67 protein-coding genes and 1 tRNA gene (1 of these 68 only partly in view) are annotated in these 52452 nt (G+C 68.2%); 17 read left to right on the top strand and 51 right to left on the bottom strand.

All coding sequences use genetic code 11. The annotated features are described in order from the left end of the window. Positions 1-281 carry the 5' portion of an MDR family MFS transporter gene (locus NVS83_RS22965; RefSeq protein ID WP_258741580.1) on the bottom strand. The gene continues 1204 nt to the left of window position 1, outside the view, so only the first 281 of its 1485 coding nucleotides appear in the window; it begins with the start codon at positions 279-281; its stop codon lies beyond the left edge, outside the window. 175 nt (positions 282-456) lie between these two features. On the opposite strand from NVS83_RS22965, the gene rnr reads away from it, so the two are divergent. The 5 genes from rnr to rpmG all read left to right on the top strand — a co-directional run bounded on the left by rnr (position 457) and on the right by rpmG (position 5639). Next, complete coding sequence (rnr, locus tag NVS83_RS22960) at positions 457-2793, top strand: ribonuclease R (protein ID WP_258741576.1); 2337 nt, start codon at positions 457-459, stop codon at positions 2791-2793. Between the two features lie 20 nt (positions 2794-2813). After that, complete coding sequence (locus tag NVS83_RS22955) at positions 2814-3272, top strand: DUF983 domain-containing protein (RefSeq protein WP_258741574.1); 459 nt, start codon at positions 2814-2816, stop codon at positions 3270-3272. A gap of 23 nt (positions 3273-3295) precedes the next feature. Continuing rightward, entirely contained in the window at positions 3296-4036 is a 741-nt protein-coding gene (locus tag NVS83_RS22950; protein WP_258733812.1) for an NUDIX hydrolase, read from the top strand. A gap of 134 nt (positions 4037-4170) precedes the next feature. Next, a complete protein-coding gene (locus NVS83_RS22945) occupies positions 4171-5340 on the top strand; it encodes an MFS transporter (protein WP_258741572.1) in 1170 nt (389 codons plus the stop codon). A 131-nt stretch (positions 5341-5471) separates the two neighbouring features. Beyond that, positions 5472-5639 (top strand): 50S ribosomal protein L33, encoded by a 168-nt coding sequence (rpmG, locus tag NVS83_RS22940; RefSeq protein WP_013166321.1) that lies wholly within the window; start codon positions 5472-5474, stop codon positions 5637-5639. 289 nt (positions 5640-5928) lie between these two features. Here rpmG and NVS83_RS22935 read toward each other — a convergent pair whose 3' ends face one another. After that, a complete protein-coding gene (locus tag NVS83_RS22935; RefSeq protein ID WP_258733814.1) occupies positions 5929-6297 on the bottom strand; it encodes a response regulator in 369 nt (122 codons plus the stop codon). Between the two features lie 115 nt (positions 6298-6412). On the opposite strand from NVS83_RS22935, the gene NVS83_RS22930 reads away from it, so the two are divergent. Both NVS83_RS22930 and NVS83_RS22925 read left to right on the top strand, forming a co-directional pair. After that, positions 6413-6715: a DUF3572 domain-containing protein gene (locus tag NVS83_RS22930; protein WP_258733815.1), complete on the top strand. Its 303-nt coding sequence runs from the start codon at positions 6413-6415 to the stop codon at positions 6713-6715. A gap of 43 nt (positions 6716-6758) precedes the next feature. Beyond that, positions 6759-8141, top strand: coding sequence for a DNA polymerase IV (locus NVS83_RS22925; protein WP_258741570.1), 1383 nt, complete (start codon positions 6759-6761; stop codon positions 8139-8141). Here the strand turns inward: NVS83_RS22925 and NVS83_RS22920 are convergent. Beyond that, positions 8095-8916, bottom strand: a complete 822-nt coding sequence (locus tag NVS83_RS22920) for a cell envelope integrity EipB family protein (protein ID WP_258741569.1) — start codon at positions 8914-8916, stop codon at positions 8095-8097. The genes NVS83_RS22925 and NVS83_RS22920 overlap by 47 nt on opposite strands. A 152-nt stretch (positions 8917-9068) precedes the next feature. Here NVS83_RS22920 and NVS83_RS22915 point away from each other — a divergent pair, with 152 nt between their 5' ends. The 4 genes from NVS83_RS22915 (at position 9069) to NVS83_RS22900 (ending at position 12247) form a co-directional block, all read left to right on the top strand. Further along, complete coding sequence (locus NVS83_RS22915) at positions 9069-9530, top strand: RidA family protein (RefSeq protein ID WP_258733818.1); 462 nt, start codon at positions 9069-9071, stop codon at positions 9528-9530. A gap of 33 nt (positions 9531-9563) precedes the next feature. Next, the gene (locus NVS83_RS22910) at positions 9564-10310 is read left to right on the top strand and encodes a glycerophosphodiester phosphodiesterase family protein (protein ID WP_258741626.1); all 747 of its coding nucleotides are present in this window, start codon (positions 9564-9566) and stop codon (positions 10308-10310) included. A gap of 160 nt (positions 10311-10470) precedes the next feature. Then, a complete protein-coding gene (locus NVS83_RS22905) occupies positions 10471-11721 on the top strand; it encodes a GNAT family N-acetyltransferase (RefSeq protein WP_258741566.1) in 1251 nt (416 codons plus the stop codon). A 103-nt stretch (positions 11722-11824) separates the two neighbouring features. Then, positions 11825-12247: an HIT domain-containing protein gene (locus NVS83_RS22900; RefSeq protein WP_258741565.1), complete on the top strand. Its 423-nt coding sequence runs from the start codon at positions 11825-11827 to the stop codon at positions 12245-12247. Here NVS83_RS22900 and NVS83_RS22895 read toward each other — a convergent pair whose 3' ends face one another. The 5 genes from NVS83_RS22895 to NVS83_RS22875 all read right to left on the bottom strand — a co-directional run bounded on the left by NVS83_RS22895 (position 12248) and on the right by NVS83_RS22875 (position 17201). Further along, positions 12248-12601, bottom strand: coding sequence for an AzlD domain-containing protein (locus NVS83_RS22895; RefSeq protein ID WP_258741564.1), 354 nt, complete (start codon positions 12599-12601; stop codon positions 12248-12250). It lies immediately after the preceding gene. Next, positions 12598-13353, bottom strand: a complete 756-nt coding sequence (locus NVS83_RS22890) for an AzlC family ABC transporter permease (protein WP_258741563.1) — start codon at positions 13351-13353, stop codon at positions 12598-12600. The genes NVS83_RS22895 and NVS83_RS22890 overlap by 4 nt, the downstream gene beginning before the upstream one ends. A gap of 162 nt (positions 13354-13515) precedes the next feature. After that, entirely contained in the window at positions 13516-15951 is a 2436-nt protein-coding gene (gene clpA / locus NVS83_RS22885; protein ID WP_258733823.1) for an ATP-dependent Clp protease ATP-binding subunit ClpA, read from the bottom strand. Positions 15952-15982: 31 nt separating this feature from the next. After that, the gene (gene clpS, locus NVS83_RS22880) at positions 15983-16339 is read right to left on the bottom strand and encodes an ATP-dependent Clp protease adapter ClpS (protein ID WP_374114586.1); all 357 of its coding nucleotides are present in this window, start codon (positions 16337-16339) and stop codon (positions 15983-15985) included. A 526-nt stretch (positions 16340-16865) separates the two neighbouring features. Further along, a complete protein-coding gene (locus NVS83_RS22875) occupies positions 16866-17201 on the bottom strand; it encodes a phasin family protein (protein ID WP_258733825.1) in 336 nt (111 codons plus the stop codon). 364 nt (positions 17202-17565) lie between these two features. On the opposite strand from NVS83_RS22875, the gene NVS83_RS22870 reads away from it, so the two are divergent. After that, on the top strand, positions 17566-19248 hold the full coding sequence (locus NVS83_RS22870; protein ID WP_258741561.1) for an SPOR domain-containing protein: 1683 nt from the start codon (positions 17566-17568) through the stop codon (positions 19246-19248). Positions 19249-19259: 11 nt separating this feature from the next. Here the strand turns inward: NVS83_RS22870 and NVS83_RS22865 are convergent, their stop codons facing one another. Both NVS83_RS22865 and NVS83_RS22860 read right to left on the bottom strand, forming a co-directional pair. Next, positions 19260-19958 (bottom strand): DnaJ domain-containing protein, encoded by a 699-nt coding sequence (locus NVS83_RS22865; RefSeq protein ID WP_258741560.1) that lies wholly within the window; start codon positions 19956-19958, stop codon positions 19260-19262. Beyond that, entirely contained in the window at positions 19955-20701 is a 747-nt protein-coding gene (locus tag NVS83_RS22860) for a VWA domain-containing protein (protein ID WP_258741559.1), read from the bottom strand. The genes NVS83_RS22865 and NVS83_RS22860 overlap by 4 nt, the downstream gene beginning before the upstream one ends. A 139-nt stretch (positions 20702-20840) precedes the next feature. Between NVS83_RS22860 and panC the strand changes: the two genes are divergently transcribed. Beyond that, positions 20841-21701, top strand: a complete 861-nt coding sequence (gene panC, locus NVS83_RS22855; protein WP_258741557.1) for a pantoate--beta-alanine ligase — start codon at positions 20841-20843, stop codon at positions 21699-21701. A 14-nt stretch (positions 21702-21715) separates the two neighbouring features. Here panC and NVS83_RS22850 read toward each other — a convergent pair whose 3' ends face one another. From NVS83_RS22850 to NVS83_RS22840, 3 genes are all read right to left on the bottom strand, one after another. Beyond that, complete coding sequence (locus NVS83_RS22850; protein WP_258733830.1) at positions 21716-21886, bottom strand: hypothetical protein; 171 nt, start codon at positions 21884-21886, stop codon at positions 21716-21718. Between the two features lie 61 nt (positions 21887-21947). Continuing rightward, positions 21948-22382 (bottom strand): DUF1489 family protein, encoded by a 435-nt coding sequence (locus NVS83_RS22845; protein ID WP_258741553.1) that lies wholly within the window; start codon positions 22380-22382, stop codon positions 21948-21950. Positions 22383-22422: 40 nt separating this feature from the next. Further along, positions 22423-23097 (bottom strand): glutathione S-transferase family protein, encoded by a 675-nt coding sequence (locus NVS83_RS22840; RefSeq protein ID WP_258741552.1) that lies wholly within the window; start codon positions 23095-23097, stop codon positions 22423-22425. Between the two features lie 644 nt (positions 23098-23741). Here NVS83_RS22840 and NVS83_RS22835 point away from each other — a divergent pair. Both NVS83_RS22835 and NVS83_RS22830 read left to right on the top strand, forming a co-directional pair. Then, positions 23742-24437: a DUF599 domain-containing protein gene (locus tag NVS83_RS22835; RefSeq protein ID WP_258741551.1), complete on the top strand. Its 696-nt coding sequence runs from the start codon at positions 23742-23744 to the stop codon at positions 24435-24437. Then, positions 24434-24736 carry a DUF3253 domain-containing protein gene (locus tag NVS83_RS22830; protein ID WP_374115107.1) on the top strand — a complete coding sequence of 101 codons (303 nt, stop codon included), beginning with the start codon at positions 24434-24436 and terminating at the stop codon, positions 24734-24736. Before NVS83_RS22835 ends, NVS83_RS22830 begins: the two co-directional genes overlap by 4 nt. On the opposite strand, the gene NVS83_RS22825 is transcribed toward NVS83_RS22830, so the two are convergent. The 3 genes from NVS83_RS22825 to mgtE form a co-directional block, all read right to left on the bottom strand. Further along, a complete protein-coding gene (locus NVS83_RS22825; protein ID WP_258741550.1) occupies positions 24733-25536 on the bottom strand; it encodes a YdcF family protein in 804 nt (267 codons plus the stop codon). The genes NVS83_RS22830 and NVS83_RS22825 overlap by 4 nt on opposite strands. Before the next feature lie 15 nt (positions 25537-25551). Next, positions 25552-27864 (bottom strand): putative bifunctional diguanylate cyclase/phosphodiesterase, encoded by a 2313-nt coding sequence (locus tag NVS83_RS22820; RefSeq protein WP_258741549.1) that lies wholly within the window; start codon positions 27862-27864, stop codon positions 25552-25554. 91 nt (positions 27865-27955) lie between these two features. Beyond that, positions 27956-29353, bottom strand: coding sequence for a magnesium transporter (gene mgtE / locus NVS83_RS22815; RefSeq protein WP_258733836.1), 1398 nt, complete (start codon positions 29351-29353; stop codon positions 27956-27958). A gap of 140 nt (positions 29354-29493) precedes the next feature. On the opposite strand from mgtE, the gene NVS83_RS22810 reads away from it, so the two are divergent. Beyond that, positions 29494-29787, top strand: a complete 294-nt coding sequence (locus NVS83_RS22810) for an acylphosphatase (RefSeq protein ID WP_258741548.1) — start codon at positions 29494-29496, stop codon at positions 29785-29787. On the opposite strand, the gene lipB is transcribed toward NVS83_RS22810, so the two are convergent. Continuing rightward, complete coding sequence (lipB, locus tag NVS83_RS22805; protein ID WP_258741544.1) at positions 29784-30512, bottom strand: lipoyl(octanoyl) transferase LipB; 729 nt, start codon at positions 30510-30512, stop codon at positions 29784-29786. The genes NVS83_RS22810 and lipB overlap by 4 nt on opposite strands. 165 nt (positions 30513-30677) lie before the next feature. Here lipB and NVS83_RS22800 point away from each other — a divergent pair. Then, a tRNA-Leu gene (locus tag NVS83_RS22800) sits at positions 30678-30762 on the top strand. Positions 30763-30955: 193 nt separating this feature from the next. Here NVS83_RS22800 and NVS83_RS22795 read toward each other — a convergent pair. The 34 genes from NVS83_RS22795 to NVS83_RS22630 form a co-directional block, all read right to left on the bottom strand. Continuing rightward, positions 30956-31744: a polysaccharide deacetylase family protein gene (locus NVS83_RS22795; protein WP_258741543.1), complete on the bottom strand. Its 789-nt coding sequence runs from the start codon at positions 31742-31744 to the stop codon at positions 30956-30958. Positions 31745-31857: 113 nt separating this feature from the next. Continuing rightward, positions 31858-33279 (bottom strand): exopolysaccharide biosynthesis polyprenyl glycosylphosphotransferase, encoded by a 1422-nt coding sequence (locus tag NVS83_RS22790; RefSeq protein ID WP_258741542.1) that lies wholly within the window; start codon positions 33277-33279, stop codon positions 31858-31860. A 253-nt stretch (positions 33280-33532) separates the two neighbouring features. Continuing rightward, positions 33533-34621 (bottom strand): RluA family pseudouridine synthase, encoded by a 1089-nt coding sequence (locus tag NVS83_RS22785; RefSeq protein WP_258741540.1) that lies wholly within the window; start codon positions 34619-34621, stop codon positions 33533-33535. A gap of 48 nt (positions 34622-34669) precedes the next feature. Then, the gene (crcB, locus tag NVS83_RS22780) at positions 34670-35053 is read right to left on the bottom strand and encodes a fluoride efflux transporter CrcB (protein WP_258741539.1); all 384 of its coding nucleotides are present in this window, start codon (positions 35051-35053) and stop codon (positions 34670-34672) included. Positions 35054-35068: 15 nt separating this feature from the next. Further along, a complete protein-coding gene (locus NVS83_RS22775; protein ID WP_258741538.1) occupies positions 35069-36382 on the bottom strand; it encodes a replication-associated recombination protein A in 1314 nt (437 codons plus the stop codon). Positions 36383-36389: 7 nt separating this feature from the next. Further along, entirely contained in the window at positions 36390-37853 is a 1464-nt protein-coding gene (locus NVS83_RS22770) for a DegQ family serine endoprotease (protein WP_258741537.1), read from the bottom strand. A 161-nt stretch (positions 37854-38014) separates the two neighbouring features. Continuing rightward, a complete protein-coding gene (gene rplQ, locus NVS83_RS22765; RefSeq protein WP_258733844.1) occupies positions 38015-38443 on the bottom strand; it encodes a 50S ribosomal protein L17 in 429 nt (142 codons plus the stop codon). Positions 38444-38518: 75 nt separating this feature from the next. Next, positions 38519-39544, bottom strand: a complete 1026-nt coding sequence (locus NVS83_RS22760) for a DNA-directed RNA polymerase subunit alpha (RefSeq protein ID WP_374114589.1) — start codon at positions 39542-39544, stop codon at positions 38519-38521. A gap of 120 nt (positions 39545-39664) precedes the next feature. Then, the gene (gene rpsK / locus NVS83_RS22755) at positions 39665-40054 is read right to left on the bottom strand and encodes a 30S ribosomal protein S11 (RefSeq protein ID WP_258733845.1); all 390 of its coding nucleotides are present in this window, start codon (positions 40052-40054) and stop codon (positions 39665-39667) included. Positions 40055-40171: 117 nt separating this feature from the next. Then, on the bottom strand, positions 40172-40540 hold the full coding sequence (rpsM, locus tag NVS83_RS22750) for a 30S ribosomal protein S13 (protein ID WP_258733846.1): 369 nt from the start codon (positions 40538-40540) through the stop codon (positions 40172-40174). A 192-nt stretch (positions 40541-40732) separates the two neighbouring features. Beyond that, complete coding sequence (locus NVS83_RS22745) at positions 40733-41317, bottom strand: adenylate kinase (protein WP_258733847.1); 585 nt, start codon at positions 41315-41317, stop codon at positions 40733-40735. After that, a complete protein-coding gene (gene secY / locus NVS83_RS22740) occupies positions 41314-42645 on the bottom strand; it encodes a preprotein translocase subunit SecY (RefSeq protein ID WP_258741536.1) in 1332 nt (443 codons plus the stop codon). Before secY ends, NVS83_RS22745 begins: the two co-directional genes overlap by 4 nt. Before the next feature lie 58 nt (positions 42646-42703). After that, positions 42704-43192 carry a 50S ribosomal protein L15 gene (gene rplO / locus NVS83_RS22735; protein ID WP_258741535.1) on the bottom strand — a complete coding sequence of 163 codons (489 nt, stop codon included), beginning with the start codon at positions 43190-43192 and terminating at the stop codon, positions 42704-42706. Between the two features lie 21 nt (positions 43193-43213). Further along, on the bottom strand, positions 43214-43405 hold the full coding sequence (gene rpmD, locus NVS83_RS22730) for a 50S ribosomal protein L30 (RefSeq protein WP_258741532.1): 192 nt from the start codon (positions 43403-43405) through the stop codon (positions 43214-43216). Between the two features lie 26 nt (positions 43406-43431). Continuing rightward, positions 43432-43983 (bottom strand): 30S ribosomal protein S5, encoded by a 552-nt coding sequence (gene rpsE, locus NVS83_RS22725; RefSeq protein ID WP_152301896.1) that lies wholly within the window; start codon positions 43981-43983, stop codon positions 43432-43434. A 43-nt stretch (positions 43984-44026) separates the two neighbouring features. Further along, complete coding sequence (gene rplR / locus NVS83_RS22720; protein WP_258733851.1) at positions 44027-44389, bottom strand: 50S ribosomal protein L18; 363 nt, start codon at positions 44387-44389, stop codon at positions 44027-44029. A gap of 12 nt (positions 44390-44401) precedes the next feature. Continuing rightward, positions 44402-44935 carry a 50S ribosomal protein L6 gene (rplF, locus tag NVS83_RS22715; protein ID WP_258733852.1) on the bottom strand — a complete coding sequence of 178 codons (534 nt, stop codon included), beginning with the start codon at positions 44933-44935 and terminating at the stop codon, positions 44402-44404. A gap of 19 nt (positions 44936-44954) precedes the next feature. Continuing rightward, on the bottom strand, positions 44955-45353 hold the full coding sequence (gene rpsH, locus NVS83_RS22710) for a 30S ribosomal protein S8 (RefSeq protein WP_258733853.1): 399 nt from the start codon (positions 45351-45353) through the stop codon (positions 44955-44957). A gap of 12 nt (positions 45354-45365) precedes the next feature. Continuing rightward, positions 45366-45671 carry a 30S ribosomal protein S14 gene (rpsN, locus tag NVS83_RS22705; protein WP_258733854.1) on the bottom strand — a complete coding sequence of 102 codons (306 nt, stop codon included), beginning with the start codon at positions 45669-45671 and terminating at the stop codon, positions 45366-45368. Positions 45672-45728: 57 nt separating this feature from the next. After that, a complete protein-coding gene (gene rplE, locus NVS83_RS22700; protein ID WP_258741531.1) occupies positions 45729-46286 on the bottom strand; it encodes a 50S ribosomal protein L5 in 558 nt (185 codons plus the stop codon). Continuing rightward, entirely contained in the window at positions 46279-46596 is a 318-nt protein-coding gene (rplX, locus tag NVS83_RS22695; protein ID WP_258733856.1) for a 50S ribosomal protein L24, read from the bottom strand. Before rplX ends, rplE begins: the two co-directional genes overlap by 8 nt. Beyond that, positions 46596-46964: a 50S ribosomal protein L14 gene (gene rplN / locus NVS83_RS22690; protein ID WP_258733857.1), complete on the bottom strand. Its 369-nt coding sequence runs from the start codon at positions 46962-46964 to the stop codon at positions 46596-46598. Before rplN ends, rplX begins: the two co-directional genes overlap by 1 nt. An 86-nt stretch (positions 46965-47050) precedes the next feature. Then, the gene (gene rpsQ / locus NVS83_RS22685; RefSeq protein WP_258733858.1) at positions 47051-47299 is read right to left on the bottom strand and encodes a 30S ribosomal protein S17; all 249 of its coding nucleotides are present in this window, start codon (positions 47297-47299) and stop codon (positions 47051-47053) included. A gap of 10 nt (positions 47300-47309) precedes the next feature. Then, positions 47310-47519, bottom strand: a complete 210-nt coding sequence (rpmC, locus tag NVS83_RS22680; RefSeq protein WP_258733859.1) for a 50S ribosomal protein L29 — start codon at positions 47517-47519, stop codon at positions 47310-47312. An 11-nt stretch (positions 47520-47530) separates the two neighbouring features. Continuing rightward, entirely contained in the window at positions 47531-47944 is a 414-nt protein-coding gene (gene rplP, locus NVS83_RS22675) for a 50S ribosomal protein L16 (protein ID WP_258733860.1), read from the bottom strand. Positions 47945-47974: 30 nt separating this feature from the next. Beyond that, a complete protein-coding gene (gene rpsC, locus NVS83_RS22670; RefSeq protein ID WP_258733861.1) occupies positions 47975-48682 on the bottom strand; it encodes a 30S ribosomal protein S3 in 708 nt (235 codons plus the stop codon). Next, positions 48682-49062 carry a 50S ribosomal protein L22 gene (rplV, locus tag NVS83_RS22665; RefSeq protein WP_163073311.1) on the bottom strand — a complete coding sequence of 127 codons (381 nt, stop codon included), beginning with the start codon at positions 49060-49062 and terminating at the stop codon, positions 48682-48684. The genes rpsC and rplV overlap by 1 nt, the downstream gene beginning before the upstream one ends. 10 nt (positions 49063-49072) lie before the next feature. Continuing rightward, positions 49073-49351 (bottom strand): 30S ribosomal protein S19, encoded by a 279-nt coding sequence (rpsS, locus tag NVS83_RS22660; RefSeq protein WP_258733863.1) that lies wholly within the window; start codon positions 49349-49351, stop codon positions 49073-49075. Positions 49352-49368: 17 nt separating this feature from the next. After that, positions 49369-50202: a 50S ribosomal protein L2 gene (rplB, locus tag NVS83_RS22655; RefSeq protein ID WP_258741523.1), complete on the bottom strand. Its 834-nt coding sequence runs from the start codon at positions 50200-50202 to the stop codon at positions 49369-49371. A gap of 23 nt (positions 50203-50225) precedes the next feature. Beyond that, positions 50226-50522 carry a 50S ribosomal protein L23 gene (locus NVS83_RS22650; protein ID WP_213373167.1) on the bottom strand — a complete coding sequence of 99 codons (297 nt, stop codon included), beginning with the start codon at positions 50520-50522 and terminating at the stop codon, positions 50226-50228. Further along, positions 50519-51139 (bottom strand): 50S ribosomal protein L4, encoded by a 621-nt coding sequence (rplD, locus tag NVS83_RS22645; RefSeq protein WP_258733865.1) that lies wholly within the window; start codon positions 51137-51139, stop codon positions 50519-50521. Before rplD ends, NVS83_RS22650 begins: the two co-directional genes overlap by 4 nt. After that, positions 51139-51885 (bottom strand): 50S ribosomal protein L3, encoded by a 747-nt coding sequence (gene rplC / locus NVS83_RS22640; RefSeq protein ID WP_258733866.1) that lies wholly within the window; start codon positions 51883-51885, stop codon positions 51139-51141. The genes rplD and rplC overlap by 1 nt, the downstream gene beginning before the upstream one ends. A gap of 22 nt (positions 51886-51907) precedes the next feature. Further along, entirely contained in the window at positions 51908-52216 is a 309-nt protein-coding gene (rpsJ, locus tag NVS83_RS22635) for a 30S ribosomal protein S10 (RefSeq protein WP_258733867.1), read from the bottom strand. 113 nt (positions 52217-52329) lie between these two features. Next, positions 52330-52452: EF-Tu C-terminal domain-related protein (locus NVS83_RS22630; protein ID WP_502550527.1), on the bottom strand; the 123-nt coding region annotated here is incomplete at its 5' end.

The following is a 52452-nucleotide window of genomic DNA, read 5'->3' as shown; positions in this document are numbered from 1 at the left end:
AACAGCGCGATGCAGCCGTTCAGCACCGGGCGCGGGCCGTGGATGTCGGCGAGCTTGCCGACCATCGGGGTGACGGCGGTGCCGGTCAGCAGGTAGGCGGTGACGATCCAGGAGAGGTTCTCGAGATCCCCGAACTCGGCGCCGATGGTCGGGAGGGCGGTGCCGATGATGGTCTGGTCCAGCGCGGCGAGCAGCATGGCGAGCATCACGCCGACAATGATGGTTCTTATCGCGGCATGGTCGAGCGGGGCGGGCTGCGCCTCCGTGGTACAGGCATCCATTAACGAATCTTTCAAGCAGCGGCTGGTCCCGCCCCCCGGGACGGCGCAAAATCTTCCTATGATCGCCTGAATGCAAGGGCAAAGGAGGCGCCCCCGCCGCCGGTGCGCCGGCCCGCCCGTCGACGTGAGCGCCCGATACCGCTAGCGTCTTCCTGACATTCTCGGACAGTGACTCGTGCGCAAACCCGCCAGACCGAAACCCCGCAAGGAAGCCGTCCCTCGCCGGCCGAAGGGCCTGCCTACCCGCGAGGAGCTCACCGCCTTCATCGCCTCCCATGGCGGCGACGTCGGCAAGCGTGAGATTTCGCGCGCCTTCGGCCTCGACGGCAGCGACCGGATCGTGCTCAAGGCCATGCTGCGCGAGCTCGCGGACGAGGGGCTAATCGGGCGCAAGCGCCACAAGCTCCACGTGCCGGGCGCCCTGCCCGCCGTGGTCATGAGCGAGGTGGTGGAGCGCGACGAGGACGGCGAGCTGATCGCCAAGCCGATCGACTGGGACGAGGAGGAGCACGGCGAGGCACCCCACATCCTGGTCCGCCTCGCCCGCCGCGGGCGCATGGCCGGCCCGGCCCCGGCGATCGGTGATCGCGTATTGTTGAAGACCGACGAGATCCCCGAGGCCGACGGTCGGGTGCGCCACACCGGGCGGGTGCTCAAGATCATCGAGAAGGCGCGCGCCCTCACCCTCGGCATCTTCCGCCGCGACGCGCAGGGCGGCGGGCGCCTCGTGCCGGTCGACAAGCGGCACATGGGCCGCGAGCTCGTCATCCCGCCCGACTTCGCCGCCGACGCACAGGAGGGCGACCTCGTCTCGGTCGAGGTGGTGCGCCACCACGCCTACGGCCTGCCGACCGCCAAGGTGAAGGAGCGGCTCGGCTCGATCTCCACCGAGAAGGCGATCAGCCTCATCGCCATCCACGCCCACGGCATTCCGAGCGTGTTCCGGCGCGAGGCGCTGGCCGAGGCCGATGCGGCCAGGCCCGCGACGCTGGGCGGGCGCGAGGACCGGCGCGAGGACTGGCGGGACCTGCCGCTCGTCACCATCGACCCGCCCGACGCCAAGGACCATGACGACGCGGTGCATGCGGTGGCCGATCTCGATCCCGACAATGAGGGCGGCTTCATCCTCACCGTCGCCATCGCCGACGTCGCCGCCTATGTGCGCCCCGGCTCGGCGCTCGACCGCGAGGCGCTGGCGCGCGGCAACTCGGTCTATTTCCCCGACCGGGTGGTGCCGATGCTGCCCGAGCGTATCTCCAACGACCTGTGCTCGCTGCGCCCGCTGGAGGACCGCCCCGCTATGGCGGTGCGCATGGTGGTCGGCGCCAATGGCCGCAAGAAGCGCCACAGCTTCCACCGGGTGATGATGCGCTCGGCCGCCCGGCTCTCCTATATCCAGGCGCAGGCCGCGATCGACGGGCGGCCCGACGACACGACCGGCCCGCTGCTGGACGAGGTGCTGCGCCCGCTCTGGGCGGCCTATGCCACGGTGAAGAAGGCGCGCGACGCGCGCTCGCCGCTCGAGCTCGACCTGCCCGAGCGCAAGATCCTGCTGAAGCCCGACGGCACGGTCGACAAGGTCGTCGTCCCCGAGCGGCTCGACGCGCACAAGCTGATCGAGGAATTCATGATCCTCGCCAATGTCGCGGCGGCCGAGACGCTGGAGGAGAAGCACACGCCGCTGGTCTACCGGGTGCACGACCAGCCCTCGCTGGAGAAGATGTCGGGCCTGCGCGAATTCCTGCAGACGCTGGACATCAAGCTGCCCAAGACCGAGACCGTGCGCCCGGCGCAGTTCAACGACATCCTCGCGCGCGTCGACGGTTCGGAGCTGGCGCCGCTGGTGAACCAGGTGATCCTGCGCAGCCAGGCGCAGGCGGAATACGCATTCGAGAATTACGGCCATTTCGGCCTGCATCTGCGCCGCTACGCGCATTTCACCTCGCCGATCCGGCGCTATGCCGACCTCATCGTGCACCGGGCGCTGATCCGCGCGCTCGGCCTCGGGCGCGACGGCCTGCCGGAGACCATGACGCCCGAGCAGCTCGCCGAGATCGCCGCCCGCATCTCCGCCAGCGAGCGGCGCGCCATGGCGGCCGAGCGCGAGACCATCGACCGGCTGATCGCCCACCACATGGCCGAGCAGATGGGCGCCCAGTTCAAGGGACGCATCGCCGGCGTCACCCGCGCCGGGCTGTTCGTCACGCTGGACGATACCGGCGCGGACGGCTTCATCCCCGCCGCGACGCTGGGGCTCGACTATTACCGCTACGACGAATCGCGCCACGCGCTGATCGGAGAGCACAGCGGCGAGATGCACCGGCTCGGCGACCGCGTCGAAGTGAAGCTGGTCGAGGCCGCGCCGGTGGCTGGCGCGCTGCGATTCGAGCTTATATCGGAAGGACAACAGGTCACGGGCGCCCGGAAAGGCGCGCGCGGAGCGGGCCGGTCCCGTTTCCGCCGCCCCGAGGAGCGCCCGCGCCGCGCGGCGCTGCGCGGCAAACGCAGATAGCGCCCGGAGGCGCGACGCAGATGAAGGCACGGCCGCAATATCCCTATCGCCCGGTCGGCACCGCCCTCAGCCGCGGGCTGCACATGCGCTGCCCGGCCTGCGGCGAGGGCAAGCTGTTCCATGCCTATCTCAAGGTGAACGAGCGCTGCCCCTCCTGCGGCGAAGCGCTGTGGCACCACCGCGCCGACGACGCCCCGCCCTACATGGTCATCACCATCGTCGGCCATATCGTCGTGCCGCTGCTGCTGGCGGTGGAAATGGCGCTGCATCCGGCGATCTGGATCCACATGGCGCTGTGGCTGCCGCTGACGCTCATCCTGTCGCTGGCGCTGCTGCCGGCGGTCAAGGGCGCGCTGATCGGCTATCAATGGGCGCTCCACATGCACGGCTTCGATCCCTCCGATCCCGAGCACGACCCGCTCCCGCCCAGCCGCCGCGCCCAGGCGGCGATGGGCAAGCCCGCCAGCCTCGGATCCTGAACCTTCCGGAACGCCTCCCCGCCATGAGCCCTGTCGACGTCACCTCGCGCTTCAACGTTGCGGCGCGCGGACCCCGCCATCCGACCATCCGCCCCGCCGATGCGGCGGTTCTCATCCTCGTCGATCGCTCGAAGCGCACGCCGCGCCTGCTGTTCGGCCGGCGCAATCCGGCGATGCGCTTCATGCCCGGCAAGCTGGTCTTCCCCGGCGGCCGGCTGGAGCCGAAGGACCGGCACATGCCGGTCTACGGCATGCTCGACGCCGAGAGCGAGCGCCGCCTCGCCGCCCGGGTGGTGCGCCCGAGCGCGGCGCGTTCGCGCGGGCTGGCGCTCGCCGCCATACGCGAGGCGTTCGAGGAGACCGGGCTTGCGCTCGGCACGCGCGAGGCCGGCACGCCGGAGCGGATGCCCGACGGCTGGCAGGATTTCGGCGCCGCCGGGCTGTTCCCCAATCTCGAGGCGCTGACCTTCGTCGCCCGCGCCATCACCCCGCCCGGCCTGGTCCGCCGCTTCGACACCCGCTTCTTCATCGCCGACCTCGCCGATGTGAGCCATCGCGTGGACGGCGTCATCGGGCCGGAGCGCGAATTCGTCGAGGCCGCCTGGCTGACGCCGGACGAGGCGCGGGGCGCCGAGATCCCCGACATCACCCGCGCCATCGTGGAAGAGGTCGAGACCCGGCTTTCCGGCGGCAACAAGCCCTGGCTGCCGGTGCCGCTCTATTTCGCCCGCGGCAAGCGCATGTATCGCGAACCGCTGGCCTGAGGCGGCGGCCCGGCGCGGCCCGCCTCCCCCCGGTCCGCGTGATGAACACATTGCCAAAAGTCATTCGACTTTCGCCGTCCATGGGGTAGAGCCAACGGCCCGGAGGCTGCGTCCTCCCTGCTCCAGGTGCCGTCATGTCCGCCCCCGTCTCCTCCATCCCCGCGCCGCGCGGCGCCAACGTCGCCTCGATCGCCGCCGCGATCGCCGCGATCTCGGTGGTGGGGCTGGGGCTGGCGCTGTCGATCCCGCTGCTTGCCTTCGAGCTGAACGCGCGTGGCATCTCCAGCACCTGGATCGGCATCAACACCGCAGTCGGCGGCGTCGCGACCATCCTCATCGCGCCCTTCATGCCGGATCTGGTGCGCCGCTGCGGCGCCGGGCCGCTGCTGATGGCCGCGCTGCTCGCCGCCGCCGCCAGCCTCGTCGCCTTCAAGCTGACGGGGCCTTTCGTGCTGTGGTTTCCGCTGCGCTTCGTGTTCGGCGCCGCGCTGTGCGTGCTGTTTGTCGTCAGCGAGTTCTGGATCAACGCGGCCGCGCCGAGCGGGCGGCGCGGGTTCGTCATCGGCATCTACGGCACCGTGCTCTCGCTCGGCTTTGCCGGCGGACCGGCGATCCTGAGCCTTGTCGGCACGGATGGCCTGACGCCCTATCTGTGGGGCGCCGGCTTCTTCGCCCTCGCCGCCGTGCCGGTGCTGATCGGCGCCTCCGGCGCGCCGGTGATCCGCAAGGAGAGCTCGGGCGGCGTGTTCAGCCTCATGCGGATCGCGCCCGCCGCGACACTGGCCGCCTTCATCTTCGGCGCGGTCGAGACCGGCTTCCTCAACTTCCTGCCGCTCTACGGCCTGCGCCGGGGCCTCGGCGAGGCGGACGCGGCGATCCTGCTCACCGTCGCCGAGCTCGGCAATGTCGGGCTGCAGCTCCCGCTGGGCATGATCAGCGACCGGGTGGACCGGCGCCGGCTGCTGCTCATATGCGGCACGCTGGCGCTGGCCGGCGCGCTGCTCCTGCCCCATCTCGCGGTCGATAGCTGGGTGATGTGGGCGGTGGTGTTCGTCACCACCGGCATCTGCGCCGGACTCTACACGGTGGGCCTCACCCTGCTCGGCGCGCGCTTCGAGGGCGCGACGCTCGCCACCGCCAACGCCGCCTTCGTCATGCTCTACTCGATCGGCCTGATCGTCGGCCCGACCGCGGTGGGCGGGGGCATGCAGGTGCTCGACCCGGACGGCTTCGCCTGGGCGCTCGCCCTGTTCCTCGCCATCTATGTGGTGGTGGTCGCGGGGCAGATATGGCGCGATCGCTGACGCGCCTTCCTTGACAATCGCGCGCCGATCACGGATACGGACGCGCAACGAGCGGCGGACCAGCCGCACGAACCCAATCTGTTTGACGTGGCCGTCCCACGTTCGACTGCCACGCTCCTGGAGATCCGGTCATGGCCAAGGCAACGACCATCAAGATCAAGCTCGTGTCGAGCGCCGACACCGGCTTCTTCTACGTCACCAAGAAGAACTCGCGCACCATGACCGACAAGCTGGTCGTGAAGAAGTACGACCCGGTCGCGAAGAAGCACGTCGAGTTCCGCGAAGGCAAGATCAAGTGATCTGAGCCTTCGGGCTCGAGCCAAGCACGCAGAAGGCGCCGCGAGGCGCCTTTTTTGTTGCCGGTACAGGGATTTGCGGACGACGCCTGAGACGACGAATCAGGCGAGGATCGGAAGGTGGCGGCGCGAAGAGGCCTTCCGCGCCGCCACCCGCCGACTGACCCCCACGGACCCAGGAGATGCGGCGGACCCGAGCACTCCGCAGGGCAGCTCGATACCGGCCTCAGGCTAGCGCAAGCCGCGCGGAAAGCAACTGTCCGCCAGGTGGCGAATCGCCCCGACAGACGCCTCAGTCGGGAAGGAACTGGCGCACGGTCTCGAGGAACCGGCCGACCGAAATCGGCTTGGAGAGATAGGCCTCGCAGCCGCCCTCGCGAATCCGTTCCTCGTCGCCCTTCATGGCGAAGGCGGTGACCGCGATCACGGGAATCGCCTTGAGCTCCGGGTCGGCCTTAAGGGCGCGCGTGACGTCGAGGCCGGAGACTTCGGGAAGCTGGATGTCCATCAGGATCAGGTCGGGCCGGTGGTGGCGCGCGAGGTCCATCACGTCCCGCCCGTTGCGGGTGCCGATGGTGACGTAGCCGTGGGCTTCCAGCAGATCATTGAAGAGCTTCATGTTGAGCTCATTGTCCTCAACGATCAGAACGGTCTTGGGCATCGGGGCTCGATCCGTGAATCCTGCGAGGTCGCCGACGGTCCACGCGGGCCGGAATCCAGCAGCGTCGGCCCGTCAATGGCGTTAATCTAGCCGCCCATTCCTTACGGAACCGCAAATGCAACGTCGCTCTTCCAAGCCCCTGTCGACGCTCCAGGCCGCCCGCGAGGTGAGTCTGGGCGCCCTGTCTTACCTCGCCGGCGATCCGGAGCGGATCGGCCCGTTCCTCGCCGAGAGCGGCCTCTCGCCGGCCGACCTGCGCGGGGTGGCCGCCTCGCCCGCCTTCCACGTCGCGCTGCTCGATTTCCTGATCGCCCATCAGGACCTGCTGCTCGACTATGCGCAGACGGCCGAGATCGACCCCGGCCATGTGGTGGCGGCGCGCGAGATCCTGTTCCACGCCGATATCGGCGAGGACTGACGGCGCGTCACGGGGGAACGAGGGAGCGATCGGGAGACCAAGGATGGCGCGCCTGCCCGCCTTCTGCCGGGACTGCCTGCACGAGGCGGGCGGGGAGCCGCGCTGCCTCGCCTGCGGCAGCCCGCGGCTCGTCCGCCATGGCGAGCTCGACACGCTCCACATCGCCCATATCGACTGCGACGCCTTCTACGCCTCGGTGGAGAAGCGCGACGACCCGAAGCTGCGCGACGTGCCGGTGATCGTCGGCGGCGGCAAACGCGGCGTCGTCTCCACCGCCTGCTACCTCGCCCGGGTGAAGGGCGTGCGCTCGGCCATGCCGATGTTCAAGGCGCTCGCCCTGTGCCCGGAGGCGGTGGTGGTGAAGCCGAACATGGCGAAATACGCCACCGTCGGCCGGCAGATCCGCGAGCGCATGCTGGGGCTCACCCCGCTGGTGGAGCCGCTCTCCATAGACGAGGCATTCCTCGACCTCGCCGGCACGCAGCTCCTGCACGGCGAGAGCCCGGCCCGCGCGCTCGCCCGTCTCGCCCGCGAGGTCGAGGCCGAGATCGGCGTCACCCTCTCGGTGGGGCTGGCGCCGAACAAGTTCCTCGCCAAGATCGCCTCCGACCTCGACAAGCCGCGCGGCTTCGCGGTCATCGGCGCAGGCGAGGCGCGCGCCTTCCTCGCCCCGCGCGGGGTCGGCACGATCTGGGGCGTAGGCAAGGCGACGCAGGAGCGCCTCGCCCGCGAGGGCTACCGCCTGATCGCCGACCTGCAGGCGGCCGACGAGGCGACGCTGGCCCGCCGGCTCGGCAATGAGGGGCTGCGCTTGTTCCGCCTCGCCAACGGCATCGACGAGCGCCCGGTCAACCCGGAGCGGGAGACCAAGAGCGTCTCCACCGAGACCACCTTCGACGTCGACATCAGCGATTTCCGCGCCCTCGAGCAGGAGCTCTACCGGCTCACCCGCAAGCTGTCCGACCGGCTCAAGGCCGGCGGCCATGCCGGGCGCACGGTGACGCTCAAGCTCAAGACCGCCGATTTCCGGCTGATCACCCGCGCCCATTCGCTGGAGGACCCGACCCAGCTCGCGCACCGCATCTTCGATCACGCCCGCACGCTGCTGCAGCGCGAGGCGGACGGGCGGCGCTTCCGGCTGATCGGGGTCGGGGTGTCCGAGCTCGCGGACCCGGCGCTCGCCGACCCGGCCGATCTCGTCGACACGGTGAACACGCGGCGCGGCATCGCCGAGCGGGCGGTGGACGACCTGCGCGCGCGCTTCGGCAAGGAGATCATCGATCGCGGCATCATGCTCGACGCCCCGCGCCGCACCGGGACGCCGCAGCCGGACCGCAACCTGTCCTCCCCCGACACGCCGCCGGCCGGGCCGGACCCGGTCAGTTCTTCGGGCACTCCTCGCGCGGAAGCGCCTCGTAGGAGGTGAGCGTGCCGCGCAGGGCGAAATCGCCATAGTCCAGCTTCAGCGCGCGGCTGACGCCGTTGTCGAACAGGTCGAAGCTGATGATGTAGTCCGGCGTCTGGCTCTTGCCGCCATGCTCGTAATAGCTGATCGTCACCGGGTAGCGGGTGCGCCCCGCCAGCTCGCCGGACTTGGCGGCGGCTTCGAGCCCGTTCTCGTCGGTGAGGCCCTTCCCGATCACGGTCAGCGTGTCGTAGACCTTCCGCCCGTCGGGCGAGCCGTCATAGACCGCGGCCTGCAGGATCGGGTCGCCGCGGGTCGCGGCGGAGAGGATCTCCATCACGTGCTGGGTCGGCAGCAGCACGTTGCCGGGAATCTGGATCGTCGCCTCTTCCGGCTCGGTCGCCTTGACCACCAGCTTGCCGCCCTTGCGCTCGGCGACGCCGTCCGCCTCCTCCGGCACCTCGCCATTGACCGCGTTGGTGACGCGGAAGCGGTAGGCGCTGCCCGAGCCGTCCTCCCAGGTCGCGGTCGAGATGGCGCTGCTCAGCCGGCCGCCCTGCGTGTCGAGGTCCGTGTTCTGGCGGAGCTGCACCGAATAGCCCGCGCAGCTGTTGCCGCGCAGCTCATAGACGATCTGCCCCTTGGCCGCGTCGACGCGCTTGGCCGGCTCGCTTCCGTCGAGCGAAAGCGCGTAGGTCGCGCGGTGCGGCGCGAGCTGGACCGCCCCCGCCGGCAGCCCCGCGCACAGGAGGAATGCCGAAGCGAGGGCGACGCGGAACGGCACGCGGAAAGGCATAGGCACGGCTCCTCTGGCATGCTGCGCGCAGCTTGCGCACGGCCCTCCGATCAGCCAAACATCGCTACCCGAGCGGGGCAAGGGCCAATATCGAACAAGGCTAACGCCCTCCGACCCAGGGTCCGAGGTAACAAGATAGCATGGAGAGACATATGTCCGGAACGGTTGAAGCCAGGCTGGCGGCGCTCGGCATCACCATCCCCGAGGCGAGTGCGCCGGCGGCCAACTACGTGCCGAGCGTGATCACCGGCAACCAGCTCTTCATCTCCGGCCAGATCTCCATGGCGGGCGGCAAGATGATGCAGGGTAAGCTTGCCCGCGAATCCGACATCGAGGCCGGCCGCGCCGCCGCGCGCCAGTGCGGCATCAACCTGATCGCCCAGATCAAGGCCGCGCTCGGCGACCTCGACCGGGTGAAGCGGGTGGTCAAGCTGGTCGGCTTCGTCAATTCGGCGCCGGACTTCACCGAGCAGCCGAAGGTCGTCAACGGCTGCTCGGACCTGTTCGTCGAGGTGTTCGGCGATGCCGGCCGCCATGCGCGTTCGGCGGTGGGCGTCGCGGCGCTGCCCTTCAATGTGAGCGTCGAAGTCGAAGCGATCATCGAATTCGCCTGAGCGCGGCCCGTGAGCGGCCCTCCCGCCTATGCGATCAACGCCCCGGCCTGGCTCACCGCCCGGCCGGTGGCGCATCGCGCCCTGCATGACGCGGCGCGCGGCATCGTCGAGAACACGCCCGCGGCAGTCGACGCGGCGATCGCCCGCGACTACGCGATCGAGGTCGACATCCAGCTCGCCGCCGACGGCGAGGTCATGGTGTTCCACGACGACACGCTCGACCGGCTGACGACGGCCACCGGCCCGGTCGGCGCGCTTTCCGCCGCCGCGCTCAAGGCGGTCGCCTTTCGCGATACCAGCGACCGGATGATGACCCTGCCGGAGCTGCTGACGCGGGTCGCCGGGCGGGTGCCGCTCGTCATCGAGATGAAGAGCCGCTTCGACGGCGACGACGCGCTCGCCGTGCGGGCCGCCGACATCCTGGCGGACTATGCCGGCCCGGCGGCGCTGATGTCGTTCGACCCCGACCTCGTGGCCGCGGCGCTGCGCCTCGCGCCCCACATTCCGCGCGGCTTCACCATGGAGCGGCGCTATGACGACCCGGAATGGGATTTCCTGGCGCCGGGCACCAAGTTCGCCTGGGGCAACCTGCTCCACATCCCGCGCACGCGCCCGGACTTCCTCGCCCATTACGTGAAGGACCTGCCCTCGCCGGCCGTCGCGCTGGCGCGGCGCTCGCTCGGCCTGCCGCTGCTGACCTGGACCGTGCGCACCGCAGAGGACCGCGCCGTCGCCGCCCGCCACGCCGACCAGATCATCTTCGAGGGCTTCCTGCCCTGAGCATCTTGCCCTGAACTCCCACCCAAGCATGCGCTCCGTGCCCTGCCCGCAGTGCAGGGCACCGGAATTCGCGTTGTCGTGAAACGCCTTCCGTCCGCCGCATGGGGCGCGCACATTAGGCACGGCACCCCGGGCCATCCTGCGAACGACACGGCATCCCATGACTGACGACACCATCCGTCTGCGCGTCGAGAGCGACATTCGTGCCCTCACGCCCGCAGACTGGAACGCCTGCGCCGACGACGCCTCGCTCGAAACCTTATCGAACGACTTCAAGAAGCTGATCTGCAAGGATTTTTCCGACCCGGCCAAACGGCGCGGCAACCCGTTCACCAGCCACGAGTTTCTTTCCGCGCTGGAGGAATCCGGCTCGGTCTCGGCCAAGACCGGCTGGCTGCCGCAGCATCTGGTGCTGGAGGGCGCGAACGAGCAGGTGCTCGCCATCTGCCCGGCCTATCTGAAGTCCCACTCGCAGGGCGAATACGTCTTCGACCATGGCTGGGCCGAGGCCTATGAGCGGGCGGGCGGGCGCTACTATCCCAAGCTCCAGGTCAGCGTGCCCTTCACCCCCGCCACCGGCCCGCGCCTGCTGGTGCGCGCCGGCGCCACCGCGCCCGCCGCCCGCACCGCACTGGCGCAGGGGCTGGTCGCACTGGCGGAGATGCGCGGCGCCTCCTCGGTCCATGCCACCTTCCTGACCGAGGCCGATGCGCGGGCGCTGGAGGGCGAGGAGTTCCTGCCCCGCACCGACCAGCAGTTCCACTGGCACAATCGCGGCTATGGCAGCTTCGATGACTTCCTCGGCGAGCTCGCCTCGCGCAAGCGCAAGGTCATCCGGCGCGAGCGGCGCGAGGCGCTGGCGAACGGTATCTCCGTCCACTGGCTCACCGGCGCCGATATCACCGAGGAGATCTGGGACGCCTTCTTCGCCTTCTACATGGAGACCGGCTCGCGCAAATGGGGTCGTCCCTATCTCAACCGGAAATTCTACTCGCTGATCGGCGAACGGATGGCGGACCGCGTGCTGCTGGTCATGGCGAAGCGCGCCGGACGCTGGATCGCCGGTGCCATCAACTTCATTGGTCCGGATACGCTCTATGGCCGCAACTGGGGCGCCGTCGAGCATCATCCCTTCCTGCATTTCGAGGTCTGCTACCACCAGGCGATCGAGTTCGCGATCGCGCGCGGCCTCGCCACGGTCGAAGCCGGCGCCCAAGGCGAGCACAAGCTGGCACGCGGCTATCTGCCGGTGACCACCCGCTCGGCCCATTTCATCGCTGACCCAGGCTTGCGCGCGGCGGTGGCGAGCTATCTCGAGCGCGAGCGCGACTATGTGGAGAGCGCGGGCGAGGAGCTGACCGAGCTCGGCCCCTATCGCCACAATGCCCGCCACCTCGACGAGGAAGCCTGACCCGCGAACGGGCGCGCGAAGCCTTGACCGGCGCCGCGCGGGCTGCAATCACGGCCCGCACACAGGACGGCCGGCGGGCGCCGGGCCGACAGGGAGGACCGCCATGACCTATGATCCGGGCAACATCTTCGGCAAGATCCTGCGCGGCGAGCTGCCCGCCTACCGGGTCTATGAGGACGAGCGCGTCCTGGCCTTCCTCGACATCATGCCGCGCGCGACCGGCCACACGCTGGTCATCCCCAAGGCCCCGTCCCGCAACCTGCTGGACGTGGAGCCGGACGACCTCGCGGCGGTCGCCGCCGCCGCGCAGCGCATCGCCCGCGCGCAGATGCGCGCCTTCGAGGCCGACGGCATCACGCTGACCCAGCACAACGAGAAGGCCGGCGGACAGGAGGTGTTCCACCTCCATCTCCACGTCATCCCGCGCCATACCGGCGTCGAGCTGCGCCCGCCCCTGTCCTACAAGGAAACGCCGGAAGCGCTCGCGGCGCAGGCGGAGGCGCTCAAGGCCGCGCTCGCGGGCTGATCACGCCCCGATGCCGAGCCACCAGGCGCCGGCGACCAGCACCGCCTCGGCGGTGAGCACGCCCGCCAGCACCGAGCGCCGGCCGACGAGGAAGCCGGCGATGCCGGAGCCCACCGCGGCCAGCCTGAGCCAGAGCGGAAGCGCCACCAGCGCCCCGCTCGGCACCAGCACCAGATGCGCGACCACCGCCGCCAGCAGCGCCGTCGCCACCGCGCGGATCCAGCGCATGAGGAGGCTGTCGTCGTCGAGCCCGCGCCCGAGCGCGACGCCGAGGACGCGCCAGACCTCGTTCGGCAGGAAGCCGACCAGGATCACGATCAGGATCGCCCCGAACTCGCTGAGCTGTCCGTTCACGGGCGCGCTCCCGTCCGCCGCTTCGGCAGCAGCCGGGCGATGAGGAAGGCGAGCGTTCCCCCGCCGACGCCGGCCCAGAACAGGTCGAGCCCACCCGGCAGGTAGGAGGCGAAGGGCGAGATCGCCGCGCCGAGCACGATGGCGAGCCAGTCGACGCGCGCCTTCGCATTGCGCACCAGCAGGATGGTGAAGGAGATCGGCGTGAGCAGCAGCAGCGCCACCGCGAGCGGCGCCGGCAGCACGTTGGTGAGGTAGAAGCCGGCGGCGGTGCCGATGACGCTGGTGGTCATCAGCCCGGCGCCTACGCCGACGGAGAAGGCCGGGCGCGCCGCCGTCGGCACCTTGGGCAGCAGGCGGAAGCCTTCCGCCCACAGCGTGACGGCGACGAAATGGGCGCAGAGCAGTTCCTGCCACAGGCGCGGCCTGCGCCCCCGCATCAGCGGCATCAGCGACACCACCATCGGCAGCAGGCGGACGCCGGAGAGGCACACGGCGATAGCCAGGGCCGGGAGCGAGGAACCCGACGCCAGCCCGCCGACCAGGATCACCTGCGCCGGCAGTGCCCAGACCAGCACGGTGGAGAGCAGGCCGGCGACGATGGGAAAGCCGAGGTCGTGCAGCAGGCCGCCGAACCCGAGGAAGGTCGCCAGCAGCACGAAGCCGGGCGCGCTCAGCGAGGCGACGGCGCCGCGCAGAAACCAGACCGGGGTGCCGGCCTCGCCGGCCTCGGGGATGGAAGGGGGTGAATGCATTATGCGGAATCCAGTGGGCCGTTGATCGACCCGCAGGACGGCGCGGTCAAGCCGAACCTTCGGACCCTGGCCGCCAGATAAAACAAAACCGCCCGCGAAGTACCGCGGGCGGCTTGCATTTTTCGGTGATCGGCCCGGCGTACCGGGCCGCTCCGACGCGACTCAGACCTTGAGCGGCACGCGCGGCACGCGCGAACCGCCGGCCCGGCCACGCCCGCCATCGGCGGCCTTCTTGGCCTTGGTGCCGGTGCCGGCCTTGCGACGCGGCGCGCGCTTGGGCTTCGGCGCCAGGATCTTCTCCGGCTTCGGCGTGATCGGCCCCTCGGGGAACTCGAAGCCGAGCGAGGTGGTCGCCGTCTCGTCGGTGACGACCACGACCCGCACATGCCCGCCCGAGCGCAGCTTGCCGAACAGCACCTCGTCCGCCAGCGGCTTCTTGATGTGCTCCTGGATCACGCGGCCCATCGGGCGCGCGCCCATCTGCTCGTCATAACCACGCTCGACCAGCCAGGCGGTCGCCTCGTCGGACAGCTCGATGGTGACGTTGCGGTCGGCGAGCTGGGCCTCGAGCTGGAGCACGAACTTCTCGACCACCAGCGCGATCACCTCGTTGGTGAGGTGGGCGAACGGTATGATCGAATCGAGCCGGTTGCGGAACTCCGGCGCGAACAGACGGTTGATCGCCTCCACGTCGTCGCCCTCCCGCTTGGAGCGGGTGAAGCCGAACGCCGACTTCGACAGGTCGGCTGCGCCCGCATTGGTCGTCATGATGAGAATGACGTTGCGGAAGTCGACCTGCTTGCCGTTGTGGTCGGTCAGCTTCCCGTGGTCCATCACCTGCAGCAGGATGTTGAACAGGTCGGGATGCGCCTTCTCGATCTCGTCCAGCAGCAGCACGCAGTGCGGATGCTGGTCGATGCCGTCCGTCAGCAGGCCGCCCTGGTCGAAGCCGACATAGCCGGGAGGCGCGCCGATCAGCCGCGAGATGGTGTGCCGCTCCATGTACTCCGACATGTCGAAGCGAAGCAGCTCGACGCCGAGGCTGGAGGCGAGTTGCTTGGCAACCTCGGTCTTGCCGACGCCGGTGGGGCCGGAGAACAGGTAGGAGCCGATCGGCTTCTCCGGTTCACGCAGGCCCGCGCGGGCGAGCTTGATCGCCGAGGCGAGCGCCTCGATCGCCTTGTCCTGGCCGTAGACGACGCGCTTGAGCGTGGTCTCCAGCCCGGCGAGGATCTCGGTGTCGTCCTTGGAGACCGTCTTCGGCGGGATGCGGGCGATGGTGGCGATGGTCGCCTCGATCTCCTTCACGCCGATGGTCTTCTTGCGCCGGCCCTCCGGCAGCAGCATCTGGGCCGCGCCGGACTCGTCGATGATGTCGATCGCCTTGTCCGGCAGCTTGCGGTCGTGGATGTAGCGTGCGGAGAGCTCCACCGCCGCCTTGATGGCGTCGTTGGTGTAGCGCAGTCGGTGGTAGTCCTCGAAATAGGGCTTCAGCCCCCGCAGGATCTCGATCGCGTCCGGCACGGTCGGCTCCGGCACGTCGATCTTCTGGAAGCGCCGGACCAGGGCGCGGTCCTTCTCGAAGTACTGGCGGTACTCCTTGTAGGTGGTCGAGCCGATGCAGCGCAGCGTGCCCGAAGCGAGGGCAGGCTTGAGCAGATTGGAGGCATCCATCGCCCCGCCGGAGGTCGCCCCGGCGCCGATCACCGTGTGGATCTCGTCGATGAACATGATCGCGTCCGGATAGGCCTCGATCTCCTTCACCACCTGCTTCAGGCGCTCCTCGAAGTCGCCGCGGTAGCGCGTGCCGGCGAGCAGCGCGCCCATGTCAAGCGAGAACACGGTCGCCTTCTTGAGGACGTCCGGCACCTCGCCGTCGACGATGCGGCGCGCAAGGCCCTCGGCGATGGCGGTCTTGCCCACGCCGGGATCACCCACGAAAAGCGGGTTGTTCTTGGAACGGCGGCAGAGCACCTGGATGGTGCGCTGGATCTCGCCGTCGCGGCCAATCAGCGGATCGATCTTCCCGTCGCGCGCCTTCTTGTTGAGGTTCACGCAATAGGCTTCGAGCGCATCGGCCTTCTTCTTGGCCTCTTCCCCGGTCTTCGTCTCCGTCTCCTCCTCGGCGCCACGGACGGGACGACTCTCGGACATGCCGGCGCGCTTGGCGATGCCGTGGCTGATGTAGTTGACCGCGTCGTAACGGGTCATGTCCTGCTCTTGCAGGAAATAGGCCGCATGGCTCTCCCGCTCGGCGAAGATCGCGACCAGCACGTTGGCGCCGGTCACCTCCTCGCGGCCGGAGGACTGGACGTGGATCACCGCGCGCTGGATCACGCGCTGGAATCCGGCCGTCGGCTTGGAATCCTCGCCCGCGTCCTGCACCAGGTTGTCGAGCTCGGTGTCGATGTACTCGACCAGGTTCCGGCGCAGCTTCTCGAGATCGACATTGCACGCGCGCATGACCGCGGCGGAATCCTGGTCGTCGACCAGCGACAGCAGCAGGTGCTCGAGGGTTGCGTATTCGTGATGGCGTTCGTTAGCGAGCGCGAGGGCCCGGTGAAGTGACTGTTCGAGGCTTCGGGAGAAGGTGGGCATCGGGACCTCTTCATTTAGCCGTCGCGGGGCGTCACTTCTTCTCCATGACGCACTGCAAAGGATGCTGATGCTTTCGTGCGAAGTCCATCACCTGGGTGACCTTTGTCTCGGCCACCTCATAGGTGTAGACGCCGCACTCGCCCACGCCATGCTGGTGCACATGCAGCATGATCTGGGTGGCTTCCTCCCGGTTCTTGGTGAAGAAATGCTCCAGCACGTGCACGACGAACTCCATTGGCGTGTAGTCGTCGTTGAGAAGGAGCACCCGATAGAGATTGGGCCGCTTCACCTGCGGCTTGGTACGGGTAATCACCGCCGTGCCGGGCGCGTTGTCGCCGCGCCGGCGACGCTCGTCGTCAGCCATCATCCTCTCGTGCAGCTTAGACATGACCGATAGTGCCATTCAGGCTGGACCTTCGCGGCCGGGGCTGGCCGTAGGAAACTATAATAGGTACGCCTCCCCCCCAGCGCCAGAGCCTCCTTGCGGGCGGTCTGTCGCAATCCGGTGACATTGCCCGCCCGGATCATTGCGCGACGCCGCCTTGGCGCATGACCGCGCGATGACGCGCCCCTTGCGCCCGCCGTGGAAAACATCCCCGAGGGGCGAGGAAAAGGCGTGCCGGCCGGCACGGCAGGTCGTGGCCGGGCATGGCCACAAAAGCAGAAGGCCCGGCGGGGAGCCGGGCCTTTGCGGTGGAGACGGTACCGGCCCAAAGCCGGAAGAGACCTGCCGAAGAGACTGCGGGAAGCGATGCGCCCGAGCACCCTCGCCGGACCTGCCCCGCGAATACGGCAGCGGGACAAGCCCGCGCAGACGCCGTCGCGACGGACCCGGGGAGAGCCCCAGAGAGACCAGCCTCGGCGCGGCGCCTCACTCGACGCCGGTCAACTGACGCCGGTCACCTGATCGTCGGTCACTTGGCGCCGGGAAACTTGCCCAGCATGCTCTCGTACGGCTTGTAGGTTTCCTTGGCGAGATCGGCATAGAGCTCGCCCATCTTGGTCGCCTGGGCGACGAAGCCCTCATAGGCGTTCTTGAAATAGTCGGACTGGATCTCGACCGCCTTGTCGAGCGTCTTGGCGCCGAACAGCTTCTCGGCCGCGGCAGTGCCTTCCTCGAAGGACTTCTTGGAATAGTCGGCGACTTCGACGGCGATCGCCTGGACGCCCTTCGACATGGTGCCGAAGCTCTTCATGGCGATGTCGAGATTGTCCTTACCCAGTTTCTGGATCTCGTCCATATTCTGCATGGTAGCCAACTCCTTTGCTCCTCCGCGCGTGCGGCCTACGCGTCTCACCCGCGCCTGCTTTGGGAAACCGTGGTCCCACGCTCTATATAATGCGATGCACCATCCACGTCAATGAATTTTGTGCACTGCAATATGGCGGCTACAACACTGCGCTACCTGCCCTTTTTCTCGCCACATGAATGTCGTTCACTATCCGAGTTTACGAGTTCGTAACCGCGCCCTCCATAAGCTCCCCGTAGTGATCGCTCGGCAACGTTTCCTTGAGCTGCGGGATATCAGCGCCGCAAAGGCGCATGCAACGCAGGGGGCGCTGACGGGTCTGGATGTTCCCGGCCGGGGGCCGGATGAGTAGCGGGACGGGTAGATGCAGGTTCCGGGGATGGGCACGCGGCTTCTGCGTGCGGGGGCGACCTTGTTGGCAATTTCGGTGCTGGGGGCCGGTGCGGCCGAGGCAGCGAGCGGCGGCTGGCAACGCGGTTATGCCGACATCGTCATCGACGCCAACACGGGCAAGGTGCTTCACCAGGACGACGCGGATTCGCTGCGTCATCCCGCCTCCGTCACCAAGGTGATGACGCTCTACCTGCTGTTCGAGCAGCTCGAGGCCGGTAAGCTGCGGCTCAATTCGCAGCTCAAGGTCTCCTCCTACGCGTCCAAGCAGCAGCCCTCGAAGCTCGGCGTGAAGGCCGGCTCCACCATCCAGGTCGAAGACGCCATCCAGGCGCTCATCACACGCTCGGCGAACGACGTCGCAGTGGTGATCGCCGAGAACATCTCCGGCAGCGTGCCCGAATTCGCGCGCCTGATGACCCGCCGCGCCCACCAGCTCGGCATGTCGCGCACCAACTACGTCAACCCGAACGGCCTGCCCGACAAGCGCCAGCTCACCACCGCCCGCGACCTCGCCACACTCGGCCGCGCGATCCAGGAACGCTTCCCGACCTACTACAAGTATTTCGAGGAACGCAGCTTCATGTATCACGGGGTCGCCATCCGCAATCACAACCGGATGCTCGGGCGGATGAAGGGCGTGGACGGCATCAAGACCGGCTACACCAACGCCTCCGGCTTCAATTTGCTGACCAGCGTGAAGCGTGACGGCCGCTACGTGATCGCCGTGGTGCTCGGCGGCCGCAGCGCCGCCTCGCGCGACAACCGCATGGTCGCGCTGCTCAACGACACGCTGTCCCGCGCCTATTCCGGCCGGCAGATGGTCGCCCGCATGGACAAGGCGCCGGTGGACGCCGACGACCTGCCGACGCCGGTGGTCGCGCTCGCCACGCCGACGCCGCCCGCCCCGCCGGCCGTGTCGCCGGAGGAGGTGCCGGTTCCGCTCGCCAATCCGCGCTTCGCCCTGGCCTCGGCCGCCGCGTCCGTCACCTCGTCCGCCTCCGCCCCGCTGGCGATGGCCGAGGTCGAGGACGAGGACACGATGGCCACCGCCTCCATCCCGATGCCGCTGGCCGCGCCGCAGCAGGCCGCGCGCGCCCCGGTCAAGGTCGAGGCCGCCCAGGTCGCCGCCGCGCCGGTCGAGGATACCCCGCCCGTGGGTTCGGCCGCGCCGATCGTGCCGGTGAACGTCAAGACCGTGGCTGTGGTATCGCCCAATTCCGCCGCGACCGCGCATTTCAGCAACCAGCCCGGCATTCTCGGCACGCTGTCCTTCAGCCCGCTGCCGGGCTCGGGCGTGAAGACCGCCGCGGCGCAGCGCGCCATCAAGCCGATCGAGGTGGCCAGCGTCGGCGACGTCGCCATTCCGCGCCAGGACACCGAGGTCGCCGAGAAGACCGCCGCTCCGCGTTCGGGCTGGGCGATCCAGATCGGCGCCTATGGCAGCGAGGCCGACGCCCGCGCCCAGATCGCCCGGGCGCAGAAGAAGGTCCCCGGCCCGCTCGCCAATGTCGATCCCTACACCGAGGAAGCGACCAAGGGCTCGACCACCTTCGTGCGCGCCCGCTTCGCCGGCTTCGATGCCGAGGCCGCCGCGCGCAAGGCCTGCAGCGCCCTGAAGCGCCAGGACTTCGGCTGCATGGTCTTCCGGAACTGACGGGGATGCGATCAATGCCCGTCGAGCAGGATATCCTTGGCCTCGTTTACCCGGGCGGCGAGATAGTTCGACCCGCCCTGGTCGGGATGGAGTTTCTTCATAAGGGATCGGTGAGCCTTTCGGATCTCGTCCGTCCCCGCCCCCGGCGGAAGGCCCAGGATCTGGTAGGCCTCCTCTTCCGTCATCGCGCCGCGGCTCGCCGCATGAGCGCGCCCCCGGCCCGGGTCGCCCTGAGCGTTTTCACGCCAGCCGGGCGCCCGGCGGTCCAGGTAAGCTTCGAGTAGCTGGCGGCTCTCGGGGTCCACCTCGAGCGCGAGCCGCGCCAGCGTCGCCACGTCCAGCCCGTCGAGGGCGGCCCCCTTCAGCGGCCCGCCGATCACCGTGCCGCTGAGCCGTCCGCTGTCATGGTCGAGCACCATGTCGAGCATGGCGGTGCGCACCTTCGACTGCCTGCCGGGCGTCTTCTGCCCGCGCGACCAAGGCAGCGCCTGGCCGATGTTCCAGCCGATCAGCGACAGGCCGAAGATGCCGAGCGGCAGCGCGGTCTCGATATGCCCGCGCATGCCGAGGAAGCCGGCGAGCAGCAGCACCACCGTCCCGCCGACCGAGCGGCCGAGCTTGGCCAGCGTCTGCGCGTCGGCCCGGCCGAACGCCTTCAGCCCGTAATAGAGCAGCGCGACGATGGCCGCGCCCGCGAGCAGGTTGATCATCGCCGCGCTCCGAGCGCGGCGATAAGCTGGCGGGCGCCGGCCGAGGACTGTGCCAGCGCGGTCAGCGCCTGCGTGCCTCCAGCCGCATAGGCCGCAGCCGCGCGCAGCAGCGCCCGCAGCTGCGCCGCGGCGCCGGCATCGAACCGGCACCACGCCCCGTGCGTCAGCCGCGCGATCTCGCGAAAGGCGTTCTCGGCCACCGGGTCGTGACCTTCCTGGAACAGCATCACCGGAATGGCACGCATCGCCAGCGGCCCCGCCTCGGCGCACAGGGCGTCGACCGGCTCCTCCATGGCGTCGCCGATGAACACCACCGCGCCGACGGGCCCCCTCTCCGCCTGGCTGGCGGCGTGACGCAGCACGCGGGAGATCTGCGTGCGCCCGCCCCGGCAATCGATCCGCCCCATCAGCGCGCCCAGCTTGCCGGCGTCGGCGAGCCAGGGCGAGGCCTTGCACTCGTTGATGCCGCGATAATAGACGAGCTGAATGTCGAGGCCGCCGATCGCGGCCGCCTCCTTGAACATCTCCGCCTGCAGCGAGCAGGCGAGGTCCCAGGTCGGCTGGCGGCTCATGGTGGCGTCGAGCGCGAAGATCAGCCGTCCGCGCCGGTCCGCCGCCACCGGGGGCCGGGCCTTCACCTCGGCGAGGAAGGCCGCGACGTCGGCACTCGCGGCGGACGGTGCCGGCGTCCGGCCGGTCGGCGCCGTGGGGGAGGTGGACGGTCTGGTCTTGTCGGCGGCCATGAAACACCTGCACGCGGATTCGCGGCGATAGTAGCGGGGGAAGAGGCATGGCGAACAGCCATCTCCCGAACGGTTGACCCCCCTTCCCGCTCTGCTAGCTTCCGCGCCCCACCCGCCGACGCATCCCGCAGGTCGCATCATGAGCTCCACCCGCACCATCCGCTCCGTCCACACCGTCGCGGATCTTCGCGCGCAGGTGGGCCGATGGCGCGCGGGGGGCGAGAGCGTCGCGTTGGTGCCCACCATGGGCGCGCTCCACGCCGGACACGTCGCGCTGATGGAGGCCGCCCGCGGCGAGGCCGACCACGTCGTGGTGTCGATCTTCGTCAACCCGACCCAGTTCGCGCCGACCGAGGACCTCAGCCGCTACCCGCGCACGCTGGAGGCCGATCTCGACAAGGCCGACGCCGCCGGCACCGAGCTCGCCTTCGTGCCGGACGCCGGGGAGATTTATGGCGAAGGCTTCTGCACCACCATCTCGCTCGCCGGCCCGGCGCTAGGGCTCGAGACCGACTTCCGTCCCACCCATTTCGCCGGCGTCGCCACCGTCGTCGCCAAGCTGCTGATCCAGACCCTGCCGGACGTTGCCCTGTTCGGGCAGAAGGATTACCAGCAGCTTCAGGTCGTCACCCGTCTGGCGCGCGATCTCGATCTTCCCGTACGCATCGTCGGGGTGCCCACGGTGCGCGAGGCGGACGGCCTCGCCCTCTCCTCGCGCAACGTCTATCTCGGCCGTGAGGAACGCGCCGCCGCGCCGACGCTCTACCGGGCGCTGAGCGAGGCTGCCGCCGCGATCGCGGCCGGCGAGCCGATCGCCAATGCCGTCGACGCGGCCCGCCACGAGGTCATCGCCGCCGGCTTCGCGCTCGACTATCTGGAAGCGCGCCATGCCGCGACACTGGCTCCGATCGCCTCTCCCGCCGAAGGCCCGGTCCGCCTGCTGCTGGCGGCGCGGATCGGCACCACGCGGCTCATCGACAATCTGGCCATACCCGACTGAACAGCCGGCCCGCCTCAGGTGAAGGTCACGTAGCTGACCGCCATGCCGATGATGACCAGCACCAGGCCGATGCCCAGTACGTAGCGCATCGGCCGCACCTCGGCCGCCTGACGCTCCTCGGTGTTCGCCTTCACGACCGTCTCGCCGTGATCGAACTCCCGGTGGTCGTCCGAATCCTGGACCATCTCGGTCTCCCTTATCCGTTCTCACCTAAGGACAACGTTCAAGGAGCGGTCCGGTTCGCACTCACATGAGGCCGAGTGAGCGCAGTTCGCGGCGCAGGTGCTCGGGCAGCACGGTGCTGCCCTCATCCGTACCGAGGTCGGCCGGCGCGTCTTTCGCGGCGAGGTACCGCCAGCCCTGGAACGGCCGGCTCGGGCGCGGCATCACCTTGTGCACCGCCGGCTCGAGCACGAGGTGGCAGCGCCGGATGCCGTCGCCGTCCACGAAGGGTCGTATCGCGAGCAGGCGCTGGCGGCAGGCGACCTCGCCCTTGATGACCCAGTAGAGCGAGCCACCATCGAGCAGCTCGTCGGTGCGGGTCGGCACCATGCGGGTGGTGTGGAACTGCTCCACCGGCTCGCCGCGCGCGGCCTTGCCGGCCAGATTCTGCGCGATCCACTCCTCGAGGTCCTGGATGGATTCGGCGCCGACGCAGAGTTTCAGCAGGTTGAGAGGCATGGCTTTGACGGGCATGGGAGGCCGGGCGGTTCGCCGCCCTCTATACGCGCTTCACCACGGGCCAGTCGACCTCGTCGATCTCCAGCACGTGGGTCTCCTTCAGCGCCGCCTCCTTCCACGCAACGAAGGCCGGATGGGCGTGGATCGCCTCCACATAGGCGGCCGCGACCGGGTCGACCTCGATGGCGTAGGTGCGCAGCCGCGTCGCCACCGGCGCGTACATCGCGTCCGCCGCGCTGAAGGCGCCATAGAGGAAGTCCCCGCCGGCACCGAAGCACTCGCGCGCCTCGCTCCAGCGGCGCAACAGCACGCGCACGTCCTTCAGCGTGTCCTCGGGAAAGGCGCGCGGCTCCACCGGGCGCCAGAGGTTCATCGGCGCCTCGCGGCGCAGCGCGCCGAAGCCGCCATGCATCTCGGTCGCCAGCGAGCGGGCATGGGCCCGCGCCACCGGCTCGCGCGGCCAGAGCGGCTTGTGGGGAAAGCGTTCGGCGAGATGCTCGAGGATGGCGATCGATTCCCACACCACCGCCTCGCCGTCGATCAGCACCGGCACCCGCCCCGCCGGCGAATGCGCGCGGATCTGGCTCTTGAACTCGGGCGTGTCGAGCGGGACCAGGATCTCCTCGAAGGCGATGCCGAACGCGGTCATCGCCAGCCAGGGGCGCAGCGACCACGAGGAATAGTTCTTGTTGCCGATCACCAGCTTAAGCGTCACGCCGTGCCTCCGCGCGGGAATTGGGGGACGCCACCTTCCGGCGTCGCGCCTCGCGGCGCAAATGCGAAGACGTCATGGACGCGATCAGCGACGTTGATCGCGGCCCGGGCGGCATCGGCTGGCGACCCACTCGCAGTCCGGAAACGGAAAACGGCCCGGCTGTTGGCCGGGCCGCTTTCAGATTTAGGCAGGCCGCTCGCAAAAGCTGAACGAGAGCCAGGAATTGGCAGGCACGTTCAGCTCGCGGCGACCTGAACGGCGTCGAAACCGCCGAACAGATAGACCAGACCGACACCTACGAGAAAGGCGACAACAGCCCAGCGCGCAACTCCCCAACAGGAGCGCTCGGAAAGGGAACTCATGGATGATCCCCGGATAATCACACCTGACCGCCGGCTTTCGCGGGAACGACTCCCGAAGCGCAGCGCACGAAACATTATTTAATGAAACGTTACTCCTTTCGCAATCGCGGAAACGTCACAATCCACTGCTGCCCTGCAACCCAGACGCGCTCGGGACGCATGGGAAGGGCGGATCCGGGGCGTGCCTGTCTTCGCGCCAATGGTAAGCTCGGCCACCGCCGCATCAGCCGATTCGGCGGCGATGCTGGTTGAAGCGAAACGCGAGGGCACGATCCTACCGCCATGTTCGGCTTCACTTATCTGGACGGGATGGCCTTCGCCCTGTTCGCCGTGACCTGGGTCGCCTACCACCATCTGATGGAGGGCGGGTGGTCGCGCGGGCGGACCCTGAACGGGCGCATGGACGGCTTCCGGCTGCAGTGGATGCAGCGCATGCTGGCGCGCGAGAACCGCATCGTCGACACCCAGATCGTCGCTGCACTGCAGAATGGCACGGCCTTCTTCGCCTCCACCTCGCTGCTGGCGATCGGCGCGGCGCTGGCGATCCTCCAGTCGACCGACGCGGTGATGGCGATCTTCGCCGACCTGCCTTTCGTCGCGCCCACGCGCGCGAGCTGGGAGATCAAGACGCTCGGCCTGACGCTGATCTTCGCCAACGCCTTCTTCAAGTTCGCCTGGGCCTACCGGCTGTTCAACTACACGACCATCCTGGTCGGCTCGACGCCGCCACCCGCCGAGGCCGCCAGCGCGGAGGCGCAGGCGCATGTGCTCTCGGCCGCGCGCATGGCGACGCTGGCCGGGCGGCACTTCAACCGCGGCCAGCGCGCCTTCTTCTTCGCCATCGGCTATCTCGGCTGGTACATAAACGGCTGGGCCTTCATGGCGGCGACGGTCGCGATCTTCTTCGTCATGATCAACCGCCAGATCGGGCGCGACTCGCACTGGATCCTCGATACGGACGCGGGAGGCCGGCCGTGACGGCGCCATCTACCGACACAGCCCCGACGGACGCCGCGCCGGACGAGGCCGCGATGGAGGCGGCGATCCTCGCCCTCGCCGGCCGTCCCGACGCGCCGCGCACCATCGCTCCCGAGGAACCGGCGCGGGCGCTGGCGACGGGGCCGGACTGGCAGAGCCTGCTTCCGCTGGTGCGCCGCACCGCGCTGCGCCTTGCCCGCGAGGGGCGGCTCGTCATCTATCGCAAGGGCAAGCCCGTCGACCCGGACGGCCTCAAGGGCGTCTACCGGCTCGGCCTGCCGCCGGACGAACCGGCCTAGGGCTGGGATTCGGGCCGGGGCGCGGGGAACCACGCGTCGGTGCGTCCGGTCCAGTAATAGACGGCAAGTCCCACCCATTCGCGCACGGAACGGTCGACGAAATCGAGCCCTTCCGACACGCTGCTGAACAGCCCGAAGCTCAGCCTGTCCGTGGTGCGGAAATCGACCGGATAGGCGATCACCGGAAATCCCGCGGCACGGAAGCATCCCACCGCGCGCGGCATATGGAAGGCCGAGGTGACGAGCAGCCAGCGCTCGCCCGGCTGCGGCTCGAGCAATTCCCGCGCGTTGCGGGCGTTCTCGGCCGTGTTGCGCGAGCGGGTCTCGAAGGTCACCCGCGCCGGATCGACGCCGAGCTGACCCAGCGCCCGGCGGACCACCGCGGCCTCCTGCATGGTCGAGCCGAGGATCTGCCCGCTGCCGCCAACGAAGACCAGCCGCGCCTGCGGGTAGCGGCGCGAAAGGTCGGCGAGCGCGAATTCCCGCTCGGCCGACTCGTTGAAGCTCGGCTGCCCGCGCGAGGCGGTGATCTCGGTCAGCTCCGCGCCGCCGAGCACGATCACGCCGGTCACCGGCCCCTCGCCCTCATATTGGGGAAAGCGCTGCTCCAGCTCGTGCATCAGCACGCGCCCGAGCGGCCCCAGGCCAGCCACCGCGATGCCGATCGCCCCCAGTGCGGCGAGCGTCAGCCCGAGCCGGCGGAACCATGGCATCAGCATCAGGCCGACGAGCGCCAGCAGGGTGAGGAAGGTCGAGGGAACGGCGACCATCCAGGCGATCTTGGAGGCGTAGAAGAACATGAGGCTGCCTCCCGCTCAGACGATGACGCGGCGGCGCTGCGGCGTGGGCGTGAGCGGGCGGAGCGCGCGTTCCAGATACCGATCGATGCTCGACAGCGGAACCGGGCTCGCCAGCAGGAACCCCTGCACCTGATGACAGCCGACCGACTGCAGGTAGCGAAGCTGCTCGCGCGTCTCCACGCCCTCGGCGGTGACGGTGATGGCGAGCGCGCGCGCCAGCCGCACCACGCAGTCGATGATCGCCGCCGCGTCGTCGCTGCGGCCGATGTTCTGCGTGAAGCTGCGGTCGATTTTGATCGTGTCGACGCGGAAGCGGCGGATGTAGCCGAGCGAGGAATAGCCGCTGCCGAAATCGTCGAGCGCGATGCGGATGCCCATGTTGCGCAGGGCCGAGAGCGAGGAAAATGCTTCGGGCTGGTTGCCGAACAGCAGGTTCTCGGTGATCTCGATCTCCAGCCGCTCCGGCGGGAAGCCGGTCTCCTCCAGGATGCGCGCCACCTGCACCGCGAGGTCCTGGGCGCGGAAATCCACCGGCGACAGGTTGACGGCGATCTTGACGTCGTTCCAGTCGCGCGACTGGGCGCAGGCCTGGCGCAGCATCCACATGTCCAGCTCGGTGATGAGGCTCGACTGCTCCGCGACCGAGATGAACTCGCCGGGCGAGATGACGCCGTTGGTCGGGTGATACCAGCGCACCAGCGCCTCGAAGCCGACCACCGCCTCGCCGTCGACCGAGAATTGCGGCTGGTAGAACACCGCGAGCTCGCCCTCGTCGAGCGCGCGGCGCAGCTCGCGCTCCATTTCGCGGCGGCGGACCACCTCGCGTTCCATGCTCGGCGCGAACAGGCGCACCGCGTTCCGCCCGTCCGCCTTGGCGCGGTAGACGGCGATGTCGGCGAGGCGCAGCAGCTCGCTGGCCTCGGTGCCGTGGTCGGGCACGATGGTCGCGCCGACCGATCCGCTCACCGCCAGCGTCTGCACGGCGAGCTCGACCGGCTGGCGGACCGTCGCCAGGATGACGGCGCCGATGGCCTCGATCTCGTGGTCGTCCGCCCCGACCGGGACCAGGATCACGAACTCGTCGCCGCCGAAGCGCGAGGCGAGCGCTACCGGCATGGGCAGGCTGTTCAGCCGGTTGCCGATCTCGGTCAGAAGCTGGTCGCCGATATGGTGGCCCAGCGTGTCGTTGATGTCCTTGAAGCCGTCGAGGTCGAGAAAGAAGATCGCGAGCCGCGCGCCGGGGGCGTTCTGCGCCGGCCATTCGCCGATGGTGCGCACCAGCATGGCGCGGTTGGCGAGCCCGGTGAGCGGGTCGACATAGGCTAGGCGCGAGGCCAGCGCCTCGCTGGCGGCGAGGTTCTGCGTGGCGCGGCGCGCGAACCAGAGCACGATCGCGGCGGCGACCAGCAGCAGGACGGCGGTGCCCGTCAGTGCGGGCAGCAGCGCCCGGATCAGCGAGGCGCCGGGATTGTCCGGAATCCAGCTCAGCCACGCCGGCGGCAGGTTCGAATCGTAGAAGGGAATCGCCACCGCCTGACGTTCGCTACCCGGCGGGTGATTGGTCACGATCGGGTCGACGATGTGCAGCTCCCCGACAATGTCGCCGAGGAAATTCGCATCCATGAACAGCACGGTCACGGCGATCGGCGGCAGGCCGCTGGGCGGCACCACGCGCCCGTAGTCCGGTGTGATGCTGATCGCGCCCACCAGCGCGGGATGGCCCTCCACGCGCATGTAGCCAGCCCGGAACACCGGCGGCAGCTCGCGGCTGCGCCCGTCCTCCATCTTGGGAGCGGTGGCGGCCTCGTGGCTGCGCGCGGCATAGGCGCTCTGCACGCCGCGCACCAGCGGCAGGATGGCGTCGGCGTCGAAGGGAGCCTTGTCGACCGGCGTCAGCGCGCCATCGACCGAGGCATAGGCGACCCCGCTGTCGAGCACGATGTAGGACCGATTGTGCCGCTGGGTCTTGTAGAGCCAGTGGCCGAAATTCTCGTGCACCCAGTCGACGTCGAGGAAATAGGCGGTGCGCAGCACCGATTCGTCCCAGTGCGCGAAGCTCGCCAGGTCCCGCTGCAGCGAGCTCGCCCGGCGCTGGAGCGACTCGACCACGACGCTGCTCCAGCGAGCGCGCGAGGCCATGTCGATGCGTTCGGCGGCGACGAAGGCGAAGCCGGCCATGGCGACGACCGCGGCGACGATGACCAGCGCGACCGCGATGATCATGCGGTCGCCCGCGCGCGCCAGGTCCGGGTGCGGCGAGCCCGCCGCGCCGCGGATCGCGTCGCCTTCGGCACGAGGTCCAAGAAGGCGTCCGAAGGGCGCCTTCATCCGCTCCTCCAACAAGACGACAACAGCTTAGCTCGTGTTTCCTTAATTCCGATTGAAATCAGATAGGGAGGTAGACACGAAGCGGCGAGTCCTAGAACCACAATGAAGCGATACCCAGGAACGCGAAGAAGCCGACGACGTCGGTCACTGTGGTGACGAAGGGACCGGAGGAGACCGCCGGATCGACCTTGAGCCGGTCCAGCCCAAGCGGGATGAGGATGCCGCCGAGCGCGGCCGCCACGAGGTTGATGATCATGGCGAGGCCGATGACGTAGCCGAGATCGGCCAGGCCGAAGCGGGCGAAGACCACCGCCGCCATGATCACCGCGAAGACAACGCCGTTGAACAGCCCGACCAGCAGCTCGCGCATGACGATGCGCCGGGCGTTGCTGGCCCTCAGCTCGCGCGTCGCCAGCGCCCGCACGGCCACCGTCATGGTCTGGGTGCCGGCATTGCCGCCCTGGCTGGCGACGATCGGCATCAGCACGGCGAGCGCCACCATCTTCTGCAGCTCGCCCTCGAACAGCGAGATGACGAAGGAGGCGATGTTGGCGGCGATCAGGTTGAGCAGCAGCCAGGAGAAGCGGCTGCGGGCGATGTACCAGAAGCTGTCCGACAGCTCCTCGTCGCCGGCGACGCCGCCCAGCGCCTTGAGGTCCTCGTCGGCCTCCTCCTGGATCACGTCGACGATGTCGTCGACCGTGAGCACGCCGACGAGGCGCCCTCCCTCGTCGACCACCGGCGCCGAGATCAGGTTGTAGCGCTCGAACACCCGGGCGACGTCCTCCTGGTCGTCGGTCGCCTGCACCACGTGGCGGTCCGGCGTGACGACCTCGCCAAGCTTCACGTTCCGGCGCGTGCGGATCAGCCGGTCGAGCGGCACCGAGCCGCTGTGGCGGTAGGTCGGGTCGACCACGAACACTTCGAAGAAGGTCTCCGGCAGCCCTTCGGTCTCGCCGATGTAGTCCAGCGTCTGGCCGACGGTCCAGAACGGCGGCAGCGCGATGAACTCGGTCTGCATGCGCCGGCCGGCGCTGGCCTCGGGATAGTCGAGGCTGCGCTGCAGCGCCGCGCGCTCGGGCGTCGGCAGATAAGCGAGGATCTGCTGCTTGTCGGCCTCGTCGAGGTCCTCGAGGATGTAGACCGCGTCGTCGGATTCGAGCTCGCGCAGGCCCTCGACCACGGTGCGGGTCGACAGCGCCTCGAGGATCTGCAGGCGCGCGGTCTCGTCGAGCTCGGTCAGCGCGGTGAAGTCGAAGTCCGGGCCGAGCAGTTCGACGAGGCGCGGCCGGTCCTCGCCGGGAAGGGCCTCGAGCAGGCGCGCCAGGTCGCTCTCGTGGAGATCGGCGACCAGTTCGCGCAGCGCGCCGACATCGCTGGTCGCGACCGCGCCGGCCACCGCCTCGACGAAGCCGGGCACCTCGATCGGGTCGCGTTCGGGTTCCGTCCCGCGCGCGGGCGGGACGGCGAGATCGGTCTCTTCGCTCATGCCGCACTCCGGCCGGACGTTCGCACTGACTGGATGGAGCTGTTCTTAGGAAGCATCGCATGGGAACGCAAATCGTTCCGCGCGCGATAGATTCGAACCGGCCGGCGCCGTTGTCGGTCCGCAACAGGAGAACCGGCAGCATGACACCTCAAGCGACCCGCCTGATCATCCACGGGCGCGTGCAGGGCGTGGGCTACCGCGCCTGGCTCGCCGACAGGGCGCGCCGCGAGGGCCATGCCGGCTGGGTGCGCAACCGGCGCGAGGGAACGGTGGAGGCGCTGATCCACGCCGCGCCCGATTCGCTCGCCGCCTTCGTCGAGGCCTGCCGCACCGGGCCGCCCTCCGCACGGGTGACGAATATCGAGGTGATCGGCGAGCCCCCGGCGCAGGGCGGCATCATCGCCGGCGACTTCGCGGTACTGCCGACGCTCTAGCCTTCGGTCCGCGTCGGGCCGAACAACACTTCGAACTCGCGCCGCAGGGCGAGATCGACATCCTCCATCGTCATCGGCAGGCCGAGCTCGACTAGGCTGGTGACGCCGTGCTCGCGCACGCCGCAGGGCACAATTCCCTCGAAATGCGCCAGCTCCGGCTCCACGTTGAGGGAGACGCCGTGCATCGTCACCCAGCGTCGCACCCGTATGCCCAGCGCCGCGATCTTGTCCTCGCCCTCCCCGGCCTTGGTGGGATGGCGCACCCAGACGCCCACCCGGTCCTCCCGGCGCTCGCCGCGCACGTTGAAGGCGGCGAGCGTGCGGATCAGCCATTCCTCCAGCGCGGCGACATAGCGGCGCACATCCGGCGCGCGGCGCTTGAGGTCGAGCATGACATAGGCCACCCGCTGGCCGGGGCCATGATAGGTGAACTGGCCGCCGCGCCCGGTCTCGAACACCGGAAAGCGGTCGGGATCGACCAGATCCTCGCGCCGGGCGCTGGTGCCGGCGGTGTAGAGCGGGGGATGCTCGAGCAGCCAGACGGTCTCGTCGGTCCGTCCGGCGGCGATCGCCTCGGCCAGCCGGTCCATCTCGGCCAGCGCCTCGGCATAGGCCACCGGCGCGGGCGCCACGCGCCAGGCGACGGGCGGGCTGCCCGCCAGCGGCAGGAAGGATGTGGGCAGCGCATCGCGCGCGGTGGAGGGGGAAACGACGCTCACCTTCATGGCCCACACATAATCATCCGCGGCCGCGCTGTCTCCCCGCCGAGAGCCGCGGCGAACGCAGCCCTGTCCACAGCCCATGGCGGCTCTTGTGGAGCCTCATTCGATCTGTTAGACGATCCCCCGCTCGCGTCGGTAGCCACTTTGCCGGCGGATCAACGGGCATTTGCGGTCGTGGCGGAATTGGTAGACGCGCTGCCTTGAGGTGGCAGTGGGTAACACCGTGGAGGTTCGAGTCCTCTCGACCGCACCATTCCCGATCTGAAGGATCGGCCCCGGTCCGGAGATCTGTCCGGGCCCCTCATCCGAAAATCTGACGATCAGAGCGGCGCAGGTCTCGCGTGTCGCGGCGTCGCGTGTGCGCCGTTGGCTCCGGCGGCGCGTCCGGCCCCTGCCCTGCCCCGTGCGACCACGGGGGGCGCGTTAACGCCGCACGGGGGCGCCGCTCACTGCGGGGCGGTCGCCGTCACCGGGCCGGCGGGAACGACGTGGACGACGTGGTAGCCCTTCCGGTGCAGCTCGGCGAGGAAGGCCGGCATCATCTTCGCGGTCTGCTGGTGGGTGTCGTGCAGCAGGATGATTCCGCGCCGTTGCCGGTCGAGCCTCGACATCAGCAGCTTGAGCTGCTGGTCCGCGGTCATCGGGTTCCAGTCGCCCGCCCACAGGTCGGCGCCGAACACGCCGACGCCCCGCTTGTCGAGATAGGCGAGGAGCTGTGGTGACGAGCCGAAGCCGGGAAAGCGGAAGAACGGCACCCGCGGCTGCGCGCCGGCCTTGCCATAGGCGGCCTTGTCGACCGTGGCGAAGCCCTTCTCGATGTCCGCCACCGCCTTGTCGAACGGCAGGTCCGCCAGCGTCATGGGGTGGGTCTGGCTGTGGTAGCCGAGCGTGTGGCCACCGGCGAGGATCTGCTTCAGCAGTGCCGGATGGGCGGCGGCGTTGCGGCCGATGACGAAGAAGGTCGCCCGGGTGCATTGCTGCGCCAGCGCCTTCAGCACCGCCTCGGTCGCTCCCGGATGCGGCCCGTCGTCGAAGGTCAGCACCACCTCGCCCTCGGCGAGGTCGAGGGTCTGGGGAAAGTGCTTGGTGCCGACCTGCAGATGATGAGGATCGACCTCGAGCACGCGCTCGGTGCCGAGCTTGCCCGCGCAGCTATCGGTTGCGAAGGCGCTGCCCGGCAGCAGGCAGGCGGCGAGGAGGGCGAGAGTGGGCAGGCGCCAGGAATGGCCGAGCATGATGGACCCGAAATCGGTGGGCGAACGCGGCGGCCCGGCGCAATCGTCCGGGCGCTGCCGGGTTTCAATGGCGCGTGGATTGCGACGCGACCAAGGCAGCGCCCGGCCGCGCCTCAATAGGCGTTGCTGTGGACCGCGACCCGGACCGTCATCACCAGGATCTTGATGTCGAGCCAGAGCGACCAGTCGTTGATGTATTCGAGATCGGCGGCGACGCGGCGCTCGATGTCCTCGCGGCAGTGGGTCGCGCCGCGCAGGCCGCGCACCTGCGCGAGGCCGGTCACGCCCGGCTTCATCGCGTGGCGGCTCCAGTACTCCGGCACCAGCTCCCAGAACAGCGCTCCCTCGGCGCGCGAGCCGAGCGCGTGCGGGCGCGGGCCGACGAGGCTCATGTCGCCCAGCAGCACGTTGAAGAGCTGCGGCAGCTCGTCGAGGCTCGTGCGCCGCAGGAAGCCGCCGATCCGGGTGATCCGTGAATCGCCGCGCGAGGCCGAGATGCCGCCGTGCTTGTCGGTGAGGTCAGTGCGCATGGTGCGCAGCTTGAAGCAGCGATAGGTGCGGTTGTTGCGCCCGGTGCGGTCCTGCACGAACAGGGCGGGCCCGGGCGAATCGAGCTTCACCAGCACCGCGCAGACGGCGATGACCGGGCCGGCGACCAACAGCATGCCGCTCGCCACCAGAAGATCGAACATCCGCTTGAGCAGGCGCTCGCCGAGATTGAGCGGGCCGCGCGAAACGACGAGCGTGGTGTGGTCCTCCCAGCGCGAGAGCGCGATCGGGCGCACTTCGCCCAGATCCGCCACCACTTCGGCGTCGACACCGGTCTGGCGCATCGCCTCGGTCCAGGCCAGCCTCTCGCCGGAGTCGGAAAAGGCCAGCACGACGCGGTCGGCATCGCGGACCGCGTGGCCGAGGCGGTCGAAGAAGCGCGGATCGGCGAGTTCCGGCACGATGCCGGCCTTGTGCACGTCGACCAGGAAGGTCATCCGGTGGCCGGCGCGCCGCTCGAGCCCCTCGCCGTCGGTCAGCACGACGATGCGCGGCTCGACGATCGAGCTCAGGGTCCGGCGGATCAGCCGCACGCCGACGAGGCGGAAGGCGGCGATCAGGAACATCGCCAGCACGATCGTCATGCCCGTCTGCAGGCGCGACAGCTCCTCGCCGACCTTGAGGCCGAAGGCGATGCTGAAGGTGATGGCCGAGGAGCCCACAATCGCCAGGAACGAGGTCAGCACCGACCGGCCGAGCGACCCCAGCACCGCGATCGAATAGGCGCGCAGCGCCAGCGCCATGACGAGGTAGGAGGGCGACAGCAGGACGAGCGACTGCACCCAGCTTCCCGCGCTCACATCGGAGAACCGCAGGAAGGCGCTGAGCACGCCCGCCCCGCCGATGGCGGCGAGATCGACAGCGGCCGCGCCGACCATCAGCCCGCAGCGGATAACGTGCCGGTAGCGCTCCAGCCGCGCTACGTTGGCGAGGCGGCCGGCTGCCTGTTTCCGGTCCGGAACATCAAAGACGCTCAATTCGCTCACGGACGACCATCCCCCACGCTCGTCCCGTTGCTGCCGGCGTATCCCGTGACCCAAGGCGCATTCCGATCCCGAAGACCACCCGACAGGCGAATACATTCACGGCGCGCGCTTGGTAAATGGCGGCCGGCCGCCATTTCCGCGGCAGGCCGGCTTCCGGATTCCCTCATGCAATGAGCGAATCCGAAAGGCGTACCGCCACGATACTCCTATACTCCAAAGGTAATAGTCGCTGCCAGAACGGCTGTCGACCCGATCAGCTTTCGGGCGCCTCGACGATGGGGTCGTAATGGGAGGCATCGAAGCCTAGCACGTTCCAGCTCTGCTGCATGTGCGGGGGCAGCGGCGCGGAGACGTCGATCATCCGGTCGCCACGCGGATGGGGGATCACCAGCCGGCGCGCCAGCAGGTGCAGCCGGTTCTGAAGCCCGCCCGGCAGCGGCCAGTTCTCGATGTCGAAATATTTCGGATCGCCGACGATCGGGTGGCCGATATGGGCGGCGTGGGCGCGCAGCTGGTGGGTGCGCCCCGTCACCGGCTTCAGCGACAGCCAGGACATCTTCTGCGCGGCGTGGTCCACCACGGCGTAATAGGAGATGGCGTGGCTCGCCTCATCGTCGCCGTGCCGCGCGACCCGCATTTTCTCGGCCGCGTCGTCCTTGGCGAGATAGGTGGAGATGCGCCCCTGCGCCGGCCGGGGAACGCCCGGGACCAGCGCCCAGTAGACCTTCCGGGCGGAACGCGAGCGGAAGGTCTTGGCCAGCGTCGAAGCCGCCAGCCGGCTCTTCGCCACCAGCAGGATTCCCGACGTGTCCTTGTCGATGCGGTGGACCAGGCGCGGCTTCTGCCCGTCCTCGCGGCGCAGCGCCTCCAGCATGCCGTCGACGTGGCGATAGGTGCCCGAGCCGCCCTGCACGGCGAGGCCGTAGGGCTTGTTGAGCACCAGCACGTCGCGGTCCTCGTAGAGCGTCATCGCCTTGAGCGCGGTAGCGTCCTTGTCGTCGGCGCTGGCGCGGCGCACCGCCGGCGCCGCGATCGCCCCGGCGGGCGACGATGGCCGGGGGGGACGCACGCCGGGCGCCGTGCCCGCCTCCGCATGCTCCTGCGCGTCGAGATAATCCGCCGCCGAGAGCTGCGCCTTCTCCTCCAGCGGGGGAATGCGGATGGCCTGGCTGGCGGAAAGCCGGGTATTGGTCTTCACCCGGCCGCCATCGACGCGCACCTGCCCGCTGCGCAGCAGCTTCTGCAGATGTCCGAAGGACAGGTCAGGGAAATGCGTCTTGAACCAGCGGTCGAGGCGCATGCCCTCTTCATCGCTGTCGACGTGTCGTGTGACGACGGCCATCGTGTGTGTTCTCCTCGCCCCAGCACATAGCCGAGACGAGGCCCCGCGTCACGCGACCGCGCGCACCAGCGCCAGCCCGCCGAACACGGCGGCCAGCGAGACGATGACCGATCCACCGACATAGAGCGCCGCCAGCCACACCTCGCCGCGCTCGGCGAGAATGGCGGCGTCGAGAGAGAAGGAGGAGAAGGTCGTGAACCCGCCCAGCAGGCCGGTGACGACGAAGAAGCGGGCATGGCCGGCCCACATGTGCTCGACCCGCATGGTCAGCCAGCCGGCGGCGCAGCCGATGATGAAGCTGCCCACCACGTTGACGAGGAAGGTCCCGAACGGAAAGGCCGTGCCGAACATGCGCATGCTCGCCATGCCCACGGCGTTTCTCAGCACGCCGCCGATCCCCGCGCCAAGGAAGATAAGGAACAGACCGCTCATCGTCATGGCTTCCCCTTACCTCTGCTGCCGCTCCGCGCGCAAGCGGGCCCAGTAGTCGAGGCGCTTGCGGATCTCGCGCTCGAAGCCGCGCTCGACCGGCTCGTAGAAGTGCTGGCGGCCCAGCTTGTCGGGAAAATAGTTCTGCCCGGAGAACGCGTCGGGCGCGTCGTGGTCATAGTCGTAGCCCGAGCCATAGCCTTCCTGCCGCATCAGCTTGGTCGGCGCGTTTAGGATGTGCTTGGGCGGCACCAGAGACCCGCCCTCCTTCGCCACCCTCAGCGCCTGCTTCCAGGCGGTGTATACGGCGTTCGATTTCGGCGCGGTTGCCAGATAGACCGCCGCCTGCGCCAGCGCGAGCTCGCCCTCGGGCGAACCGAGAAAATCGTAGGTGTCCTTCGCCGCATTGGCGACGACCAGCGCCTGCGGGTCGGCGTTGCCGATATCCTCGGACGCCATCCGCACCAGCCGGCGGGCCAGGAAGAGCGGATTCTCGCCAGCGTCGATCATGCGCGCCAGCCAGTACAGCGCCGCGTCCGGGTCCGACCCGCGCACCGACTTGTGCAGCGCCGAGATGAGGTTGTAGTGCCCGTCCTCGCTCTTGTCGTAGATCGGGGCGCGGCGCTGCACGATCTCCTGCAGCTTGGCGCCGTCGAACACCTCGCCCGGTCGCGCGGCGCGCCAGGCCTCCTCGGCCAGCGTCAGCGCCGCCCGCCCGTCGCCATCCGCCATCCGCACCAGCACCGCCCGCGCGTCCGTGTCGAGCGGCAGCGGGCGGCCCTCAAGCTCCTCGGCCCGGCCGAGCAGCCGGTCGATCGCCTCCTCGTCAAGGGCGCGGAAGGTGAGCACGCGGGCGCGCGACAGCAGGGCCGCGTTGAGCTCGAAGGACGGGTTCTCGGTGGTGGCGCCGACCAGCGTGACGGTGCCGTCCTCCATCACCGGCAGGAAGCTGTCCTGCTGGGCGCGGTTGAAGCGGTGGATCTCGTCGACGAATAGCAGCGTGCCCCGGCCGAGCGCGCGGCGCCCGCGCGCCGCCTCGAACACCTTCTTCAGGTCGGCGACGCCGGTGAAGATGGCCGAGACCTGCTCGAAGTCGAGATCGGTCGAATGCGCGAGCAGCCGGGCGACGGTCGTCTTGCCCGTACCGGGCGGTCCCCAGAAGATGAGCGAGCCCAGCGAATGGCTCTCGATCATGCGGGTGAGGATGCCGTCCGGGCCGGTCAGGTGCTCCTGCCCGACCACCTCGGAGAGCTGACGCGGCCGTAGCCGGTCGGCCAGCGGCCGCGGCGCGGTGGTTTCGAGCCCGGCGCTGGCAAAGAGGTCGTCAGCCAAGGAAGCCTCATCCCGGAAGCATGGCGGTGAGCGTGCGCCCGCCGCGCTGCAGCGTAATGCGCCACACCCGCGAGGGCGAGGCGGTGGCGCGCACCAGATCGGCGGTGCGCTCGATGCGCTCGCCATTCACCTCGACCAGCACGTCGCCGACCTTCAGATTGGTGAGGTCCGCCGGCGAGCCGTCGGCGACGGCGGTTACCACCACGCCCTTGTCCGGCTCGACCGTGCGCAGTTCCTCCGCCACGGCCGGCGACAGGTTCACCACGGTGGCGCCGGCGAGCGGCGAGCGGCCGTCAAGCACGCGCTCCTCGCGCGGCACGGTCTCGGGCGCGGCCTCGAGCGGGAGCGAGAGCTCCATCTTCTTGCCCTGCCGCACCACGGCCACCTCCACCTTGCCGCCCAGCGGACGGGTGGCGAAGCGATAGCCGAAGGCGTCCGGGTCGTCGGTCTCCTGCCCGGCGATGCCGGTGATGAGGTCGCCGACCTTCAGCCCGCCGAGCGCTGCGGGGCTGCCGGGCACCACGCTCTGCACCAGCGAACCGACCGGGCGCGACAGGTCCAGCCCCTCGGCGATGTCCGGCGTCACGCGCTGGAGCTGGGCGCCGAGCCAGGGGCGGCGCACCGACTTGCCGCCGCTCAGCACCGATTGCAGCACCACGCGCACCATGTCGGCGGGAATCGCGAAGCCGATGCCCTGCGAGCCGCCCGAGCGCGAGAAGATCGCCGTGTTGATGCCGATGACGCGCCCCGCCGTATCCACCAGCGCGCCGCCCGAATTGCCGGGATTGATGGCCGCATCGGTCTGGATGAAGAACTGGTAGTCGGTGATGCCCACCTGGGTGCGCGCGAGCGCAGAGACGATGCCCTGCGTCACCGTCTGGCCGACGCCGAACGGGTTGCCGATGGCGAGCACGATGTCGCCGACCTGGAGGTCGTCGGACGAGCCGAGCTCGGCGGAGGGGAAGTCGCCCTTGCCGCCCTTAAGCTTCAGAATCGCCAGATCCGTGCGCGGATCGCGCAGCAGGATGTCGGCGTCATATTCGCGCTTGTCGGCCAGCGACACCCGCACCTCGTCGGCGCCGTCGATGACGTGGTTGTTGGTGACCACCAGACCCGAGGGGTCGACGATCACGCCCGAACCGAGGGCGCGCTGGATGCGCTCGCTCGGCCCGCCGAAGCCCGGGCCCGAGGGGGCGCCGAAGAAGCGCCGGAAGAACGGGTCGTCGAGCAGCGACATGCCCCGGCGCTGGCGGACCGCCCGCATCGCGTAGACGTTGACGATGGCAGGCGCGGTGCGCGCCACCACGGGCGCGAAGCTGAGCGCGATCTCCGCCCGCGAGGTCGGCACCCGCGTCTGCCCGGGCGTCGCCATCGGCATCGGCGTGGGCGGCGTTGCCGGGCTGGGGGCCTGCGCCGCGGCGGGCGCGATCAGGAGAAGGGCGGCGGTGAGGAAGCTGGCAAAACGGTTCATGGCCCCAGATATAGCCTTGGCTCCTTGGCGGAAAAAGGGTCGAGGGCAGTCACGGCTCCACTTCCGCGCCTGCCCGTAGGCGAGCCATGCGCCCCGCCCCGGCGCAAACAAAAAGGGGCAGCCAAGGCCGCCCCTTCGTCATGCCGTTGCGTCGCCCGGTGTCAGGCGGCGGCGGATTCTTCGGTCTTCGACGCCTCGTGACGGGCGAGGTCGGCGGCGCCCTTGGCGCTCTCGTCGCGGTCGACCAGCTCGATCACCGCGATCGGGGCCGAATCACCGTGCCGGAAGCCGGCCTTGATGATGCGGGTGTAGCCGCCGTTGCGCTCCTTGTAGCGCGGGCCGATGACGTCGAAAAGCTTGCGCACGACGGCGACGTCGCGCACCTCGGCGATCGCCTGGCGGCGCGCATGCAGCCCGCCACGCTTGCCGAGGGTGATCAGCTTCTCGACCACCGGGCGAAGGTCCTTCGCCTTCGGCAGCGTGGTGATAATCTGCTCATGGGTGATGAGCGCCTGCGCCATGTTGGCGAACATGGCCTTGCGGTGCTCAGCGGTCCGGTTGAACCGGCGATATGCCTTGCCGTGGTTCATGACGACTAAATCCTAAGGTGCGACGGCCTTCGAGCCGGGTAATGGATGTGACGGCTCGAACGCCGCGTTCAGTGCTCAGTAGTGATCTTCGAACCGCTTGGCGAGATCCTCGATGTTCTCCGGCGGCCAGCCCGGCACTTCCATGCCGAGGTGCAGGCCCATGCTGGCGAGAACTTCCTTGATCTCGTTCAGCGACTTGCGGCCGAAGTTCGGGGTCCGGAGCATCTCCGCCTCGGTCTTCTGGATCAGGTCGCCGATATAGACGATGTTGTCGTTCTTCAGGCAGTTCGCCGAACGAACCGACAGCTCGAGCTCGTCGACCTTCTTCAGCAGCGCCGGATTGAAGGGCAGCTCCTGCATGGCCGGGCTCTCGGCCTCGCGCTTGGGCTCCTCGAAATTCACGAAGATCTCAAGCTGGTCCTGCAGGATGCGCGCGGCATAGGCCAGCGCGTCCTCGGGACCGATCGAGCCGTTGGTCTCGATGGTCATGGTCAGCTTGTCGAAGTCGAGGATCTGGCCCTCGCGGGTGTTCTCGACCTTGTAGGAGACCTTCTTGACCGGCGAGTAGAGGCTGTCGACCGGGATCAGGCCGATCGGCGCGTCCTCGGGACGGTTGCGGTCGGCGGCGACGTAGCCCTTGCCGGTGTCGACCGTGAACTCCATGCGGATCTCGGCACCGTCATCGAGCGTGCACAGCACGAGCTCGGGGTTCAGCACCTGGATGTCGCCGACGGTCTGGATGTCGCCGGCGGTGACGATGCCCGGACCCTGCTTCTTGACGACCATGCGCTTGGCACTGTCGCCGACCATCTTGATGGCGATGTCCTTGATGTTCAGGACGATGTCCGTCACATCCTCACGCACGCCGGGGATCGACGAGAACTCGTGCAGCACGCCGTCGATATGCACCGACGTCACCGCCGCGCCCTGGAGCGAGGACAGCAGGATGCGACGCAGCGCATTGCCGAGCGTCTGGCCGAATCCACGCTCGAGCGGCTCGGCGACAACCGTCGCGAAGCGCTTCGCATCGCCGCCGACCGAAACCTCGAGCTTCTCGGGCTTGATCAGCTCTTGCCAGTTCTTCTGAATCACTTGCGTCACCCTTGCTTTCGACGGCCCCCGGACGAAACCTCCGGGACGCGCCCCCGGCCGGGCCGGGAGGGAATGCCAAACGCGGCGTGCCCGGCGGCGCGTGAAAGCGCCGCCCGGCCTAGCTAAAAATCAGACGCGCCGACGCTTGCGCGGGCGGCAGCCATTGTGCGGGATCGGCGTCACGTCGCGGATCGACGTCACCGTGTAGCCCGCGGCCTGGAAGGCGCGCAGCGCCGACTCGCGTCCCGAACCCGGGCCGGAAACCTCGACCTCGATGGTGCGCATGCCGTGCTCGGCGGCCTTGCGCGCGCAATCCTCGGCCGCGACCTGCGCCGCGTAGGGGGTCGACTTGCGCGAGCCCTTGAAGCCCATGGCACCCGCCGAGGACCAGGCAATGGTGTTGCCCTGCGCGTCGGTGATGGTGATCATGGTGTTGTTGAACGACGCATTCACATGCGCGACGCCCGACGCGATGTTCTTCCGCTCGCGACGCTTGATGCGGGCAGCTTCCTTAGCCATTTGATCTTCGATCCTTCAGGCGCGCCCGTCATTCCAGGCGCTCGGGACAATAGTCTTGAATGTCGAAACCGGCCGCTCATGCCGCCGGCGTGCAAAAGCGGGCCAAAGCCCGCCTCCTCACTTCTTCTTGCCGGCGATCGGCTTGGCCGGACCCTTGCGGGTACGTGCATTGGTGTGCGTGCGCTGGCCGCGCACCGGCAGACCACGGCGATGGCGCAGGCCACGGTAGCAGCCGAGGTCCATCAGGCGCTTGATGTTCATCGACACTTCGCGGCGAAGGTCGCCCTCAACGATGTAATCGCGGTCGATGGTCTCGCGGATCTGGAGCACTTCCTGATCGGTGAGCTGATTTACGCGGCGCTCGGCCGGGATGCCGACCTTCTCCACGATCTCCGACGCGTTCTTCGCGCCGATGCCGTGAATGTACTGAAGCGCGATGACGACGCGCTTGTTGGTCGGGATATTGACGCCTGCGATACGGGCCACTGGCCGTCTCCATGTCGTCCGGCAAGCCGGAGGTTTACCTCACCTCGCGTCCGGTGGAGGCCGGCTCATGCGAGGATGCGCAAGGCGCCGCGCGACATCACCGCGTGATGTCGGCCCGCGACGCCCTTTCTAAGTGAAGCGCGGCACATAGAGCGATTCTGGCGCCCTGTCAAGCCCGCGCGACCAATTCGGTCAGACGGCCTCGAGAATCTCCGAGATCGCCTGCTCCACCTCGCCGATCGGCTTCATGCCGTCGACGGCCACCAGGAGCCCGCGCTCGGCGTAATAAGGCGCCACGACCGCGGTGTCGCGGTTGAACGCCTCGAGCCGGGTCTTGAAGATTTCCGGGTCGTCGTCCCGGCGCACCGGTTCGCCACGCTCGGTGGCCTCGCGGGCGCGCTGCAGGATGCGGTCGACAAGCTTCGCCTGGTCAACCTTGAACTCGATCACCGCGTCGAGCTTCAGGCCCTTGGCGGCGAGCATGTCGTCCAGCGCCTTGGCCTGGGCGACCGTGCGCGGGAAACCGTCGAGGATGAAGCCCTTGGCGGCGTCCGGCTGCTCGATACGATCGGCGACGATGTCGATCACGATGTCGTCCGACACGAGCTTGCCCGCGTCCATCACTTCCTTGGCACGCAGGCCGACGGGCGTTCCGTTACGCACCGCCTCGCGCAGCATGTCACCGGTCGAGAGCTGCACGATGCCGTGCCGTGCGACCAGACGCTGCGCCTGAGTTCCCTTGCCCGCACCCGGCGGACCAAGAAGAATCAGCCTCATCGACGCTTCCCCCTGAGCTTGGCCTTCTTGACCAGCCCTTCATACTGATGCGCCAGCAAGTGCCCCTGGACCTGCGCAACCGTGTCCATGGTCACGCTCACCACGATCAGCAGCGACGTGCCCCCGAAGTAGAACGGAACCGCAGCATACGAGATCAGTATCTCGGGGAACAGGCAGACGACCGCTAGGTAAGCCGCACCGATGACGGTGATGCGAGTCAGCACATAGTCGATATACTCGGCCGTGCGCTCACCCGGACGGATACCGGGGATGAAGCCGCCATGCTTCTTGAGGTTGTCCGCCGTCTCCGTCGGATTGAAGACGATCGCGGTGTAGAAGAAGCAGAAGAACACGATCAGCGCCACGTAGAGCAGCATGAACAGCGGCTGGCCATGCCCGATCAGCGCGGTGACCGTGGTCAGCCATTCCGGCCCGCGGCCCTGCATGAAGCTGGCGACCGTGGTCGGGATCAGCAGCAGCGAGGAGGCGAAGATCGGCGGGATGACGCCCGAGGTGTTCAGCTTCAGCGGCAGGTGCGACGACTGGCCGTCATAGACCTTGTTGCCCACCTGGCGTTTTGGATACTGGATCAGCAGCCGGCGCTGGGCGCGCTCCATGAACACGATGAACATGATCACCGCCACGACCATCAGGATCACGGCGAGGATGATGCCGGTGGACAGGGCGCCCTGGCGGCCGAGTTCCAGCGTGTTGGCGGTCGCCGAAGGCAGCTCCGCGACGATGCCGGCGAAGATGATCAGCGAGATGCCGTTGCCGATGCCGCGCGAGGTGATCTGCTCGCCCAGCCACATCAGGAACATGGTGCCGCCGGTCAGCGTGATCACGGTCGAGATGCGGAAGAACCAGCCGGGATCCGAGACCACCGAGCCCGAGCCCTCGAGCCCGACGGCGATGCCGTAGGACTGGAACACGGCCAGCACCACCGTCAGGTAGCGCGTGTACTGGTTGATGGTCTTGCGGCCCGCCTCGCCTTCCTTCTTCAGCGCCTCCAGCGTCGGGGAGACGGTGGTCAGCAGCTGGATGATGATCGACGCGGAGATGTACGGCATGATGTTCAGGGCGAAGATCGCCATGCGCGAGACCGCGCCGCCCGAGAACATGTTGAACAGGCCGATGATGCCCTGCTGCGCGGTGTTGAACACGTCCGCAAGCGCATCCGGGTTGATGCCGGGCATCGGAATGTAGGTGCCGAGCCGATAGACGAGAAGCGCACCCAGCGTAAACCAGATGCGCTTCTTCAGTTCTTCGGCCTTCGCGAGAGCACCGAAATTGAGGTTCGACGCGAGCTGTTCCGCTGCCGAGGCCATGAGGCTTCGCTCCCTCGCTGTGCCCTGAAGGACTTTGTAGGTAGGCCTGACTTAAGCGTCAGGCCGCCGTTTCACCAGCCTTGGCCTTGGACGCGAGCAGCGTCACAGTGCCGCCGGCCTTCTCGATCGCTTCGACCGCCGACTTCGTGGCGTGGGCGACCTCGAGCGTCACCTTCGCCTTCAGCTCGCCGCCGCCGAGCACCCGCACGCCCGCCTTGGCGCGGCGCAGCACGCCCGCCTCGACCAGAGCCGCCTGGGTGACCGCCGTAGCGGCGTCCAGCTTGCCCGCATCGATCGCGGTCTGGATGCGGCCGAGGGAAACCTCGTTCCAGTCCAGCGCGAAGATGTTGTTGAAGCCGCGCTTGGGCAGGCGACGATGGATCGGCATCTGGCCGCCCTCGAAGCCCTTGATCGCGACGCCGGTGCGCGAGGTCTGACCCTTCACGCCACGCCCGCCGGTCTTGCCCTTGCCGGAGCCGATGCCGCGGCCGACGCGCATGCGCTTCTTGCGCGCGCCGTCATTGTCCTTGATCTCGTTGAGGCTCATCGCCAGTCTCCTTCGGCGCCGTCAGGCTTCGACGACGCGGACGAGGTGGCGGACCTTCTGGATCATGCCACGCACGGCCGGGGTGTCTTCGAGCGTCGAGCGACGCCCAAGCTTGTTGAGGCCGAGACCGACGAGCGTCGCCCGCTGCTCCTGGGGGCGGCGGATCGGGCTGCCGATCTGCTCGACCGTGACCGTCTTGCTGCTGTTCGCCATGATAAGCTCCACTACCTCTCAGGGCGTCAGTCGGTCGCTTCGGCGTCGTCGACGCGGCGGCGGGACTGAAGCTGCGACACCTTCAGGCTGCGGCGCGCGGCCACGAGGCGCGGGCTGTCCTGGTTCTTCAGCGCGTCGAAGGTGGCGCGCACCATGTTGTACGGGTTGGACGAGCCGAACGACTTCGCCACCACGTCCTGCATGCCGAGCGTCTCGAAGACGGCGCGCATCGGGCCGCCCGCGATGATGCCCGTACCGGCCGGAGCCGCGCGCAGGATCACCTTGCCGGCGCCGTGATGGCCATGCACGTCATGGTGCAGGGTCCGGCCCTCGCGCAGCGGCACGCGGATCAGCGCGCGCTTGGCGGCTTCCGTCGCCTTGCGGATCGCCTCCGGCACCTCGCGGGCCTTGCCGTGGCCGAAGCCGACGCGGCCCTTCTGGTCGCCGACCACCACCAGGGCAGCGAAGCCGAAGCGACGGCCACCCTTCACAACCTTCGCGACACGGTTGATGTGGACCAGCTTGTCCACGAACGTGTTGTCGCGATCCTCGCGTTCACGCTCACGTTCACGAGCCATGATCTTATCCTCGTCGTTCTGCGGGGGGATCCCGCTCGTGATCTCAGAAGTTGAGACCGCCCTCGCGGGCGGCATCGGCGAGCGCCTTGACGCGGCCGTGATAGATGAAGGCGCCGCGGTCGAAGACCACGTCCTTCACACCGGCTGCGACGGCGCGTTCCGCCACGAGCTTGCCGATCGCCTGCGCCGCGGCGACGTCCGCGCCGGTCTTCAGGCTCTCCCGCAGGGTCTTCTCAAGCGACGAGGCGGCGGCGATCGTCACGCCGCGCGCATCGTCGATGACCTGCGCGTAGATGTGCTTCGACGAGCGATGCACCGAGAGGCGCGGCCGCCCGTTCGCCGTCGTGCGAAGAGCACGACGGACACGCGCCTTGCGGCGCTCGGTAGCGTCCTTGTACTGGGCCATGGTTCGAATCCGTTACTTCTTCTTGCCTTCCTTGCGGAAGATGAACTCGTCGGCGTACTTGACGCCCTTGCCCTTGTAGGGCTCGGGGCCACGGTACTTGCGGATCTCGGCGGCAACCTGACCGACCTTCTGGCGGTCGATGCCGGACACGATGATCTCCGTCGGCCGCGGCGTGACGATCTGGATCCCTTCCGGGATCGGATAGTTCACGTCGTGGCTGAAGCCGAGCGCCAGGTTCAGGGACTTGCCCTGCACCGCGGCGCGATAGCCGACGCCGTTGATCTCGAGCTTCTTCTCGAAGCCCTTCGTGACACCCTCGACCAGATTGGCGACGAGGGTGCGCGACAGGCCCCACATGGACTTGTGGCGGTTGGTCTCGCCACGAAGCGAGAACAGGATCGCCCCGTTCTCCATCTTCACGCCGATCTCGTCGACCACGTTCACTTCCAGGGCGCCCTTGGGGCCCTTCACCTTGACCGTCTGGCCGTCGACCGAAGCGGTGACGCCGGCGGGAATCTCGATGGGCGCTTTGCCGATCTTGGACATTGCTCTCTCTCCCTCCAGGTCAGAAGACCGTGAAGAGGACCTCGCCGCCCACGTTCTTCTCGCGGGCTTCGTGGTCCGCCATCACGCCCTGGGGCGTGGAGACGACAGCGACGCCGAGACCGTTGGCGACGCGCGGAAGGGTCTTGACCGACGAATAGACCCGCCGGCCGGGCTTGGAAACGCGGGCGATCTCGCGGATCACCGGTTCCCCGTCATAGTACTTGAGCTCGATCTCGAACTCGCTGCGGCCGTTGACCGGCTCCGAGGCGGAATAGCCGCGGATGAAGCCTTCGGCGGTCAGCACTTCGAGCACGCTCGCACGCAGGCGCGAACCGGGGGTGGAGATCTTCTCCTTGCGCCGCATCTGCGCATTGCGGATGCGGGTGATCAGATCGCCGATCGGATCAGTCGTGGACATGGACCGGCCTCCTCACCAGCTCGACTTGACGAGGCCGGGCACCTGGCCCAGCGAACCGAGTTCGCGCAGCGCGATACGGCTCATCTTCAGCTTGCGGTAATAGGCACGCGGGCGCCCGGTGACTTCGCACCGGTTGCGGATGCGCACCTTCGCCGAATTGCGCGGGAGCTCCGCCAGCTTGAGGACCGCGGCGAAACGCTCCTCGATCGGCAGCTCCTTGTCATTAACCAGGGCCTTGAGACGAGCCCGCTTGCCGGCATAGTTCTTCACCAGCTTGCGACGATGCTCGTTCTTCTCGACCGCGCTCTTCTTCGCCATATGCTCTGCTCCTAGTCTCCGCGTTTGGGGCCTGGCCCCACGGCCGGAAGGGGATGCTTACTGACGGAACGGGAAGTTGAAGGCCTTCAGAAGCGCGCGCGCTTCCTCGTCCGTCTTCGCCGTCGTGCAGACGATGATGTCCATGCCCCACATCTGATCAACCTTGTCGTAGTTGATCTCGGGGAACACGATGTGCTCCTTGATGCCCATGGCGTAGTTGCCGTGGCCATCGAAGCTCTTGGGGTTCAGCCCACGGAAGTCGCGAACGCGCGGCAGGGCGATGTTCACGAGCCGATCGACGAACTCGTACATGCGCACCTTGCGCAGCGTGACCTTGGTGCCGACCGGCTGATTCTCGCGCAGGCGGAAGTTCGACACCGCCTTGCGGGCGCGGGTGATCACCGGCTTCTGGCCGGAGATCAGCGCCAGATCCGCCGCAGCGGTCTGCACCTTCTTGGAGTCCGCGGTCGCCTCGCCGACGCCCATGTTGATCACGATCTTCTCGATCGAGGGGACTTCCATGGCATTCTTGTAGCCGAACTGCTCGACCATCTGCTTGCGGATGACGTCCTCGTAGTGGGACTTCATCCGCGGGGTGTAGCTCGTCTCAGCCATCGATCTTCTCCCCCGAGCGCTTGGCGACGCGCACCTTGGTGCCGTCCGCCTGCACAAGGAACCCGACGCGGGTCGGCTTGCCGTCCTTCGGATCGGCGTGCGCGATGTTCGACAGGTGGATGGGACCCTCCTTGGAGATGATCCCGCCTTCCTGGTTCGCGCTCTGCCGCTGGTGGCGCTTCACCATGTTCACGCCGCGCACCTTGGCGACGTTGTCCTTGGGAAGAACCTGGATGACCTCGCCGGTGCGGCCTTTGTCGCGGCCGGCGAGGACGACGACCTTGTCGCCCTTCTTGATCTTGGCGGCCATCACAGCACCTCCGGCGCCAGCGAAATGATCTTCATGTGGTTCTTCGCGCGCAGCTCGCGCGGAACCGGTCCGAAGATACGCGTGCCGACCGGCTCCTTGTTGTTGTTGATCAGCACCGCCGCATTGCGGTCGAAGCGGATCACCGAACCGTCGACGCGATGGATGTCCTTGGCGGTGCGCACCACGACCGCCTTCATCACATCGCCCTTCTTCACGCGGCCGCGCGGAATCGCTTCCTTCACCGACACCACGATGATGTCGCCGACATGAGCGTACTTGCGCTTCGAACCGCCAAGCACCTTGATGCACATGACGCGACGCGCACCGGAATTGTCCGCCACGTCGAGATTGGTCTGCATCTGGATCATGACGCACCTATTTCTCGCAAAAACGGTGCTCGCCCGAAGAGCGGCGCACCCTCAACCCCGTTTCCGGGAAGCTCCGACGGAAAAGCTCAGACCTCGGCCCGCTTCTCACCCTGGACGACGATCCAGTTCTTCAGCTTGGACAAGGGGCGGTGCTCCTCGATCCATACCGTGTCGCCTTCCTTCCACGTATTTCCCTCGTCATGGGCGTGGTACTTCTTGGAACGGCGAACGGTCTTCTTCAGCAGCGGATGGGTGAAACGGCGCTCGACACGGACCACCACGGTCTTGTCCTGCTTGTCGCTCACCACGACGCCCTGCAGCAAACGCTTTGGCATCGCCCTCTCCTCACTTAGCCTTGGCCGCCGAAGCGGCCTTCTGCGCCTGGATCGTCTTGACCCGCGCGACATCGCGGCGGATCTGACGCACCCGCGCCGTGTTCTCGAGCTGGCCGGTCGCCTTCTGGAACCGGAGGTTGAACTGCTCCTTCTTGAGCGAAAGAAGCTCGTCGGAGAGTTCGTCGGCCGTCTTGGTCCGGAAATCGGTTGCCTTGGTCATCATTCCCTCCGTCACTCGGCGATCCGCTCGACGAAGCGCGTCTTGACCGGCAGCTTCGCGGCAGCGAGGCGCAGCGCCTCGCGCGCGATGTCCTGGCTGACGCCGTCGATCTCGAACATGATGCGGCCGGGCTTGATCTTGGCGGCCCAGTAGTCCGGGGCGCCCTTACCCTTACCCATACGCACTTCGGTCGGCTTGGAGGAAACCGGCACATCCGGGAAGACGCGGATCCACACGCGGCCCGCACGCTTCATGTGACGGGTCATCGCGCGACGCGCGGCTTCGATCTGGCGCGCAGTGATGCGCTCCGGTTCAACGGCCTTCAGCCCGAACTGGCCGAAGTTGAGGTCAGTCCCGCCCTTGGCGACGCCGTGAATGCGCCCCTTGAACTGCTTGCGGAACTTCGTGCGCTTTGGTTGCAGCATGTCGCGCCTCTTATTCCTTCTCTACGCCACTCACGCCGCGTCGCGGCGCGAGGAGCGACCACCCGAGGGCTCACCATCCGCCTGGCGCTTGTCCTGCGCCATCGGATCGTGCTCGAGAATCTCACCCTTGAAGATCCAGACCTTGACACCGCAGGTGCCGTAGGTCGTGAAGGCCGTGGCCGTACCGTAATCCACGTCCGCGCGCAAGGTGTGAAGCGGCACGCGCCCTTCACGATACCACTCCAGACGCGCAATCTCCGCGCCGCCGAGACGGCCCGCGCAGTTGATACGAATGCCTTCCGCGCCGAGACGCATCGCCGACTGGACGGCGCGCTTCATGGCGCGGCGGAACGCCACACGGCGCTCGAGCTGCTGGGCGATCGATTCGGCGACGAGCCGCGCGTCGATCTCCGGCTTGCGGATCTCGACGATGTTGATGAAAACTTCCGAGTCGGTCATCTCGGAAACCTTCTTGCGCAGCTTGTCGATGTCGGCGCCCTTCTTGCCGATCACCACGCCCGGACGCGCCGAGTGGATGGTGACGCGGCACTTCTTGTGCGGACGCTCGATCACGATCTTCGACACCGCAGCCTGCTTCAGCAGCTTCTGCAGCATCTCGCGGATCTTGATGTCCTCGTGCAGCAGCTCGCCATATTCGCCCTTGCCGGCGAACCAGCGCGAATCCCAGGTACGGTTGATGCCGAGCCGCAGCCCGACCGGGTTGACCTTCTGACCCATCAGGCTTTCTCCTCGACTTCACGCACCACGATGGTGATGTGCGAGAACGGCTTCTCGATGCGGCTGGCCCGCCCGCGGGCACGCGCCGCGAAGCGCTTCATGACCAGCCCCTTGCCGACATGAGCCTCGGCGACGATCAGATCGTCGACGTCGAGCTCATGATTGTTCTCGGCATTCGCGATGGCCGATTCCAGGCACTTCTTCACGTCGCCCGCGATCCGCTTGCGGGAGAACTGCAGGTCGGCGAGCGCGGTCGCGACCTTCTTCCCCCGGATCAGGCCGGCGACGAGGTTGAGCTTCTGGGGGCTCACGCGCAGATTGCGTGCAACCGCCTTGGCTTCCGTATCCGCGAGCGCGCGCGGACGAGCTGCCTTACCCATGATGCTGCCTCTACTTGCGCTTGGCTTTCTTGTCCGCAGCGTGCCCGTAATAGGTGCGGGTCGGAGCGAACTCGCCGAACTTGTGGCCCACCATGTCCTCGGTCACCGAGACCGGGACGTGCTTGTTGCCGTTGTAAACGCCGAAGGTGATCCCGACGAACTGCGGCAGGATCGTGGAGCGGCGGCTCCAGATCTTGACGACGTCGTGACGACCCGAGCTGCGCGCGGCTTCCGCCTTCTTGAGGAGGTAGCCGTCGACGAACGGACCTTTCCAGACCGATCGAGACATTGTTCAGTTCCCCTCGCTCACTTCTTGCGGGCGTGCCGGCTGGACACGATGAACTTGGTGGTCGACTTGTTCTTCCGGGTCCGCTTGCCCTTGGTGGGGAAGCCCCACGGGGTGACCGGATGACGACCGCCCGAGGTACGGCCCTCGCCGCCACCGTGCGGGTGGTCGACGGGGTTCATGGTGACGCCGCGGTTGTGCGGGCGGCGGCCCAGCCAGCGCTTGCGGCCGGCCTTGCCCAGATTGGTGTTCATGTGGTCCGGGTTGGAAACCGCACCCACCGTGCCGCAGCACTCGCCATGCACCAGGCGCTGCTCGCCCGAGTTCAGCCGCAGGATCACGTAACCCTGGTCGCGGCCGACGATCTGAGCGTAGGAGCCGGCCGAACGCGCGATCTGCCCGCCCTTGCCGATCTTCAGCTCGATGTTGTGCACGATCGTGCCGACCGGCAGGTTGCCGAGCGGCGCCGTGTTGCCCGGCTTCACGTCCACGGTCTTGGACGACAGCACGCGGTCGCCGACGGCGAGACGCTGCGGGGCCAGGATGTAGGACAGCTCGCCGTCGTCATACTTGATGAGGGCGATGAAGGCGGTGCGGTTCGGATCGTACTCGATACGCTCCACCGTCGCGCCGACGTCGCGCTTGGTGCGCTTGAAGTCGACGAGGCGGTACGCCTGCTTGTGCCCGCCGCCGCGGAAGCGGACAGTCACGCGGCCATTGTTGTTGCGGCCGCCGGCTTCCGACTTGCCCTCGGTCAGCGTCTTGACCGGCTTGCCCTTGTACAGGCCCGAGCGGTCGACGATGACGAGCTGGCGAAGGCCCGGCGTTACCGGCTTGAAGGTTTTGAGCGCCATGTCTCCGATCCCTTATCCCCGGCTCACAGACCCGTCGTGATGTCGATGGAATGGCCCTCGGCGAGGGTCACGACCGCCTTCTTCACGTCGTTCTGCACGCCCTTGCGGCCCTTGAAGAACTTCGTCTTCCCCTTGCGGACCAGCGTGTTGACGCTCTCGACCTTCACGTCGAAGAGCTTCTCGACCGCCTCTTTGATCTGCGGCTTGGTAGCCGACAGCGCAACCTTGAAGACGACCTTGTTGTGCTCGGACGCCATCGTGGCCTTCTCGGTGATGACCGGGGACACGATCACGTCGTAATGGCGCGGATCGAGGCTCATTTGAAACGCGCCTCCAGAGCATCGACAGCCGCCTTCGTCAGCACCAGGGTCTGACGACGCAGGATGTCGTAGACGTTGATGCCCTGCACGGGCAGCACGTCGAGGTGAGTGACATTGCGCGAGGCGAGGCCGAAATTGGCATCCACCTCGGCACCCGAAACCACGAGCGCGTTGGCGAGGCCGAGACCCGCCAGCCGCTCCTTGAGCAGCTTGGTCTTCGGCTCGCTCAGCACCGCGTCGTCGAGCACGATGATCTGCTGATCCTTCGCCTTCGAGGACAGCGCGTGCTTCAGCGCCAGGGCGCGCACCTTCTTCGGCAGATCGCTCGCATGGCTGCGGGCCACCGGACCGAACGCCTTGGCGCCGCCGCGGAACTGCGGCGCGGAAGCCGCGCCGTGACGGGCGCCGCCGGTGCCCTTCTGCTTGTACATCTTGCGCTTGGTGCGGTTGACGTCCGAGCGCGACAGGGTCTGGTGGGTACCAGCTTGGCGGCGCGAGAGCTGCCACACAACGCAGCGATGCAGGATGTCCTGGCGCGGCTCGAGACCGAAGATCTCGTCCGACAGGGTGACGGAACCGGCTTCGGCCCCGTCGAGAGTTTTGACGGCGAGTTCCATCACACGTTCTCCTCGGCCGCGGCCTCGACCACCGGCGCTTCGGCCGGGGCCTCGTCGGCCGCCTGCTCGCCCGGCAGCCGGAACTTGCCCGGCTTCGGCGCCTCGGCCGGCAGCTTCTTCTTCACCGCGTCGGCGATCAGGATCCAACCGCCCTTGTTGCCCGGAACCGCGCCCTCGACCGCGATCAGACCGCGCTCGACATCGGTCAGCACGACCTTGAGGTTCTGCGTGGTGACGGTCTCGGCGCCGAGGTGACCCGGCATCTTCTTGTTCTTGAAGGTCTTGCCGGGGTCCTGACGACCACCTGTAGAACCGATCGAACGGTGCGAGATCGACACGCCGTGGGTGGCACGAAGACCGCCGAAATTGTGGCGCTTCATGCCGCCGGCGAAGCCCTTACCGATCGAGGTGCCGGTCACGTCGACGAACTGGCCCACCACGAAGTGGTCCGCCGTCAGCTCGGCCCCGACCGGGATCAGCCCTTCCTCCTCGACGCGGAACTCGGCGAGCTTGCGCTTGGGCTCGACCTTCGCCACCGCGAAGTGCCCGCGCATGGCGCGCGTCGTGTTCTGCGGCTTGGCCTGGCCGACGCCAAGCTGAACCGCGACATATCCGTTCTTGTCGAGCGTCCGGTGGGCGACCACCTGGCAATTATCGACTTTCAGCACAGTGACCGGAATATGCTCGCCTGCATCGGTAAAGATGCGGGTCATTCCGACCTTCTGGGCGATGACGCCTGACCGCATGGCCGTGTCCCCTCGCCTTCTCTCAGAGCTTGATCTCGACGTCGACACCCGCGGCGAGGTCGAGCTTCATCAGCGCGTCCACCGTCTGGGGGGTCGGGTCGACTATGTCCAGCAGACGCTTGTGCGTCCGCATCTCGAACTGCTCGCGGGACTTCTTGTCCACGTGCGGTCCGCGATTGACCGTGAATTTCTCAATCCGCGTCGGCAGCGGAATGGGACCGCGAACCTGGGCGCCCGTACGCTTCGCCGTCGAGACGATCTCGCGGGTGGAAGCGTCCAGGATACGATGATCGAACGCCTTGAGGCGGATCCGAATGTTCTGGCCGTTCATTGACTTCAAGGCTCCCAGAGGGTTCGCCAAACTGGAACCCGCCCCGGCGGTCCGGGACCGGTTCCACGAAAAAGGGGCGCAGGACTACCCGGCGCCCCCCGGGATTGAATCGATCACTCGATGATGGCGGCGACGACGCCGGCACCGACGGTGCGGCCGCCCTCGCGGATGGCGAAGCGCAGCTTCTCTTCCATCGCGATCGGAACGATCAGATGGACGTCGACCGAGATGTTGTC

Source organism: Ancylobacter mangrovi (assembly GCF_024752335.1).
GTDB classification, from domain to species: Bacteria; Pseudomonadota; Alphaproteobacteria; order Rhizobiales; family Xanthobacteraceae; genus Ancylobacter; species Ancylobacter mangrovi.
This window is presented reverse-complemented; position numbering and strand designations above follow the sequence as displayed.

What these genes read in the sequence shown, in the direction of transcription:
- NVS83_RS22955 (WP_258741574.1), top strand. Translation starts at nt 2,814, where the DNA reads ATGAAGGCACGGCCGCAATATCCCTATCGCCCGGTCGGCACCGCCCTC.
- NVS83_RS22950 (WP_258733812.1), top strand. Translation starts at nt 3,296, where the DNA reads ATGAGCCCTGTCGACGTCACCTCGCGCTTCAACGTTGCGGCGCGCGGA.
- NVS83_RS22945 (WP_258741572.1), top strand. Translation starts at nt 4,171, where the DNA reads ATGTCCGCCCCCGTCTCCTCCATCCCCGCGCCGCGCGGCGCCAACGTC.
- rpmG (WP_013166321.1), top strand. Translation starts at nt 5,472, where the DNA reads ATGGCCAAGGCAACGACCATCAAGATCAAGCTCGTGTCGAGCGCCGAC.
- NVS83_RS22935 (WP_258733814.1), bottom strand. Translation starts at nt 6,297, where the DNA reads ATGCCCAAGACCGTTCTGATCGTTGAGGACAATGAGCTCAACATGAAG.
- NVS83_RS22930 (WP_258733815.1), top strand. Translation starts at nt 6,413, where the DNA reads ATGCAACGTCGCTCTTCCAAGCCCCTGTCGACGCTCCAGGCCGCCCGC.
- NVS83_RS22925 (WP_258741570.1), top strand. Translation starts at nt 6,759, where the DNA reads ATGGCGCGCCTGCCCGCCTTCTGCCGGGACTGCCTGCACGAGGCGGGC.
- NVS83_RS22920 (WP_258741569.1), bottom strand. Translation starts at nt 8,916, where the DNA reads ATGCCTTTCCGCGTGCCGTTCCGCGTCGCCCTCGCTTCGGCATTCCTC.
- NVS83_RS22915 (WP_258733818.1), top strand. Translation starts at nt 9,069, where the DNA reads ATGTCCGGAACGGTTGAAGCCAGGCTGGCGGCGCTCGGCATCACCATC.
- NVS83_RS22905 (WP_258741566.1), top strand. Translation starts at nt 10,471, where the DNA reads ATGACTGACGACACCATCCGTCTGCGCGTCGAGAGCGACATTCGTGCC.
- NVS83_RS22900 (WP_258741565.1), top strand. Translation starts at nt 11,825, where the DNA reads ATGACCTATGATCCGGGCAACATCTTCGGCAAGATCCTGCGCGGCGAG.
- NVS83_RS22890 (WP_258741563.1), bottom strand. Translation starts at nt 13,353, where the DNA reads ATGCATTCACCCCCTTCCATCCCCGAGGCCGGCGAGGCCGGCACCCCG.
- clpA (WP_258733823.1), bottom strand. Translation starts at nt 15,951, where the DNA reads ATGCCCACCTTCTCCCGAAGCCTCGAACAGTCACTTCACCGGGCCCTC.
- clpS (WP_374114586.1), bottom strand. Translation starts at nt 16,339, where the DNA reads ATGTCTAAGCTGCACGAGAGGATGATGGCTGACGACGAGCGTCGCCGG.
- NVS83_RS22875 (WP_258733825.1), bottom strand. Translation starts at nt 17,201, where the DNA reads ATGCAGAATATGGACGAGATCCAGAAACTGGGTAAGGACAATCTCGAC.
- NVS83_RS22870 (WP_258741561.1), top strand. Translation starts at nt 17,566, where the DNA reads ATGCAGGTTCCGGGGATGGGCACGCGGCTTCTGCGTGCGGGGGCGACC.
- NVS83_RS22865 (WP_258741560.1), bottom strand. Translation starts at nt 19,958, where the DNA reads ATGATCAACCTGCTCGCGGGCGCGGCCATCGTCGCGCTGCTCTATTAC.
- NVS83_RS22860 (WP_258741559.1), bottom strand. Translation starts at nt 20,701, where the DNA reads ATGGCCGCCGACAAGACCAGACCGTCCACCTCCCCCACGGCGCCGACC.
- panC (WP_258741557.1), top strand. Translation starts at nt 20,841, where the DNA reads ATGAGCTCCACCCGCACCATCCGCTCCGTCCACACCGTCGCGGATCTT.
- NVS83_RS22850 (WP_258733830.1), bottom strand. Translation starts at nt 21,886, where the DNA reads ATGGTCCAGGATTCGGACGACCACCGGGAGTTCGATCACGGCGAGACG.
- NVS83_RS22845 (WP_258741553.1), bottom strand. Translation starts at nt 22,382, where the DNA reads ATGCCTCTCAACCTGCTGAAACTCTGCGTCGGCGCCGAATCCATCCAG.
- NVS83_RS22835 (WP_258741551.1), top strand. Translation starts at nt 23,742, where the DNA reads ATGTTCGGCTTCACTTATCTGGACGGGATGGCCTTCGCCCTGTTCGCC.
- NVS83_RS22825 (WP_258741550.1), bottom strand. Translation starts at nt 25,536, where the DNA reads ATGTTCTTCTACGCCTCCAAGATCGCCTGGATGGTCGCCGTTCCCTCG.
- NVS83_RS22820 (WP_258741549.1), bottom strand. Translation starts at nt 27,864, where the DNA reads ATGAAGGCGCCCTTCGGACGCCTTCTTGGACCTCGTGCCGAAGGCGAC.
- mgtE (WP_258733836.1), bottom strand. Translation starts at nt 29,353, where the DNA reads ATGAGCGAAGAGACCGATCTCGCCGTCCCGCCCGCGCGCGGGACGGAA.
- NVS83_RS22810 (WP_258741548.1), top strand. Translation starts at nt 29,494, where the DNA reads ATGACACCTCAAGCGACCCGCCTGATCATCCACGGGCGCGTGCAGGGC.
- lipB (WP_258741544.1), bottom strand. Translation starts at nt 30,512, where the DNA reads ATGAAGGTGAGCGTCGTTTCCCCCTCCACCGCGCGCGATGCGCTGCCC.
- NVS83_RS22795 (WP_258741543.1), bottom strand. Translation starts at nt 31,744, where the DNA reads ATGCTCGGCCATTCCTGGCGCCTGCCCACTCTCGCCCTCCTCGCCGCC.
- NVS83_RS22785 (WP_258741540.1), bottom strand. Translation starts at nt 34,621, where the DNA reads ATGGCCGTCGTCACACGACACGTCGACAGCGATGAAGAGGGCATGCGC.
- crcB (WP_258741539.1), bottom strand. Translation starts at nt 35,053, where the DNA reads ATGAGCGGTCTGTTCCTTATCTTCCTTGGCGCGGGGATCGGCGGCGTG.
- NVS83_RS22770 (WP_258741537.1), bottom strand. Translation starts at nt 37,853, where the DNA reads ATGAACCGTTTTGCCAGCTTCCTCACCGCCGCCCTTCTCCTGATCGCG.
- rplQ (WP_258733844.1), bottom strand. Translation starts at nt 38,443, where the DNA reads ATGAACCACGGCAAGGCATATCGCCGGTTCAACCGGACCGCTGAGCAC.
- rpsK (WP_258733845.1), bottom strand. Translation starts at nt 40,054, where the DNA reads ATGGCTAAGGAAGCTGCCCGCATCAAGCGTCGCGAGCGGAAGAACATC.
- NVS83_RS22745 (WP_258733847.1), bottom strand. Translation starts at nt 41,317, where the DNA reads ATGAGGCTGATTCTTCTTGGTCCGCCGGGTGCGGGCAAGGGAACTCAG.
- secY (WP_258741536.1), bottom strand. Translation starts at nt 42,645, where the DNA reads ATGGCCTCGGCAGCGGAACAGCTCGCGTCGAACCTCAATTTCGGTGCT.
- rplO (WP_258741535.1), bottom strand. Translation starts at nt 43,192, where the DNA reads ATGAGCCTCAACGAGATCAAGGACAATGACGGCGCGCGCAAGAAGCGC.
- rpmD (WP_258741532.1), bottom strand. Translation starts at nt 43,405, where the DNA reads ATGGCGAACAGCAGCAAGACGGTCACGGTCGAGCAGATCGGCAGCCCG.
- rpsE (WP_152301896.1), bottom strand. Translation starts at nt 43,983, where the DNA reads ATGGCTCGTGAACGTGAGCGTGAACGCGAGGATCGCGACAACACGTTC.
- rplR (WP_258733851.1), bottom strand. Translation starts at nt 44,389, where the DNA reads ATGGCCCAGTACAAGGACGCTACCGAGCGCCGCAAGGCGCGTGTCCGT.
- rplF (WP_258733852.1), bottom strand. Translation starts at nt 44,935, where the DNA reads ATGTCCAAGATCGGCAAAGCGCCCATCGAGATTCCCGCCGGCGTCACC.
- rpsH (WP_258733853.1), bottom strand. Translation starts at nt 45,353, where the DNA reads ATGTCCACGACTGATCCGATCGGCGATCTGATCACCCGCATCCGCAAT.
- rpsN (WP_258733854.1), bottom strand. Translation starts at nt 45,671, where the DNA reads ATGGCGAAGAAGAGCGCGGTCGAGAAGAACGAGCATCGTCGCAAGCTG.
- rplE (WP_258741531.1), bottom strand. Translation starts at nt 46,286, where the DNA reads ATGGCTGAGACGAGCTACACCCCGCGGATGAAGTCCCACTACGAGGAC.
- rplX (WP_258733856.1), bottom strand. Translation starts at nt 46,596, where the DNA reads ATGGCCGCCAAGATCAAGAAGGGCGACAAGGTCGTCGTCCTCGCCGGC.
- rplN (WP_258733857.1), bottom strand. Translation starts at nt 46,964, where the DNA reads ATGATCCAGATGCAGACCAATCTCGACGTGGCGGACAATTCCGGTGCG.
- rpsQ (WP_258733858.1), bottom strand. Translation starts at nt 47,299, where the DNA reads ATGCCAAAGCGTTTGCTGCAGGGCGTCGTGGTGAGCGACAAGCAGGAC.
- rpmC (WP_258733859.1), bottom strand. Translation starts at nt 47,519, where the DNA reads ATGACCAAGGCAACCGATTTCCGGACCAAGACGGCCGACGAACTCTCC.
- rplP (WP_258733860.1), bottom strand. Translation starts at nt 47,944, where the DNA reads ATGCTGCAACCAAAGCGCACGAAGTTCCGCAAGCAGTTCAAGGGGCGC.
- rpsC (WP_258733861.1), bottom strand. Translation starts at nt 48,682, where the DNA reads ATGGGTCAGAAGGTCAACCCGGTCGGGCTGCGGCTCGGCATCAACCGT.
- rplV (WP_163073311.1), bottom strand. Translation starts at nt 49,062, where the DNA reads ATGGGTAAGGCAGCTCGTCCGCGCGCGCTCGCGGATACGGAAGCCAAG.
- rpsS (WP_258733863.1), bottom strand. Translation starts at nt 49,351, where the DNA reads ATGTCTCGATCGGTCTGGAAAGGTCCGTTCGTCGACGGCTACCTCCTC.
- rplB (WP_258741523.1), bottom strand. Translation starts at nt 50,202, where the DNA reads ATGGCGCTCAAAACCTTCAAGCCGGTAACGCCGGGCCTTCGCCAGCTC.
- NVS83_RS22650 (WP_213373167.1), bottom strand. Translation starts at nt 50,522, where the DNA reads ATGAGCCTCGATCCGCGCCATTACGACGTGATCGTGTCCCCGGTCATC.
- rplD (WP_258733865.1), bottom strand. Translation starts at nt 51,139, where the DNA reads ATGGAACTCGCCGTCAAAACTCTCGACGGGGCCGAAGCCGGTTCCGTC.
- rplC (WP_258733866.1), bottom strand. Translation starts at nt 51,885, where the DNA reads ATGCGGTCAGGCGTCATCGCCCAGAAGGTCGGAATGACCCGCATCTTT.
- rpsJ (WP_258733867.1), bottom strand. Translation starts at nt 52,216, where the DNA reads ATGAACGGCCAGAACATTCGGATCCGCCTCAAGGCGTTCGATCATCGT.